Annotated in this window: 53 protein-coding genes and 1 pseudogene (1 of these 54 only partly in view); 22 read left to right on the plus strand and 32 right to left on the minus strand. The window is 71.4% G+C overall.

Annotated elements, in window-relative coordinates; all coding sequences use genetic code 11:
• The first annotated feature begins 219 nt into the window (after positions 1-219).
• Positions 220-792, plus strand: a complete 573-nt coding sequence (locus tag ACWCRJ_RS10640; RefSeq protein WP_450938925.1) for a hypothetical protein — start codon at positions 220-222, stop codon at positions 790-792.
• A gap of 19 nt (positions 793-811) precedes the next feature.
• Here the strand turns inward: ACWCRJ_RS10640 and ACWCRJ_RS10645 are convergent, their stop codons facing one another.
• The 5 genes from ACWCRJ_RS10645 to ACWCRJ_RS10665 all read right to left on the minus strand — a co-directional run bounded on the left by ACWCRJ_RS10645 (position 812) and on the right by ACWCRJ_RS10665 (position 6,994).
• Positions 812-1,627, minus strand: coding sequence for a tetratricopeptide repeat protein (locus ACWCRJ_RS10645; RefSeq protein WP_450938926.1), 816 nt, complete (start codon positions 1,625-1,627; stop codon positions 812-814).
• 40 nt (positions 1,628-1,667) lie between these two features.
• Positions 1,668-3,146, minus strand: coding sequence for an aldehyde dehydrogenase family protein (locus ACWCRJ_RS10650; RefSeq protein ID WP_450938927.1), 1,479 nt, complete (start codon positions 3,144-3,146; stop codon positions 1,668-1,670).
• Entirely contained in the window at positions 3,143-4,873 is a 1,731-nt protein-coding gene (locus ACWCRJ_RS10655) for an N-acyl-D-amino-acid deacylase family protein (protein WP_450938928.1), read from the minus strand. The genes ACWCRJ_RS10650 and ACWCRJ_RS10655 overlap by 4 nt, the downstream gene beginning before the upstream one ends.
• A 97-nt stretch (positions 4,874-4,970) precedes the next feature.
• The gene (locus tag ACWCRJ_RS10660) at positions 4,971-6,098 is read right to left on the minus strand and encodes an LLM class flavin-dependent oxidoreductase (protein ID WP_450938929.1); all 1,128 of its coding nucleotides are present in this window, start codon (positions 6,096-6,098) and stop codon (positions 4,971-4,973) included.
• Positions 6,099-6,241: 143 nt separating this feature from the next.
• Positions 6,242-6,994: an SDR family NAD(P)-dependent oxidoreductase gene (locus ACWCRJ_RS10665; protein ID WP_450938930.1), complete on the minus strand. Its 753-nt coding sequence runs from the start codon at positions 6,992-6,994 to the stop codon at positions 6,242-6,244.
• Between the two features lie 195 nt (positions 6,995-7,189).
• Here ACWCRJ_RS10665 and ACWCRJ_RS10670 point away from each other — a divergent pair, with 195 nt between their 5' ends.
• Both ACWCRJ_RS10670 and ACWCRJ_RS10675 read left to right on the plus strand, forming a co-directional pair.
• On the plus strand, positions 7,190-7,930 hold the full coding sequence (locus ACWCRJ_RS10670) for a hypothetical protein (protein WP_450938931.1): 741 nt from the start codon (positions 7,190-7,192) through the stop codon (positions 7,928-7,930).
• Positions 7,931-8,111: 181 nt separating this feature from the next.
• Positions 8,112-8,903, plus strand: a complete 792-nt coding sequence (locus ACWCRJ_RS10675; RefSeq protein WP_450938932.1) for a hypothetical protein — start codon at positions 8,112-8,114, stop codon at positions 8,901-8,903.
• Positions 8,904-9,019: 116 nt separating this feature from the next.
• Here ACWCRJ_RS10675 and ACWCRJ_RS10680 read toward each other — a convergent pair whose 3' ends face one another.
• Positions 9,020-9,676 (minus strand): helix-turn-helix domain-containing protein, encoded by a 657-nt coding sequence (locus ACWCRJ_RS10680; protein WP_450939176.1) that lies wholly within the window; start codon positions 9,674-9,676, stop codon positions 9,020-9,022.
• Between the two features lie 483 nt (positions 9,677-10,159).
• Between ACWCRJ_RS10680 and ACWCRJ_RS10685 the strand changes: the two genes are divergently transcribed.
• Positions 10,160-10,900 carry a hypothetical protein gene (locus ACWCRJ_RS10685; RefSeq protein WP_450938933.1) on the plus strand — a complete coding sequence of 247 codons (741 nt, stop codon included), beginning with the start codon at positions 10,160-10,162 and terminating at the stop codon, positions 10,898-10,900.
• Between the two features lie 50 nt (positions 10,901-10,950).
• Here ACWCRJ_RS10685 and ACWCRJ_RS10690 read toward each other — a convergent pair whose 3' ends face one another.
• The gene (locus tag ACWCRJ_RS10690) at positions 10,951-11,208 is read right to left on the minus strand and encodes a GntR family transcriptional regulator (protein ID WP_450938934.1); all 258 of its coding nucleotides are present in this window, start codon (positions 11,206-11,208) and stop codon (positions 10,951-10,953) included.
• Between the two features lie 151 nt (positions 11,209-11,359).
• Between ACWCRJ_RS10690 and ACWCRJ_RS10695 the strand changes: the two genes are divergently transcribed.
• Both ACWCRJ_RS10695 and ACWCRJ_RS10700 read left to right on the plus strand, forming a co-directional pair.
• Positions 11,360-11,710: a hypothetical protein gene (locus ACWCRJ_RS10695; protein ID WP_450938935.1), complete on the plus strand. Its 351-nt coding sequence runs from the start codon at positions 11,360-11,362 to the stop codon at positions 11,708-11,710.
• Between the two features lie 5 nt (positions 11,711-11,715).
• Positions 11,716-11,895 (plus strand): hypothetical protein, encoded by a 180-nt coding sequence (locus ACWCRJ_RS10700; protein WP_450939177.1) that lies wholly within the window; start codon positions 11,716-11,718, stop codon positions 11,893-11,895.
• A 279-nt stretch (positions 11,896-12,174) separates the two neighbouring features.
• Here ACWCRJ_RS10700 and ACWCRJ_RS10705 read toward each other — a convergent pair whose 3' ends face one another.
• The 8 genes from ACWCRJ_RS10705 to ACWCRJ_RS10740 form a co-directional block, all read right to left on the minus strand.
• A complete protein-coding gene (locus ACWCRJ_RS10705) occupies positions 12,175-12,567 on the minus strand; it encodes a DNA-binding protein (RefSeq protein WP_450938936.1) in 393 nt (130 codons plus the stop codon).
• Positions 12,567-12,818, minus strand: coding sequence for a hypothetical protein (locus tag ACWCRJ_RS10710; RefSeq protein WP_450938937.1), 252 nt, complete (start codon positions 12,816-12,818; stop codon positions 12,567-12,569). The genes ACWCRJ_RS10705 and ACWCRJ_RS10710 overlap by 1 nt, the downstream gene beginning before the upstream one ends.
• 113 nt (positions 12,819-12,931) lie before the next feature.
• Positions 12,932-13,681, minus strand: coding sequence for an ATP-binding cassette domain-containing protein (locus tag ACWCRJ_RS10715; RefSeq protein WP_450938938.1), 750 nt, complete (start codon positions 13,679-13,681; stop codon positions 12,932-12,934).
• A complete protein-coding gene (locus tag ACWCRJ_RS10720) occupies positions 13,678-14,265 on the minus strand; it encodes a hypothetical protein (protein ID WP_450938939.1) in 588 nt (195 codons plus the stop codon). Before ACWCRJ_RS10720 ends, ACWCRJ_RS10715 begins: the two co-directional genes overlap by 4 nt.
• 2 nt (positions 14,266-14,267) lie before the next feature.
• A complete protein-coding gene (locus tag ACWCRJ_RS10725) occupies positions 14,268-15,551 on the minus strand; it encodes a DUF7224 domain-containing protein (protein WP_450938940.1) in 1,284 nt (427 codons plus the stop codon).
• Positions 15,552-15,610: 59 nt separating this feature from the next.
• Positions 15,611-16,024, minus strand: coding sequence for a hypothetical protein (locus tag ACWCRJ_RS10730; protein ID WP_450938941.1), 414 nt, complete (start codon positions 16,022-16,024; stop codon positions 15,611-15,613).
• Positions 16,025-16,524: 500 nt separating this feature from the next.
• Positions 16,525-17,427, minus strand: coding sequence for an LLM class F420-dependent oxidoreductase (locus ACWCRJ_RS10735; protein ID WP_450938942.1), 903 nt, complete (start codon positions 17,425-17,427; stop codon positions 16,525-16,527).
• 125 nt (positions 17,428-17,552) lie between these two features.
• Positions 17,553-18,827: an amidohydrolase family protein gene (locus ACWCRJ_RS10740; protein WP_450938943.1), complete on the minus strand. Its 1,275-nt coding sequence runs from the start codon at positions 18,825-18,827 to the stop codon at positions 17,553-17,555.
• A 287-nt stretch (positions 18,828-19,114) separates the two neighbouring features.
• Between ACWCRJ_RS10740 and ACWCRJ_RS10745 the strand changes: the two genes are divergently transcribed.
• The 3 genes from ACWCRJ_RS10745 (at position 19,115) to ACWCRJ_RS10755 (ending at position 23,044) form a co-directional block, all read left to right on the plus strand.
• Positions 19,115-22,054: a BTAD domain-containing putative transcriptional regulator gene (locus ACWCRJ_RS10745; protein ID WP_450938944.1), complete on the plus strand. Its 2,940-nt coding sequence runs from the start codon at positions 19,115-19,117 to the stop codon at positions 22,052-22,054.
• A gap of 206 nt (positions 22,055-22,260) precedes the next feature.
• Positions 22,261-22,452, plus strand: coding sequence for a sigma-like protein (locus ACWCRJ_RS10750; protein WP_450938945.1), 192 nt, complete (start codon positions 22,261-22,263; stop codon positions 22,450-22,452).
• Positions 22,453-22,582: 130 nt separating this feature from the next.
• Positions 22,583-23,044, plus strand: a complete 462-nt coding sequence (locus tag ACWCRJ_RS10755; RefSeq protein WP_450938946.1) for a DUF6247 family protein — start codon at positions 22,583-22,585, stop codon at positions 23,042-23,044.
• A gap of 77 nt (positions 23,045-23,121) precedes the next feature.
• Here ACWCRJ_RS10755 and ACWCRJ_RS10760 read toward each other — a convergent pair whose 3' ends face one another.
• Positions 23,122-24,786, minus strand: a complete 1,665-nt coding sequence (locus tag ACWCRJ_RS10760; protein WP_450938947.1) for a fatty acid--CoA ligase family protein — start codon at positions 24,784-24,786, stop codon at positions 23,122-23,124.
• Positions 24,787-24,936: 150 nt separating this feature from the next.
• Between ACWCRJ_RS10760 and ACWCRJ_RS10765 the strand changes: the two genes are divergently transcribed.
• From ACWCRJ_RS10765 to ACWCRJ_RS10775, 3 genes are all read left to right on the plus strand, one after another.
• On the plus strand, positions 24,937-26,085 hold the full coding sequence (locus tag ACWCRJ_RS10765) for a lipid-transfer protein (RefSeq protein ID WP_450938948.1): 1,149 nt from the start codon (positions 24,937-24,939) through the stop codon (positions 26,083-26,085).
• A 67-nt stretch (positions 26,086-26,152) separates the two neighbouring features.
• On the plus strand, positions 26,153-26,569 hold the full coding sequence (locus ACWCRJ_RS10770) for a Zn-ribbon domain-containing OB-fold protein (RefSeq protein WP_450938949.1): 417 nt from the start codon (positions 26,153-26,155) through the stop codon (positions 26,567-26,569).
• Positions 26,566-27,345, plus strand: coding sequence for an enoyl-CoA hydratase/isomerase family protein (locus tag ACWCRJ_RS10775; protein ID WP_450938950.1), 780 nt, complete (start codon positions 26,566-26,568; stop codon positions 27,343-27,345). Before ACWCRJ_RS10770 ends, ACWCRJ_RS10775 begins: the two co-directional genes overlap by 4 nt.
• 27 nt (positions 27,346-27,372) lie before the next feature.
• On the opposite strand, the gene ACWCRJ_RS10780 is transcribed toward ACWCRJ_RS10775, so the two are convergent.
• The 5 genes from ACWCRJ_RS10780 to ACWCRJ_RS10800 form a co-directional block, all read right to left on the minus strand.
• Positions 27,373-27,882: a hypothetical protein gene (locus ACWCRJ_RS10780; protein ID WP_450938951.1), complete on the minus strand. Its 510-nt coding sequence runs from the start codon at positions 27,880-27,882 to the stop codon at positions 27,373-27,375.
• A gap of 44 nt (positions 27,883-27,926) precedes the next feature.
• Positions 27,927-29,159, minus strand: coding sequence for a CU044_5270 family protein (locus tag ACWCRJ_RS10785; protein WP_450938952.1), 1,233 nt, complete (start codon positions 29,157-29,159; stop codon positions 27,927-27,929).
• A complete protein-coding gene (locus tag ACWCRJ_RS10790) occupies positions 29,156-29,812 on the minus strand; it encodes an RNA polymerase sigma factor (protein WP_450938953.1) in 657 nt (218 codons plus the stop codon). Before ACWCRJ_RS10790 ends, ACWCRJ_RS10785 begins: the two co-directional genes overlap by 4 nt.
• 170 nt (positions 29,813-29,982) lie before the next feature.
• A complete protein-coding gene (locus ACWCRJ_RS10795; protein WP_450938954.1) occupies positions 29,983-32,328 on the minus strand; it encodes a serine/threonine-protein kinase in 2,346 nt (781 codons plus the stop codon).
• A 316-nt stretch (positions 32,329-32,644) separates the two neighbouring features.
• Entirely contained in the window at positions 32,645-33,577 is a 933-nt protein-coding gene (locus tag ACWCRJ_RS10800) for a VOC family protein (protein WP_450938955.1), read from the minus strand.
• 502 nt (positions 33,578-34,079) lie between these two features.
• Between ACWCRJ_RS10800 and ACWCRJ_RS10805 the strand changes: the two genes are divergently transcribed.
• The gene (locus ACWCRJ_RS10805; RefSeq protein WP_450938956.1) at positions 34,080-34,727 is read left to right on the plus strand and encodes a TetR family transcriptional regulator; all 648 of its coding nucleotides are present in this window, start codon (positions 34,080-34,082) and stop codon (positions 34,725-34,727) included.
• Positions 34,728-34,895: 168 nt separating this feature from the next.
• On the opposite strand, the gene ACWCRJ_RS10810 is transcribed toward ACWCRJ_RS10805, so the two are convergent.
• Both ACWCRJ_RS10810 and ACWCRJ_RS10815 read right to left on the minus strand, forming a co-directional pair.
• Complete coding sequence (locus ACWCRJ_RS10810) at positions 34,896-35,384, minus strand: nitroreductase/quinone reductase family protein (RefSeq protein ID WP_450939178.1); 489 nt, start codon at positions 35,382-35,384, stop codon at positions 34,896-34,898.
• A gap of 35 nt (positions 35,385-35,419) precedes the next feature.
• Positions 35,420-36,661, minus strand: coding sequence for an acyl-CoA dehydrogenase family protein (locus ACWCRJ_RS10815; RefSeq protein WP_450938957.1), 1,242 nt, complete (start codon positions 36,659-36,661; stop codon positions 35,420-35,422).
• A gap of 370 nt (positions 36,662-37,031) precedes the next feature.
• Between ACWCRJ_RS10815 and ACWCRJ_RS10820 the strand changes: the two genes are divergently transcribed.
• The 3 genes from ACWCRJ_RS10820 to ACWCRJ_RS10830 all read left to right on the plus strand — a co-directional run bounded on the left by ACWCRJ_RS10820 (position 37,032) and on the right by ACWCRJ_RS10830 (position 39,445).
• The gene (locus tag ACWCRJ_RS10820; RefSeq protein ID WP_450938958.1) at positions 37,032-38,144 is read left to right on the plus strand and encodes a thiolase C-terminal domain-containing protein; all 1,113 of its coding nucleotides are present in this window, start codon (positions 37,032-37,034) and stop codon (positions 38,142-38,144) included.
• A gap of 124 nt (positions 38,145-38,268) precedes the next feature.
• A complete protein-coding gene (locus ACWCRJ_RS10825; protein ID WP_450938959.1) occupies positions 38,269-38,694 on the plus strand; it encodes a pyridoxamine 5'-phosphate oxidase family protein in 426 nt (141 codons plus the stop codon).
• Positions 38,695-38,707: 13 nt separating this feature from the next.
• Complete coding sequence (locus ACWCRJ_RS10830; RefSeq protein ID WP_450938960.1) at positions 38,708-39,445, plus strand: pyridoxine/pyridoxamine 5'-phosphate oxidase; 738 nt, start codon at positions 38,708-38,710, stop codon at positions 39,443-39,445.
• Between the two features lie 92 nt (positions 39,446-39,537).
• On the opposite strand, the gene ACWCRJ_RS10835 is transcribed toward ACWCRJ_RS10830, so the two are convergent.
• From ACWCRJ_RS10835 to ACWCRJ_RS10860, 6 genes are all read right to left on the minus strand, one after another.
• On the minus strand, positions 39,538-40,320 hold the full coding sequence (locus ACWCRJ_RS10835) for a class I SAM-dependent DNA methyltransferase (RefSeq protein WP_450938961.1): 783 nt from the start codon (positions 40,318-40,320) through the stop codon (positions 39,538-39,540).
• Positions 40,320-40,946 (minus strand): GNAT family N-acetyltransferase, encoded by a 627-nt coding sequence (locus tag ACWCRJ_RS10840; protein ID WP_450938962.1) that lies wholly within the window; start codon positions 40,944-40,946, stop codon positions 40,320-40,322. The genes ACWCRJ_RS10835 and ACWCRJ_RS10840 overlap by 1 nt, the downstream gene beginning before the upstream one ends.
• Before the next feature lie 24 nt (positions 40,947-40,970).
• Positions 40,971-41,375 carry a Zn-ribbon domain-containing OB-fold protein gene (locus ACWCRJ_RS10845; RefSeq protein ID WP_450938963.1) on the minus strand — a complete coding sequence of 135 codons (405 nt, stop codon included), beginning with the start codon at positions 41,373-41,375 and terminating at the stop codon, positions 40,971-40,973.
• A 33-nt stretch (positions 41,376-41,408) separates the two neighbouring features.
• Positions 41,409-41,855, minus strand: a complete 447-nt coding sequence (locus ACWCRJ_RS10850; RefSeq protein WP_028797060.1) for a DoxX family membrane protein — start codon at positions 41,853-41,855, stop codon at positions 41,409-41,411.
• Between the two features lie 101 nt (positions 41,856-41,956).
• The gene (locus tag ACWCRJ_RS10855) at positions 41,957-43,444 is read right to left on the minus strand and encodes an AAA family ATPase (protein WP_450938964.1); all 1,488 of its coding nucleotides are present in this window, start codon (positions 43,442-43,444) and stop codon (positions 41,957-41,959) included.
• A gap of 75 nt (positions 43,445-43,519) precedes the next feature.
• On the minus strand, positions 43,520-43,726 hold the full coding sequence (locus tag ACWCRJ_RS10860) for a hypothetical protein (protein WP_450938965.1): 207 nt from the start codon (positions 43,724-43,726) through the stop codon (positions 43,520-43,522).
• A 197-nt stretch (positions 43,727-43,923) separates the two neighbouring features.
• Between ACWCRJ_RS10860 and pglX the strand changes: the two genes are divergently transcribed.
• The 6 genes and pseudogenes from pglX to ACWCRJ_RS10890 form a co-directional block, all read left to right on the plus strand.
• The gene (gene pglX / locus ACWCRJ_RS10865) at positions 43,924-47,520 is read left to right on the plus strand and encodes a BREX-2 system adenine-specific DNA-methyltransferase PglX (protein ID WP_450938966.1); all 3,597 of its coding nucleotides are present in this window, start codon (positions 43,924-43,926) and stop codon (positions 47,518-47,520) included.
• Positions 47,521-47,692: 172 nt separating this feature from the next.
• Positions 47,693-48,907, plus strand: coding sequence for a flavin-containing monooxygenase (locus ACWCRJ_RS10870; RefSeq protein ID WP_450938967.1), 1,215 nt, complete (start codon positions 47,693-47,695; stop codon positions 48,905-48,907).
• A 313-nt stretch (positions 48,908-49,220) separates the two neighbouring features.
• Positions 49,221-51,473 (plus strand): acetate--CoA ligase family protein, encoded by a 2,253-nt coding sequence (locus ACWCRJ_RS10875; RefSeq protein ID WP_450938968.1) that lies wholly within the window; start codon positions 49,221-49,223, stop codon positions 51,471-51,473.
• Positions 51,474-51,528: 55 nt separating this feature from the next.
• Complete coding sequence (locus ACWCRJ_RS10880) at positions 51,529-52,374, plus strand: enoyl-CoA hydratase/isomerase family protein (protein ID WP_450938969.1); 846 nt, start codon at positions 51,529-51,531, stop codon at positions 52,372-52,374.
• 111 nt (positions 52,375-52,485) lie between these two features.
• The gene (locus ACWCRJ_RS10885) at positions 52,486-53,145 is read left to right on the plus strand and encodes a flavin reductase family protein (RefSeq protein ID WP_450938970.1); all 660 of its coding nucleotides are present in this window, start codon (positions 52,486-52,488) and stop codon (positions 53,143-53,145) included.
• Between the two features lie 24 nt (positions 53,146-53,169).
• Positions 53,170-53,536: pseudogene (locus tag ACWCRJ_RS10890) on the plus strand (helix-turn-helix domain-containing protein); the annotation flags it as partial.
• Here the strand turns inward: ACWCRJ_RS10890 and ACWCRJ_RS10895 are convergent.
• From ACWCRJ_RS10895 to ACWCRJ_RS10905, 3 genes are all read right to left on the minus strand, one after another.
• The gene (locus tag ACWCRJ_RS10895) at positions 53,533-54,582 is read right to left on the minus strand and encodes a Zn-dependent alcohol dehydrogenase (protein WP_450938971.1); all 1,050 of its coding nucleotides are present in this window, start codon (positions 54,580-54,582) and stop codon (positions 53,533-53,535) included. The pseudogene ACWCRJ_RS10890 and the gene ACWCRJ_RS10895 sit on opposite strands and share 4 nt — an antisense overlap.
• A 17-nt stretch (positions 54,583-54,599) precedes the next feature.
• Positions 54,600-55,754, minus strand: coding sequence for an acyl-CoA dehydrogenase family protein (locus ACWCRJ_RS10900; protein WP_450938972.1), 1,155 nt, complete (start codon positions 55,752-55,754; stop codon positions 54,600-54,602).
• A gap of 190 nt (positions 55,755-55,944) precedes the next feature.
• Positions 55,945-56,313, minus strand: partial view of an SDR family NAD(P)-dependent oxidoreductase gene (locus tag ACWCRJ_RS10905; protein WP_450938973.1) — the 3' portion only. The gene runs 543 nt beyond the window's last position; the window shows 369 of its 912 coding nt (coding positions 544-912); the start codon falls outside the window, past its right edge; the stop codon is at positions 55,945-55,947.

A 56,313-nucleotide genomic window follows, 5' to 3' on the forward strand; every position in this document is an offset into this window, starting at 1 on the left:
GCTTCGCCAGACAGCCCTACGGGCGCTCCGCGCCCGAACTCCCGGACACTGCGACGCTCCGCGTCGCTACCACACGATGCGATTCCTCCCAGGCGTAAACGCCTGGGGTTCCTCGCAAGAATCTCGCTGAACTCGTCCCTTCGCCTTGTTGCCGTTCTCGGCCCGGTGCCACGATCACGGCCTCGCCCGCCACCAGCGGGCCGACGACGGGGGTCGTTCATGTCACGCCGCACACTCACCACCCTGACGCTGATGTCGGCCGCCGCACTCCTCTCCACCACCGGCTGCTCGTCGAACGGTGACACGGAGACGCAGAAGCAGCGGTCCGTACGGACGGCCGGGCCGACCCCGGCGAAGGCGACACCGGCCAAGGGCACTTCGGCGGCGGACGCGAACGAGAACGAGAACGAGAACGACGCGAACGCCGGACACGGCGGGGAGTCCGTGGCCCACGCCCCGGACCTGGACATGGCCGACAGAGTCGTCCTGCGTCAGAACGGCACCCGGGGCAACGCGGCGCTGGAGTTCGGCAAGGCGGAGAAGGGCGACGGAGAGGCCGTGACCATCGGGGTGCGGTGCGAGGGGAAGGGCGGGATGAACGTCGTCATCCGTTCCCTGGCCACCTCCTTCCCGCTGACCTGCGTCGACGGCGAAGTGAGCGAGATCTACAACCAGTTCGCCCTCGACGGAGCGAACCGCGCGGGCGTCGTCTCCGTCACCGCCGATCCGGGGGTGCGCTGGTCCCTGTCGATCGGTCGCGGGGAGCCGACGGAACAGGACCTCAGCGACTAGGACCGCCACCGGCGGACCATCACTCCGCCTTTCGGTGCCGCGCGTTCTGCCACTGGGTGAGGAGGCGGCGGGTGGAGCCTGTGGTCGGATCGTCGGCTCCGAGGGCGTGTTCCATCGAGTCGACGACGGCGGCCATGTCTTCGACAGCGGCGGCGGCCGCGGTCCCGTCGCCGGTCCGGCCGGCCCGGTCGTGGCGCAGGATCGTCAGCGAACTGCGGGCGATCAAGGTCATGTTGTGGTCGGCCCCGAGATGTTCCGTGCCCGCTGCGACGACACCGGTGTAGGCCGCCTCCGCCTCGTCGGTGCGGCCGTCCTGGCCGAGCCACTCGGCCCGGCAGTAGAGGGCGGCGAGCGTGTCGGGGTGGCCGGGGCCGAGGACGGGGGTGATGTCGGCGATCAGGTCGTCGATCGCGGCGAGACGGTCGGGCAAGTCCCCGGTCTCGCCCCGTATCTGGGTGCTCAGGACCCGGGCGGACAGCGTGTCGGGGTGGCTCGCGCCCAGTACGCGGGTCAGGTCAGGCAGTACCGACTTCAGCCGGTACACCGCGAGACCGGGCTGCCCCTGCGGCAGGCACGCCGCCGCCGAGAGGACACGGGCGCGCAGTACGCCGGGGTCGTCGCCCCCGAGCCGCCACTGCGCCACGGCCACCGGGAACGGGATCTCCCGGTTCGCCATGCGTACGAGTGTGACGACCGCGCCGAGCGTCACCGCCAGATGCACCCAGAGCGGTGCGCCGATCGGCACGAACAGGGCGCCCACCACGGCGACCACCGCACCCCACAGGGGCCAACGCCACGCCTTCGCCACTCGCCCGCCACGCCGCACATCCCGCATTCGAGCATCATTGCGTCACCGGCGGTCACATGGGAAGGGATCACCCGGGCCAGACGATCGCCTGCGTCTCGCTGTACGCGTGCAGCGCGTACGAGCCCACGTCGCGTCCCACCCCGCTCTTCTTGAACCCGCCGAACGGGGCCTCCATGTTGCGGCCCACGGTGTTCACCCCCACGCCTCCCGCCCGGAGACGGCGGGCGACACGGAAGGCGCGGGCCACATCACCGGACCAGACGTAGTCGATGAGGCCGTAGTCGCTGTCGTTGGCGAGGGTGACGGCCTCGTCCTCGTCGTCGAAGGGGAGGACGACGACGACCGGGCCGAAGATCTCCTCGCGGACGACGCGCATGTCCGGGGTGCAGTCCGCGAGGACCGTGGGCGCGACGTAGAAACCCCGCTCGTACGGCGGCCGTTCACCGCCCGCCACCACCCGCGCGCCCTCCTTGCGGCCCAGTTCGACGTACGACTCGACGCGGTCGCGGTGCGCCGCCGAGATGACCGGGCCGACCACCGTGCCCTTCTCGCGCGGGTCGCCGACCGGCAACCCGCCCGCGTACGCCGCCAGTTGGGCGACCAGCCGGTCATAGACGCCGCGTTGCGCGATCACCCGTGTCGGTGCCGTGCAGATCTGACCGCTGTAGAAGGTGAAGGTGGTCGCGATGCCCGCCACCGCCGACTTCAGGTCCGCGTCGTCGAAGACGATCGCCGCGCCCTTGCCGCCCAGTTCCATCAGCTGGCGCTTCATCCCGCGCCCGCACACCTCCGCGATCCGCTGTCCGACCGCCGTCGAGCCGGTGAAGCTCACCATGTCGACGTCCGGGGAGTCCACGGCGGCCTCACCCACCTCCGCCCCCGACCCGCTCACCACGTTCACCACACCCGGCGGAACACCGGCGGCCTCCAGGGCCTCCGCCATGCGGTAGACGGAGAGCGGGTCCTGCGGGGCCGGTTTCACGACCACCGTGTTGCCCATGGCGAGGGCGGGGGCGATCTTGCCGGCCGGGTTGGCCCAGGGGTTGTTGTACGAGGTGACGCAGGTGACCACACCCACGGGGTGCCGTACGGCGAGGGCGCCCATCACGGCCGCCGCTCCGAAGGGCCCCGCCTCGTTGATCTGGGGGGCGATCGGCTCCTCCACCGGCTCCACGCGGGAGTACCGCTGGAAACGGGCGGCGCCCACCCCCACCTGCATCCCCCGCGCCGTACCGGTCGTGGCACCGCTCTCGGCCTGCGCGAGTTCGGCGTACGGCACGAGGTTGCGCCGTATGTGGTCCGCCGTCCGGGCGAGGATCGCGGCCCGCTCGGCGGCGGGCGTCCGTGACCACGGGCCGAAGGCCTCGCGGGCTGCGGCGGCGGCCGCGTGCACCTGTTCCCGCGAGGCCTCCGGCGCCCACCCGACGGCGCTCTCCGTCGCCGGGTCGACCACCTCGTAGTGCCCGCCGTCGGGCTCCACCCAGGAGCCCCCGACGAACAACCGCTGCCGTTCCGAGGACCGTTCCGAAGACTCCGCGGGACTCACTTCGTACTCACCGTCCGCGTGTCCCGGCCGCTGCGCAGCACCTTCCCGGGCACGGCCCCGGTCACCACGTCGTCGCGGATCGCCTCGACGCCGTTGACCCAGACCGCCCGTACGCCGATCGCCCGGGAGTCGAGGCGCGGACTGTCGCCCGGCAGGTCGTGCACCAGGGTGGCCTTGCCGGCGTCGACGCGCTCCGGGTCGAAGAGGACCAGGTCCGCATGCCAGCCCTCCCGGACCTGCCCCCGTTCCCGCAGGCCGAAGAGGCGCGCCGGGTCGTCGGTCAGCATCTTCACCGCCTGTTCGAGCCCGACCAGCTTCCGGCCGCGCAGACAGTCCCCGATGAACCGGGTGGTGTACGGAGCGCCGCACATGCGGTCCAGATGGGCGCCCGCGTCCGAGCCGCCGAGCAGGACGTCCTCGTGCCGCCAGGTCTCGGCGCGCAGGGCCCAGGAGTCGGGGTCGTTGTCGGTGGGCATGGGCCACAGGACCGTACGGAGGCCGTCGGCGGCGCAGATCTCCACCAGGCACTCGAACGGTTCCTGCCCCCGCTCCGCCGCGATGTCCTTCACGACCCGCCCGGTGAGGCCCTCGTTCGCCTCGCTGTACGTGTCGCCGATGACGTACCGCCCGAAGTTGGCGAGTCGCCGGAAGACGCCCGCTTCCTTGGAGTCCGCGCGCCGCAGCATCTCGGCGCGGACGTCGGGATCACGCAGGCGCTCGATCCGCTCGGGCACCGGCAGGCCCAGGATCGGGCCCCACCCCGGGATCAGGTTCAGCGCGCAGAACGTGCCCAGCGACATGTTCATCGGCGTGAGGATCGGCATCGTCAGGGCGACCACCCGGCCGCCGGCCTTCCGGGCCCGCTCGCTCGCCTCCAGCTGCCTCGGCACCCGCTCGGGGACGGAGGCGTCGATGGTGAGGACGTTCCAGTTGAGCGGCCGCCCGGCCACCGCGCTCATCTCCACGAAGAGATCGATCTCGTCGTCGCTGAACTGGTCCAGGCATCCCGCCACGATCGCCTCGATCTGCGTGCCCTCGTGATCGCCGACCGCCCGTGACAGCGCGATCAGTTCGGCGGGCTTCGCGTGCCGTGACGCGACGGGCTGCCCGTCCCCGTCACTGTGCGTCGAGGACTGCGTGGTCGACAGGCCCCAGGCCCCCGCCTCCATCGCCTCGTGGAACAGCCGCAGCATCGCGTCCAGTTGCTCGTCGGTCGGCTGTCCGCCGACCGCGTCCGGCCCCATCACGTACCGCCGCAGCGCGCAGTGCCCGACCATGAAGCCCGCGTTGACGGCGATCCGCCCTTCGAGGGCGTCCAGGTACTCCCCGAACCCGTTCCAGTTCCAGGGCGCGCCCTCCTCCAGCGCGACCAGCGACATTCCCTCGACCTTGGACATCATCCGGCGCGTGTAGTCCGCGTCCTCGGGGCGCTCGGGGTTCAGGGGCGCCAGCGTGAACCCGCAGTTGCCGCCGGCCACCGTCGTCACGCCGTGGTTGAGGGACGGCGTCGCGTACGGGTCCCAGAACAGCTGGGCGTCGTAGTGGGTGTGGGGATCGACGAACCCGGGCGCGAGCACGAGGCCGCGCGCGTCCTCCGTGGTGCGCGCCTCCTCCGTCACCTCCCCGACGACGGCGACCCGGCCGTCCCGTATCCCGACGTCGGCGGTGTACGCGGGGGCACCGGTCCCGTCGACGACGGTCACACCTTTGATGACATGGTCGAGCATGTCTCTCCCCTCCGGGTGCCTGGTAAGAATGTCGGTGCCGCCCATGCCGGTCAGGGGCGCGGGGAACTGCGCGACCAGCCCCCACGGACCCGCGGACTCAGACCGTGCCCGCCGCGGAGCGGAACCGCGACGTCCGATGAACCGGATCCGTGTCGATCTTCGGGATCACGTGCTCCCCGACCAGCCGGATCGTCTGCAGGGTCGCCTCCTTCGGCACCCCCACCGGCAGCCCGAAGCTGAGCTGGTCCGCCCCGGCCTGCTCCCACCGCTTGCACTGACGGAACACCTCGTCCGGGTCCCCGCAGATCAACAACTCCTCCTCGATGAGCAGTTCGATGAACTCCTCGTTGTACTCGGGCAGCGTCTCCGGCCACACGGGGAAGCCGTCGGGCCGGGGGAAGGTGTCGTGGTACCGGAAGACGAGCGACGGCAGGTAATGCAGCCCGCCGTTCACCGCGATACGGACCGCCTCGTCGTGGGTGGGCGCGCAGATGGCGGTCGTCGTCACCATGACGTTGTCGTTGACGAAGTCACCGATGGGCTCGGCGTCGACGATGGCCGTCTTGTACTTCTCCAGCACCCACTCCATGTCGGAGACCTTCTGCACACTGAAGCCGAGCACGCCGAGCCCCTTGCGCGCGGCCATGGAGTACGAGGGCGGCGACCCGGCGGCGTACCACATCGCGGGGTGCGACTTCCCGTACGGCTTGGGCAGGATCTTGCGCGGCGGCAGGGACCAGTGCTTGCCCTGGAAGCCGACGTACTCGTCCTGGAGCCACATCTTGGGGAACTCGGCGATGGTCTCTTCCCAGATCTCCTTGGTGTAGTTCATGTCGGTCACCCCGGGGATGAACCCGAGGATCTCGTGCGATCCGGCCCCGCGGCCGCTGCCGAACTCGAAGCGGCCCTCGGTGAGATGGTCGAGCATGGTGACCTTCTCGGCGACCTTCACGGGGTGGTTGACCTGGGCGAGCGGGTTGAAGATGCCGGAGCCGAGGTGGATCCGGTCGGTGGCGTGCGCGAGGTAGCCGAGGAAGACGTCGTTGGCGGAGAGGTGCGAGTACTCCTCCAGGAAGTGGTGCTCGGACGCCCACGCGTACTTGAAGCCGGACCTGTCCGCCTGGATGACGTACTCGGTCTCCTCCATCAGCGCCTTGTGCTCGGCGAGCGGGTCCGTCTCGGCCCGCTTGCCCACGTATCCCTGTACAAAGAGCCCGAATTCCAAGGAGGTTCACCGTCCTCAGCGATACCCGGCGACAGTATCTGACTGAACGTCAGATCTCGGTACGGCCGACTGTTCCACCGGCCCCGTGGAGCGTCAATAGCTGACGTGCCGTCAGATACGGGACCCGTGCCCGCGCCGCCCGGTCACAGGCTCACCCCTGCCAGCCAGCCCCCGTCGATGACGAACGGCTGCCCGGTGATGTAGGAGGAGTCCTCGCAGGAGAGGAAGAGGGCGAGGCGGGCGACCTCGTCGGGGCGGCCGATCCGGCCGAGCGGGATGCGCTTGCGGTAGAGCCTGTCGACGGCCTCGGCGGTCACCTCGTCGCCCGGGTCGGTCATCGCGGTGTCGATGGAGCCGGGGCAGACCGCGTTGACCCGGACGCCCTTGCGGGCCAGCTCCAGCGCGGCGACCCGGGTGAGGCCGACGATCGCGTGCTTGGTCGCGGCGTACGCGCCGACGTACGCCATCCCCGTCAGCCCCGTGTACGAGGCGGTGTTGACGATCGTGCCGCCGCCGGCCGCCTCGATCTCGGGGGCCAGGGCCTTGATGCCGAGGAAGACACCGACCTGGTTGACCTGGACGACCTGCATGAACTCGTCGAGGGGGGTGTCGACGAGGGAGTTGAAGCGCAGGACACCGGCGTTGTTGACGAGTCCGTCGACGCGGCCGTACGCGCCCTTGGCGGCGGCGACCGCCGTGGACCAGTCGGTCTCGCTGGACACGTCCAGGTGGACGTAGAGCGCGCCGATCTCCTTGGCGAGGGCCTCCCCCTGGTCGTCGAGCACGTCGGCGACGACCACCCGCGCGCCCTCGGCCCGGAACAGCCGGGCCTCCTGCTCCCCCTGGCCGCGCGCGGCGCCTGTGACGAGGACGACACGTCCGTCGAGCTTGCCCATGTGGACTCCCTTCGCGGTGCGTTGGCCGAGGTCAGGGTACCGCCAAAGCTGACGATGCGTCAGTTGTGCGACCAGGGCTTGCATATGCGATCGCAAGTGACCGGCGAGTAGGGACATTTGACTCTGTCCTCTGTCTGTACGCGACCCCAATAATCCTCCATCGGAAGGTAAAGCAACCCCCAAGGAGAGACAGTCATGGCAGCCAAGAGGCGCTTCAAGAACAAGAAGGTCCGATACTTGGCGATCGGCGCGTCACTCGTGACCGGAGCGGCCACCGTCACCGTACTGCTGCCGTCGGCCAACGCCGCCGACGAGCCGACCGTCGACCGCATCATGAGGATGTGCGAAAGGACCGCCAAGCTCGACGGAAAGCAGCAGTCGACGCGCGATTTCGGGGGCGGTCTCGGTGACGGATTCGAATCCGACACCTGTGATTTCGTCGAGACGAATTTCGAGACCTTCGACGGCCCCACGGAGAAGGTCACCGTCGACTTCCCGAACTGCGAGCCGAACGCCACCGAACCGTCGAAGGTGACCACCGAGTTCTCGAAGGCGGTGGCCCAGGGCCAGGGCAAGTACACCGCGACTCAGCAGGGCGCCCTCGGCGGTCTCTTCGGAGCCCTGAGCGGCGGCTGGGTGAAGCACAAGGGCACGCTGGACATGACCGTCAAGACGGCCACCGCCAGCGAGTCGGAAGAGCGGGAGGTCCCCGTCGGCAAGGTGATGCACGTGACCTTCACGCCCAAGATGCAGCGCATGACCGGCGAATGGCGCGTCCACCTCGACGCCGATCCCGGCAGCTTCGCCGTGAACCCCTCCCCCGAGAAGAACTTCGTGGCGCCGGAGGTCGTCGAGGGCCCGGTCATCCTGGAGAGCGCCGCGGGCACGCCCGGGCTCGCGGACGGCACCACCAAGGTCGTCCTGGAGGACTGCTGACCCGGGGCCGGCCCCCGACGCCCCTGGTCGACCCGCCCCGCCACACAGGCCGCTCCCCGCGCCGCACCCTCCCCACCCCTCCCGGAGCACCCCTCCCTTCCCGGGACCCCCCTTCTCGGAACAGCCCCTCTGCGGCCCCCCCACCAGCACTCATCCCCCTTCACCCTCCCAGGAGACCCACATGACACGCACCGGGCGCAGCGGCAACCACCGCAGCAAGAAGAAGCGCATCACCCTGGCGCTGGCGCCGGTCGTCGCCCTCGGACTGGCCGTCCCGCTGATGTACAGCGCGGGAGCCGCCACCCCCGACGAGGTGGCCACCGACTGCCGTACGAACTCGGACAAGCTGGAGAACTGCGAGTTCGTCGACGTCCAGGTCAAGCGCAACAGCCTCGGCCCCAACGAACGCGTCACCTCGGTGACCGACAACTGCGGAGTCGGCACCGCGGCGACGAAGACCTTCAGCGGCACGGCGTCCGTGACACGAACCATTCAGCTGGAGGACGGCTTCAACACGGACGGCAGCACGAAGCTGGCCAGTTCCGTCTTCGAGATCGGCGTCAAGTTCGCCACCCAGGAGTTCAACATCAAGCGCGACGACACCACGTCGTCGTTCTCCTTCTCCCGGTCCGACACGGTCAAGGCGGACCACATCGCCTTCTTCATGTGGTCCCACAAGCGCACCGACGTGAGCGGATTCCTCAAGGCCACCTACAAGGAGGCCCAGGACGGCCAGACGGTGTTCTTCTCGCCCAGCGAGAACTCCACCGCCGTCCATGTCTTCTACCCGCAACTCCTGCCCAGCGGAACGCCGGACGGACGTCTCTGGCTGCGCAATGTGGAGTGCGGCACGCCTCAGGCCAACGGAATCATCAACAGTGAGGGAAGCGTTCGCGCCGAACCCGGATTCGAGCAGGGCGGCGAGAACGTGACCGACATCGAGATCCCGCTCTCCGACGTAACCATTCAATAGCGTCCGGAGAAACACGAGCAATCCCCCGTGCCCTGCGCGGGGGATTTTGCGTGCGGGCTACGATAAAAGCGTCTGTGCTTATCGGAGTCGTCTCGAAGACTCCTGGCCGAGTGTTCTCATACGCGAACCTCGGGGGTCGCTCCCAGCCATCTCAGCACCGCCTCCGTACTCCCCCGGACATCGAGCTTGGCGTAGATGTTGCTGAGGTTGTTGCGGACGGTCTTCTCGCTCAGCGTCAGGCGCAGCCCGATCTCCTGGGCCCCGAGGCCGGTGGAGAGCAGCTCCATGATCTGGCGCTCGCGGGGTGAGAGCAGCGCCCGCAGCCGCTCCTTCGCCTCCCCGCGGCCGGGCAGACGCTGGGCCGCGTCCCGGATGGCGGCGCAGGCGACGGGCGAGAAATAGGTGTGGCCGACGGTGGCGGCCACGACGGCGGAGGAGAGCATGCAGGTGCAGTAGTCGCCCTCGACCAGATAGCCGGCCCCGCCCCGGAACACCTCCACGACCCCGTCGGCGTCCTGGCGGGGGCTGACGACGATCACGGGGGCGCTCATGGAACCCATGGCCTTCAGCAGCCCCGCGAAGGACACCGACGGGTCCTCGCAGTGCAGGACCACGACGTCCGCCTCGGTCTCGCGGAGTTCGCGGTAGGGCGGCGGGACGAGCAGGGCGCTGCTCACGTACCGGTCGTCGGGTGCCGGCCAGTCGTCGTGCGGCCACCGGCCCGGGTCGCAGGCCAGGGCGACCGAGAGGCCCTGGGACGAGGGTGCCGGCAGACGGGGTGGGCGCGCCGGGACACGGGAGGGTTGTGCGGGAACAGCCGAGACGGGGGTGCCTGCGTGCTGGGACGTTCTGACGTGCCGGGGGGATCGCACTTCGCGTGTCCTTCCGCCGAAGCCATGACTCCCCTACATACGTGACTCCGGCGTCAGTTGTTCGAAGTTTCAAGAACGAAAAGCGAAGCTGTCTGACAGGTTCGCCGCGCCACCCACGGCGACGGCCGAAACCCGCCTGTCCTGAACTCCCTTGCGGAGCAACGGAGTTCAGGGCCGGAAGAACGCGGGAGTGCGCGGAGGGGACGAGCGCGGGGCTCATGCGACGCCCGCGCGGGACGCCTGCGGCGGGCGGTAGGGTCCCAACGTGCGTTGATCTGCCGGGCGGTGGCCGAGTGCCGCCGCAGAGGGTGCGGGCGACCCTGGCGAGTCCCGGGGGCCGCCCGGTTCGGCCTACCCGTCGTCCGCCACACCGGAGATCACGCCATGACCGCTCAGCGACCCCTCATCTCCTACGACGTGTTCGTGGAGACCGCCACCGACGATCCCGCCGTCGTCGGCCTCGTCCTCAAGGGCTCCCGGGCCCACGAGGGCATGACGACCGCGCACTCCGACCACGACCTGTACGTGGTCCTCACCAACGGCGCGAGCACGGCCCTCACCCGCTTCGCGGGACACCGCACCCCACATCTCGACCTCGTCGTCCTGTCCCTCGACGAGTTCCGCGCCGCCGGCATGCCCGGCTTCGAGCGGTACGCCCTGGCCCGTGCCCGGGTCGTGCTGGACCGCCTCGACGGAGGCATCGCCCGCATCCTGGCGGACAAGGCACGGCTCGGCGCGGAGGAAGCCTTCCGGGAAGCGGCGGCCTCGCTCGACGCCTACGCCAACTCCCTGTACCGCTCGGTCAAGAACGACCGCGACGGCCAGGCGCTGGCGGCCCGCCTCGACGCCGCCGACAGTGTCCGCTACCTGCTGGAGACGCTGTTCGCCCTGGACCGGCGCCCCCGCCCGTACAACAAGTACCTGGTCTGGGAGCTGACTCGCTTCCCGCTCCCCGGCTGGGACACCGGCGCGCTCCTGGACGCCCTGCACCACATCACGACCACGGGCGACGTGTCCGCCCAACGCCGCCTCTTCGCCCGGGTCGAGCCGGTGGCCCGCCGGGCCGGACATGGCGCGGTGCTGGACGCGTGGGGGGAGGACCTGCGGCTGATGCGGCCGCGGTAGGGGCGGCCGGCCTATTGCTGCCCGTGGAGCGCGAGCAGAGGCGCCGCGCGTCAGCCGCCGACCGAGCCCGCGGGTCGCCCGTCCACCACGTACACCCCCATGCCGGTGACCGTCTCGACGAGGCCCTCGTCCTTCAGCACCTTCACAGCTTTGCGCAAGGTGTCGCGGGCCACACCGAACTCGGCTTCCAGCTCGACGAGGCTCGGGATGCGGCGGCCGGCCGGGATGGTGCCGTCGGCGATGCGGGCGCGCAGGCTGTCGGCGATCTGGCGGTACGGCGGGACTGGCCCTTCCCGGTCAATGGTCATGCTCCAGGACAGTAGGCGGGGGCTGTATACCTGCCATAGCCACCCCAGAGGGTAGACGGGGGTAGTACAGTCCATCTACGCTGCGGAGACGCAGGACCCCGGCGAGGTTGTGGGACCTCCCGGGGCATGGCCACCAGCTGACAAGGAGCTGATGACAGTGAGCATTATCCACGCGCTCTCGCGATGGACGCTGGACTTGTTCGCCCCCGGCACCGGCCGAAGGCGAGCCGGTACTCGCCCGTGCCGGCCCGACATCCACTACAAGCCCGCACCCCCGACGGCAGCCGCCATTCGCCCCTCGGCCCCCCGTTCCCCCTACAACCTGGACCCCGACACCCCCCTCGACGGCTCCGCCTCCCCCCTCGTCCGCCCCTACCTCGTCGCCGCCGAGCACGAGCAGGCACGGCAGTCCCGGCGGCGGCTCGCCCTCGTCCTCGCCGCCGACTTCGGCATCGACCTCGACCGGCACGTCGTCGGCACCGAACGGGCGGTGGCGTGTTGAGCCCGGTGGAGGCGGACGCCGCGCTGTCCGCCGAGTGCGCGCTCGCCGGGCGGCCCGGCTACGCGGATCTGCACCGGAGTTGCCGTCAGACCGCCGACGTACCGCTGCCGGGAGCCACGGGCCTGCTGCTGATGCCCGCGTGCCCGTGCTCGTGCCACGCACCCGGCACGGACGGGTGCCGGTGAAGGCTGGGCGGCACCCGGAGAGCGGGGCCTCCCGACTGATCATCCAGGTCTACCGCGTCGACTCCGCCAGTGAGCGCGTCGACTCGGTACGGCAGCTCACGGTCATCAAAGTCCACGACCCCGAGCGTGTTCGGGAACCGCTCGACTGGCCACCTTGCACGTGCCCCGGTTGCCGAACCGGGCAACAACCGGAACTCCCGTGAGCACACCCCTGCACGGTCAGCCGCCCGCCCTCCGCCGCGTCGGCGGCGTGGGGCGGGCGGCGCCCGGAACGCGGGGTCAGACCTTCACGACCTCGATGACCGGCCCGCAGAGCAGGCCGATGTCCTCGGTGTCGGAGGTGAGGACGGTGACCGGTCCCGGCACGGAGCGCGCGACAGCGGAGAGGACGGCGTCGATGGCGTACTTGTGGCCGCCGAGACGGTGGTCGCGCAACAGTGCCGCGGCACGGTCGGTGACGTCCTTGGTGACGTCATGGACGTCGATCCCGGAGAGCACCCAGCGGATGCGGGCAGGATGGATGCGTTCGTAGTCCGCCTCAAGCGTTGTCATGGCGGTCGTGGCGACCCGGATGCCCTCCTCCAAGGCCGCCTGCACAAGAGCCATGACCGTGCGGTCCTTGAGGTAGAGCTTGGACAGGCCCTCACTGTCCAGGAGGAGTGTGCCGGGCATCAGGCGGCGGCACCGCCCGCGTCACGCCGATCGTGGCGCAGCACGGCCCGAGCCGCTTCCACTTCTTCCCGAGACAGCGGGTCGTTGTCGGTCTCGAAGTCGGTGACGATGTCCTGAAGCTTGTCCATGGCCACCCGCTGTTCCAGCGCTTCGGCCACATAGGCGGAGAAGCCCCCGGGACCCACCTGCGCGCGTACGGCTTCGGCGAGGCCCTCGGGAAGACTGACAGAGTATTTCTTGCTACCACCCATGCATCGCATGCTACCACCGGTAGCAGCGATGGTGGGCGCGGACGCCCGTGGGCGCGGACGCCCGTGGGCGCGGCGGCGGGGTCGGACGGAGAGCCCGACACCAGGCGCCCATGTCATTGCGAACTCTCGAGCCGCATGAGGACGGAATACGCCGACTCGGCCCGGCGCGCAGGTACGGCGTCGGCGTGCGCGTGGTCCAGGAAACTCTGGGTTGCTCCGTGGTGGCGGATCCGGCCGCCGTCCATGAGGGTGACGGTGTCGGCTTCGTCGGCCAGATCGGCGACGTCATGCGTGGACATGAGTACCGGAGTCTTCGCAGCGACCTCACGCAGCACGTCACGGAAGACAGTGCGCTGGTGAGGATCGAGCCCGGCCGTCGGCTCGTCCAACAGGATGACGCGCGCGTCATGAGCCAGGGCACAGGCGATACCCACACGGCGGAGTTGGCCACCGGAGAGCTTGGCGGTCTTCTGGTCGGCCTGCTCGGCCAGGCCGACCTGGCCGAGGGTGACAGCAGCGCGCTCCCAGGCACCGGAGCGGCTCTCCCCCTTCAGCCAGGCGATGTAGGCCACATACTCACGGGCCGTCAACTGCCGTGAGCTGGGCACCCGCTGAGGAAGCCACGCCACGTGCCGCCGGAATTCACGGCTGGCGGAGGTCAGGTCCGTGCCGCTGAACAGGACCCTGCCCGCCTTCGGCTGGACCGTGCCGGCGAGAAGAGCCATCGTGGTGGACTTTCCCGCCCCGTTGGGCCCGAGCAGAATCGTCAGCCCCTCCCCGGGAACCTCATAGGTGAACCGGGAGAGCACAGGACGAAGCCAGCGGTTGTAGCTGAAGGTCACACGGTCGAGCAGCAATGTCATCGATCGGTCCTCGGTGCGAAACAGGTGAGGGAGAGAACGCCAACCAGAAAGACCGCGGCGGCACCGGCGGCGGCATGCGTGACATTCGCTTCTTCTGTCACGATCACCCACGGGTAGGGGTCGTTGCGGTTCCGGCCTCCCAGGAACATGGACTGGATCATCCAGAAGACCGGAAGCAGGGTCGCCCGGTGCCCGAGCAATGGCCAGGAACCCACGGCGAGTCCACAGAAGAGCAGGTTGTTGCGCGCTGCCGTCTCCATCGTCTCCGGGCCGAGCGGGGACAACGCCATGGCCACCGTGCTGACGATCACGGCGAAGCCGGAGACCAGCGCGACGTCCCTCGCGTCAAGTCTCCGGACGGCCGACCTTTCCATGGAGGGCAAACGACGTTCGAGGCAGACGATCAGAGCTACCGCGGGAATGAGGCAGAAGAAGTTGCTCAGCTCTGTCGGTATCGCATAGGTCCCCAAGAACGCGGGAAAGACGAGCACCACGTCCAGGGTGAGGCCGACGCTCAGGACAAAGGCCACCAGGGCGCCGGGGAGCAAACCCAGGGCTCCACGCTGGCGCAGCCACCAGATCATGCTCAGCGACCTGCCCTGCAGGCATACCGAAGCCGCTCGGCGTACCAGGTCTTCTGCTCCCGTGAAGGAAGCTTCTCCACTCTGGTCATCTCGGCGAGAAGCTCTTCTCGGCTCTGCCCCTGGGTGAACCGTCCGGTCTCATGGGACAGCCAGGCCACATAGTGCCTCTCCACGCCTATGGCGCGGGCGGCCCAGAGCGTGTTGTAGTGCAGAGTGTCCCAGTCCGGATTCACGCAAGGCATCCCGACCACGGAGATGGCGATGTTCTCCCGCAGAGCCTGATCCGCATCGCCGGGCACGAGGTCGAGGACCCAGTGCCCTCCCTTGGTGTCGACGCGCCGGACATCGGCCACAGTGAGGTCGGTGATGCGGGTCGGCTTCTGCGCGATAATTCCCTTGTCCTGCAACCGGTCTGTCATCCTGGCGAGTTCGCCCTGGATTTCCACGATGTGTCGGGATCCTGCCGACGGCAGGCAGACCTCGGGCAGACTTCCCTGACAGGTGAGGGGCGCCAAGCCTTTGGTGGCAGGAGCGATCGAACTCCAGTCCTTGGTGATGCCATATGCGCCGAGCAAGCCCCCGGCCGCGATCGCAAGGGACACGACGACGGTGGTGACGCGGATACGGCGTGGCCCTGCCAGTACCACGCAGGCAACGGCCAGGCAGACCGTCGGCAGAACCACGGCTGCCGTCATACCTGGTGAATACGTCTCGCCGAACTGCACCCAGGCGATGGACCCGGTGACATGGTGCGCCCAGTAACTGTCCGTCCCCAGGGGGAATCCGATCCCGACGAAGACCATCACAGCTACGAGCGGCGCGGCGTACAGTGCATGAAATCGGAGTCCTATGACGAACCCGATGACAGCGTGCGCGGTGAGCAGGACGACGACGATTCCCACCAGTTGGCCCACATACAGATCGGGCAGGACTCCGACCACCCACAGCCCACCGGCCGTGACGCCGACAGTGAGGACCGACAGGGAGAGCACGGAGATGAGGACGGGCCGCACCGCGATGCGCCATGTGGAGCGGGCGGCCCCCACGTCCCAGGTGCCGAGGGCCCGCAGCCGTGTCGCCTCTACCGCGGACAGGGCTGCCACGGCTGCGGCCGCCATAGGGACGGGGGCATGCACGGCGTACGACGCGGCCTGTGCGGGCCACGGCACGGCGATGAGGTGCTCGATGTTCCTCGTGGTCGTGAGGAACACATAGGTGAAGAACAGGCCGATCACAGGGAAGGCCAGCACGGCTGGATGCGTACGGAGAGCGGTGGAGAAGCGCATGAACCCTCGTATGGAGAACAAACCCGGGCCGCCGCGTGCGGTGCGACGGCCCGGCGGGATCAGTCAGCCAGGGTCGTATCTACGCTGACCTTGTCAGCGGCCCCCGTGCAAGCTCCGCACCCGGTACCGAGCTTGTCGATTTCGAGGTAGTAGCTGTCGTAAGGCAGATTGGACTCGGTGGCTGTGCTCGTGTACCCGGAACCATTGAAGCAGTTGGTGAGCGTCGACACGTCATGCTTCGTGTCCTCGCCGAAATCGATCTGCTGCCACAGAGCCACATCAACCCTGTTCGTGGTTCCGGCCTGGTCACAGCCAGTGAAATGGAACTCGTTGTAGTCCTGGTCGACCCACTGCTGGGAGTTGGTCCCCTGAACCAGGCTGAAAGGAGACGCACTCCAGTTGGCCGAAGCTCCCGTAATAGTGGCGATCGTGACCGTGGCGACCGTCCCCACCACGAGACCGAAGTTGCGCAAACGTCTTCCCTGCAAGGAAAGCCCCCTCCTTAGCACTTCCAGCCGCCGAGACCCCTCTCGAACATAAGGCCGAAAGTTCGGGTGACTGTAACACCCCGTGCGGCAGGCCAGCCACGCTTGGACAAGGCGTCTCACCTGCCGCGATCAGGATCCACGTCGAGACGCGTCTACGTGGGCCACCCCTCCGGCTCGGACCCGTCAGCGGGCTTCCGTTCGATCACGAAAGACCCCTTGCCGCGCGGGTGGGCCGTGCCCCGAGAACGCGACGTACCGGCTGACCATCCGCACCTACCGGATCCGCCCCGACGGCGAGACCGTCGGCCATCCGCAGCAGCGCACGGTCATCAGCGGGCACGACCCCGAGCGCCTGCCGACGTCGCAGGACTGGCCGCCGTGCGGATGTCCCCGCTGCCGGGCCGGGCGGGAGACGGAACCCCGGTAGCCGGCAGTCTCACCACCGGCCGCCTGCCTCGCCATGGTCTCCGTGACGGGGCAGGCGTCTACAGCAAGGGCCCCACCTCGGCCCCGAACACCCCTATCTGGTCCACGAGTTCACTCCGTTCCCGGCTCCGGAACCGCACCTGGATCTGGTCCACCCCCATCGCCCCGTACTCCCGCAAGGACTCCGCCAGCGCCTCCGGGCTGCCGGTGAGGGTGCGGCGGCCCACGTTCCAGCCCGGCTCGCCCACGTACAGCGGTTCGGTGATCGCGCCGATGGTGAGCGGGGCGGTGACACCGGCCTCCTCCCGCAGGCGCCGCAGGCGGGTGATCTGGGCCGGGAGCCGGTCGCGCGGGTCTCCCTGCGGGAGCCAGCCGTCGCCGCGTACGGCGGCCCGGCGGACGGCGGCGGGGGACGAGCCGCCGACCCACACCGGGATGCGGGCCTGGGCGGGGCGGGGGCGCTGGCCGAGGTCCTCGAAGTCGTACAGCTTGCCGTGGTGGGAGGGGAACTCGTCGGGGCCCAGGGCCGCACGCAGGGCGTCCACGCACTCGTCCAGGACGGCGCCCCGGCGCTCGAAGTCGACGCCGAGCGCCTCGAACTCCTCCCGTACGTGCCCGGCGCCCACGCCGAGGATCAGCCGGCCGCCGGAGAGGTGGTCGAGGGTGGCGTACTGCTTGGCCGTCAGGAGCGGGTGGCGCAGGCCGACGACCGCGACGTGGCTGAGCAGCCGGACCCGTTCGGTGACGGCGGCCAGGTAGGCGAGCGTGGCGACCGGGTCGTACCAGACCGTGCTCATCGCGGGAGCGAGACGGCGCGGGATGGCCACGTGGTCGCAGACCGCGACGTACGCGAACCCCGCCCGGTCGGCGGCCCGCGCGATGTCGGCCAGGTCCTCCGGTCCGGCGTCCGCCTCCCAGGGCTCGGCGTAGAGGGTGCTCTGGGACTGGACCGGCAGCTGCATCCCGTAACCGAGCGCCACACCGGTCCCGTTCGACGGACACTCGCCGAACCCGGCCGGCCGGCGCGCTCCGGCCCCACCCGACTCGCGCTCCCCGGACCCACCCGACGGACGCTCCCCGGACCCGCTCAACTCGCGCTCCCCGGCCCCGCCCACAGCCCCTCCTTCGTCAGCCCCAGCAACTCGATCGCGTTCCGCCGCACGATCCGGTCCACGACGTCCGGGTCCAGGTGCCCCATCTGCGCCTCGCCGACCTGCCGCGACTCGGGCCAGGTGGAGTCGGAGTGGGGGTAGTCGGTCTCGTACAGCACGTTGCCCACGCCGATCGCGTCGATGTTCCTCAGCCCGAACGCGTCGTCGAAGAAGCAGCCGTAGACGTGGTCCGCGAACAGCTCCGACGGCGGGCGGTGGACCTTGTCCGCCACCCCGCCCCAGCCCCGGTTCTCCTCCCACACCACGTCCGCGCGCTCCAGGATGTACGGGATCCAGCCGATCTGGCCCTCGGCGTACATGACCTTGAGGTTCGGGAAACGTTCGAACTTGCCGCTCATCAGCCAGTCGACCATCGAGAAGCAGCAGTTGGCGAAGGTGATCGTGGAGCCGACGGCGGGCGGCGCGTCGGCGGAGGTCGACGGCATTCGGCTCGACGAGCCGATGTGCATGGCCACGACCGTGCCGGTCTCGTCGCAGGCGGCGAGGAAGGGGTCCCAGTCGTCGGTGTGGACGGAGGGCAGACCGAGATGCGGGGGTATCTCGGAGAAGGCCACGGCACGCACCCCGCGCGCCGCGTTCCTGCGCACCTCCGCCGCCGCCAGCTCCGCGTCCCAGAGCGGGATGAGGGTGAGCGGGATCAGCCGGCCCCGGGCGTCGGGGCCGCACCACTCCTCCACCATCCAGTCGTTGTACGCCCGCACACCGAGCAGCCCCAGCTCGCGGTCGGCCGCCTCGGTGAAGGTCTGGCCGCAGAAGCGCGGGAAGGTCGGGAAGCAGAGGGCCGACTGGACGTGGTTGACGTCCATGTCCGCGAGGCGCTGCGGGACGTCGTACGAGCCGGGGCGCATCTGCTCGTACGTGATGATCTCCAGTTTGATCTCGTCCCTGGAGTAGCCGACGGCGGTGTCGAGGCGGGTCAGCGGGCGGTGCAGATCCTCGTAGACCCACCAGTCGCCGATCGGGCCGTCGTCGCCGGGGGCGCCCATCACCGGCTTGAAACGGCCGCCGAGGAACGTCATCTCCTTCAGCGGCGCGCGGACGATCCGGGGGGCCGTGTCCAGGTACTTCTTCGGGAGCCTGTCCTGCCAGACGTTCGGGGGCTCCACCGTGTGGTCGTCGACGGAGATGATCTTCGGGAAGGGGGTGGTGGCGGTGGCGGGATCCGTGGCGCTCGTCTCCAAGGTGTCCATGTCCGTCACGGTAGCGCTGATCTGACGACCCGTCAGCAATGTGGTCCCCGGCCGTCCCGCCCTCCGTCCCGCGCCCACCGCCGGACGAGCGCGTGGGCGAGGAGAGCCCGGGTGGGCCTGGTGACATCCCCCGTGGCTCCCTGTGATCGAGCTCTCCCACGGCTGACGGATCCGCCATGGACAAGGCAAACTGGCACGGGTACGGGGAGGCTTGGGGGACGTCGATGGGTGGTGAACCGGGAGTGCCGGAGAGCGGTGTGCCGCGCGTGCCGGAGCAGAGAGTTGCCATGGACGCCTCGGTTCCGGAACCGGTCCCCCAGCCGTCGGACGAGCTGCGCTTCGCCGTGCTCGGACCCGTGCGCGCCTGGCGCGGTGCCGAACCCCTCGCCACCGGTTCGCCCATGCAACGCGCTCTGCTGGCCGCCCTGTTGCTGCGCGAGGGCCGCACGGCCACCGCGCACGAGCTGATCGACGCACTGTGGGGCGACGACCCGCCCTCGCAGGCGCTGGCCGCGGTGCGGACGTACGCCTCGCGACTGCGCAAGGTCCTGCCGGGTGTGCTGGTCAGCGAGTCCGGCGGTTACGCGGTCCGCGCGCTGTCCGGCGGCGCTCTGGACCTGGCCGTGGCCCAGGATCTGGCCGCCGACGCCGACAAGGCCAGATCCTCCGGGGACCTGTACCAGGCCCGCGGGCTGCTGAACGAGGCGCTGGGACTGTGGGACGGGGAGGTCCTGGCGAGCGTGCCGGGTCCGTACGCGGAGACGCAGCGGGCGCGCCTGGAGGAGTGGCGCCTCCAACTTGTCGAGAGCCGCCTCGACATGGACCTGGAGCAGGGCTGCCACGCGGAGGCGATCTCCGAGCTGACCGCCCTCACCGCCGCGCACCCTTTGCGGGAGCGACTGCGTGAACTGCTGATGCTGGCGCTGTACCGCAGCGGCCGGCAGGCGGAGGCCCTCGCGGTGTACGCCGACACCCGCCGCCTCCTCGCCGACGAACTGGGTGTGGACCCGCGTCCGGGTCTGCGGGAGCTGCAGCAGCGCATCCTCCAGGCGGACCCGGGCCTCGCGGAGCCCTCCGCCCCCCTCGCGCCGGAGACCACCGCGACCCCGGTCCGGCCCGCCCAACTGCCGGCGACCGTCCCGGACTTCACCGGACGCGCCGCCTTCGTGAACGACCTGAGCGAGGTACTGGCCGAGGCGTCCGGCGCCGAGGGCCAGGTGATGTCGGTGTCCGCGCTGGCGGGTATCGGCGGCGTCGGCAAGACCACTCTCGCGGTGCATGTGGCCCACCGGGCCCGGCCCGCCTTCCCCGACGGCCAGCTGTACGTCGACCTCCAGGGCGCCGGCGCCCGTCCCGCCGAGCCGGAGGCGGTCCTCGGTTCGTTCCTGCGGGCGCTCGGCACGGCCGAGTCCGCGATCCCGGACTCCCTGGAGGAGCGGGCCGCGCTGTACCGGTCGGTGCTGGACGGCCGCCGGGTCCTGGTCCTGCTCGACAACGCGCGGGACGCCGCCCAGGTACGGCCGCTGCTGCCCGGCACGGCGGGCTGCGCGGCCCTGGTCACCGCCCGGGTGCGGATGGTGGACCTGGCCGGCGCCCACCTCGTCGACCTCGACGTGATGTCGCCCGACGAGGCTCTGCAGCTCTTCACGAAGATCGTCGGCGAGGAGCGCGTCGCGGCGGAGCGCGAGGCCGCGCTCGACGTCGTCGCCGCCTGCGGGTTCCTGCCGCTCGCCATCCGCATCGCCGCGTCCCGCCTGGCGGCGCGCAGAACGTGGACGGTGTCCGTCCTCGCCGCGAAACTCGCCGACGAGCGGCGCCGGCTGGACGAGCTGCAGGCCGGGGACCTGGCCGTGAAGGCCACCTTCGAGCTGGGCTACGGCCAGCTGGAGCCCGCCCAGGCCCGCGCCTTCCGCCTCCTCGGCCTCGCCGACGGCCCGGACATCTCCCTGGCCGCCGCGGCCGCCGTACTGGACCTGCCGCCGGAGGACACCGAGGACCTCCTGGAGAACCTCGTCGACACCTCCCTGCTGGAGTCCGCGGCGCCGGGACGCTACCGCTTCCACGATCTCGTCCGGCTCTACGCGCGTGCATGCGCCGAACGCGACGAACAGCCGCCGAGCGAGCGGAGCGCGGCGATGTCACGGCTGCTGGACTTCTATCTGGCGACGGCGACGCGGGTGTACGCGATCGAGCGGCCGGGGGACCGGACGGTCGCGCATCTGGAGCGGAGCCGGTACGACGGCCGGGAGTTCGCCTCCGCGTCGGACGCGTTGGACTGGCTGCACGCGGAGGCGGAGCCACTGCTCGCCTGCGTTCAGCAGTCGCTCGGGGCGTCCACCGTGCGACGGGCCGTCGACCTGCTGCTGGCCACCATCGATCTGGCGGAGTCCGGGGCCGGTTCCCGCCGCTACGAGACGACCGCGCTCGCCGCACGTGACGCGGCCGCGGCCCTCGGGGACGCGCACGCCGAGACCCGGGCACGCATCACGCTGGCCCAGGTCCTCAGCCAGGCGGGGCGTTTCGAGGAGGCGGAGCAGGAGGCGCGGCGCGCCGATCTCGTGAACGGAGCGGCCGGCGACCCCTGGACCAGCGGCACCGCCCCCAACCAGCTGGGGATCATCGCCAACTGCACCGCTCGCTTCCCGGACGCCGAGGTCTTCCTGCTCAGGGCCATCGAGGCGTTCCAGGCGGACGGCAACAAGCCCGGCGAGGCCAGCGCGGTGTGCAACCTGTCCCGCTCGCTCGCCTCGATGGGCCGTACCGCCAGAGCGGTCGAGCTCGCGCAACGAGGCGTGGAGATCTACGACGAGCTGGGACTGTCCGTACGCCTCGCCAACGCCCGCTATGCCTCGGGGACCGTGCTCACCCAGGCGGGCCGGCTCCCGGAGGCTCTGGAGCAGCTCGACGCGGCACTGCGGATCTTCGCCGAGAACCGTCAGCGGCTCTGGGAGGGAACGACCCATTTCCGGGTGGCTCAGGTCCACCTCGCTGCCCGTCGTCCCGCCCAGGCCGCCCGGCACGCCGAACAGGCGCTGGCGATCGGCTGCATCGGCGGCGACTGGATGAGGGCCAACGCCCTGACCCTGCTGGGCAGGGCGTTGCTGGCCCTCGGCCAGTCGGACCGGGCCCGCGTGTGCTGGCGTGAGGCGCTCTCGATGTACGAGCAGTCCGGCTCGGCCGAGGCGGCGGAGGTACGCGGCCTGCTCCATCCGCTGGCGGCGGCGTGACAGCTCCGGGGCAGGACGTTCATCGAACGTTTATGAGTGGCTGACAGTCTCAGTGCATCGATCCGTCGCGTCGGGGGGCAGGCGGATCCGCGGGGCCTCATGGCTGACCTGAGGCCGCTCGAAACGCCCGTTCGGCGACCTCCGGGGGAGTTGCCGAACGGGCGCTTCCGCCCAGAAACACCGTTCACTCACGGGGAGTTCCAGCTATGAGCGAGAAGAAGAAGCAGGACCCGAAGTTCACCACGATGGACCAGCACACGCCCGCCCCGCCCAGCAAGGACGGGGCGATCACGACGATGGACCAGCACACCCCGGCCCCGCCGAGCGAGGACCCGGAGATCACCACCATGGACCAGCACACACCCGCCCCGCCGGCTCTGGACCTGGGCGGCAAGTAGACCTACTCCTGACGGGGATCGGCCGCGGTGGCGCGGAGGGGGAGCCACCGCGGCCGAGGTGTGTCCGGGCGCGGTCCGGCCCGGCCGGGGTGTGCCGGGCCGGACCGGACCGATCGAGGAAGGGACCAGGATGATCGCAGCGCGTGCCGGATCCGGTGCCCGCGTCGCCGCGCGGCCGGAGAGGACGCCGGGGGCACTGCGTGCGGCCCTGGAGCGGGTGGCCCCGCACCGCCTCGGCGAGATGGAACGGCAGAAGGACGAGGCCATCACCCTGGCGGCCCGCTCGGGCAGCCTCGGCCCGATCACCCGGTTCCTCGAAACCTGGGCCGTGACCGTCGAGATCGCCAGGATCCCCGCCACCGCGGCCCGCCTGCGCACCGCCGAACACACCGCCCGCACGGTCGACCACGACGACCCGGCCTGGCGCGAGGCGATGGACGAGATCCGCGACCTCCACGCGGAGGCCCTGCGGTCACTCGACCGAATTCCGCTCGACCGAATTCCGCTCGACCGGAGTCCGCTCGACCGGGGTCCGCTCTCCCGGGACGCACTTGCCCGGGATTCGTTCCATCGGGTGGCGGCCGAGCGGTAGCAGGCTGGGCAGGTGGCGGCCGAGCGGTAGCAGGCTGGGCGGTAGCAGGCCGAGCGGGTGGCACTCCCCGCCCACCCTCACCGCCCCCGCAACTCCCCCTTCACCACCTTCCCGCTCGCGTTCCGCGGCAGCTCCCCCACGAACTCCACACTCCTCGGCACCTTGTAGTTGGCCATCTCGCGACGGGACCAGGCGATGAGGTCGTCGGCGGTGACGTGGGAGCCGGGGCGGCGTACGACGTAGGCCCTGCCGACCTCGCCCAGGCGGGTGTCCGGGACGCCGATGACCGCCACGTCGGCCACGTCCGGGTGGAGGCCGAGAAGTTGCTCGATCTCCGCCGGGTACGCGTTGAAGCCGCCGACGATGAACATGTCCTTGATGCGGTCGGTGATCCGCAGATTGCCGGCGTCGTCGAGGACGCCGACGTCACCGGTGCGGAGCCAGCCGTCGGCCGTGACCGCGCGGGCGGTCTCGGCGGGGTCCTCGAAGTAGCCCCGCATGACGTTGAAGCCGCGGACGAGGACCTCTCCGGGGGAGCCGGGCGGCAGGGGGGACCCCAGCGGGTCGACGACCCGCACCTCCGTCCCCGGTATGGCCCGCCCGGACGTCGACGCGATCACCGACGGCTCGTCGCCGCGCCGGCACATCGTGACGATGCCGGAGGCCTCGGACAGGCCGTACGCCGTCAGGACGGTCTCCACCCGCAGCTCCGCCCGCAGCCGTTCCACCAGGCGCAGCGGCACCACCGCCGCGCCCGTCACCACCAGGCGCAGGGCGCTGAGGTCGTAGTCGTCGCGGGCGGGGTGGTCCAGGAGGGACTGGTGGAGGGTGGGCGGGCCGGGGAGGACGGAGACCCGCTCCGCCGCCACGTTGGCCATCGCCGTCTCCACGTTGAACACCGGCTGCGGGATCATCGTCGCGCCCCGCATCAGGCAGGCGATCACACCGGCCTTGTAGCCGAAGGTGTGGAAGAACGGGTTCACGATGAGGTAGCGGTCGCTCCGCCGGAGCCCGGCCAGGTCGCTCCACACCTCGTACCCCCGCAGGGTCTGCGCGTGCGTGATCACCGCGCCCTTCGGACGGCCGGTCGTACCCGAGGTGAAGACGATGTCCGAGGGCGAGTCCCCGCTCAGTCCGGCCGACCTCGCCCGCACCACCCCCTCCCCCACTGCGTCGCCGCTCGCGAGGAAGTCCTTCCAGGTACGGAAGTCGGCGGGCGCGTCGTCCGACAGCACCACCACCTGTTCCAGGTGCGGCAGTCCGGGCAGCGGTCCCGGCCGCTCGCACACGCTCCCGGCGCCCCGCGCCCGCAGCCGCCCGCCGTCCGCGCCCGCGGCCCGCCGCAGCGAGGCCACGTACGACGTCCCGAGGAACGTCCCGGTGATGAACAGCAGCTTCGCCCGGCTGCGCGCCAGCACGTCCGCCGCCTCGCCGCCCTTGAAGCGGGTGTTCAGCGGGACCAGCACCGCGCCCGCCGAGACCGCGCCGAGCGCGGAGACGATCCAGTCCAGGGAGTTGGGCGCCCAGAGGGCGACCCGGTCACCGGCCCGGACCCCGTTCGCGACGCACGCGGCCGCCGCGCGCTCCACCCGCGCGCCCAGCTCCGCGTACGACACCCGCGTACGCCCGTCGACGACGGCCTCTACCCCGCCGAACCGCCGGGCCGCCGAGCGGACCAGCTCCGGGACGGTCTCCCACGCCCCCCGTTCCGAGCCTCCGTGCCCCTCCACGTCACCGATCACCGCAGGCCTCCGTACCGAGAACCAGTGTCCAAGTGCTGCCCGAGCATGAGCTGACTACCCGTCAGATTAGCTGTACCCTGACGGCCTGTCAGCAGCCGGTCAGGGCTGGACCACCCCCCTGGCCATGCCCCTGTGCGGAGGTGTGCGCCCATGGCCGTGCTCAAGGACGCGACAGCGATCGTCGGCATCGGCCAGACCCCCTTCGCCAAACAACTGCCCCAGACAGAACGGACGTTGGCGTGCCGGGCGATCCTCGCCGCCCTCGACGACGCGGGGATCGCCCCGGACGAGGTCGACGCGCTGGCCTCGTACACCATGGAGGAGACGGACGAGGTCGAGGTCGCCAAGGCTCTCGGCCTCGGCGACCTCACCTTCTTCAGCAAGGTCGGCTACGGCGGCGGCGGTTCGTGCGCCACGGTCGCGCATCTGGCCGCCGCGATCGCGACCGGGCAGGCCACGGTCGGCGTCGCCTGGCGGTCCCGCAAGCGCGGCTCGGGCCCCCGCCCGTGGAAGAACACCACGGTCCAACTCCCCACCCCGGCCCAGTGGACGCGCCCCTACGGCCTGCTCCGCCCCGCCGACGAGATAGCCATGCTCGCCCGCCGCCACATGCACGAGTACGGCACGACCCGCGACCACCTCTTCAACGTGGCCCTGGCCTGCCGCAACCGGGCGAACCAGAACCCGGCCGCGATCATGTACGAGCGCCCCCTGACCCGCGAGATGTACATGAACTCCCGCTGGATCAGCGAGCCGCTGTGCCTCTTCGACAACTGCCTGGAGACCGACGGGGCGCTGGCCTGCGTCGTGGTCTCCGCCGAGCGCGCCCGCGACTGCCGCCGGACCCCCGTCTACGTCCACTCCGCCGCGCAGGGCCTGCCCGCCCAGCACCACGGCATGGTCAACTACTGGAACGACGACCCCCTGACCGGCCCCGCCTGGACCGCCGCCCGGCACCTGTGGAAGCACGCGGACATCACCCCGGACGACATCGACGTGGCCCAGATCTACGACGCGTTCACCGCGCTGATCCCCCTCTCCCTGGAGGGCTACGGGTTCTGCGGCCGGGGCGAGGGCGGCGCGTTCACCGAGGGCGGCGCCCTGGAGAGCGGCGGCCGGCTGCCCCTCAACACCTCCGGGGGCGGCCTCAGCGAGGCGTACGTCCACGGGTTCAACCTGATCACCGAGGGCGTGCGGCAACTGCGCGGCACGAGCACCGCCCAGGTGCCGGGGGCGGCCACCTGCCTGGTCACGGCGGGCGAGGGCGTCCCGACATCGGCCCTGCTACTGAGGAGTTGAGGGAGTTGCGCGAGTCGAAGGAGCTGAGGGAGTTGCGCGAGTCGAAGGAGCTGAGGGAGTTGCGGACATGCTGACCCCCGCCGTGGACGACGACGGCGCCCCCTTCTGGGAGTACGCCGCCCAGGGCGAACTGCGCATCCAGGCCTGCGCCGACTGCGGCGAACTCCGCTTCCCGCCCCGCCCCTGCTGCCCGCACTGCCGCTCCTTCGCGACCGAGTGGCGCCGGGTCGGTGGCCGGGGCCGGATCTGGTCGTACGTCCTCCCCCACCCGCCCCTCCTGCCCGACTACGCCGAGCAGGCCCCGTACAACGTCGTCCTCGTCGAACTCACCGACGCCCCCCGCATCCGCCTCGTCGGCAACCTGGTGACCGCGCCCGGCGCCCGCCTCGACTCCGTCCCCGTCGACCGCCTGCGGATCGGCGCCCGGGTCCAGGTGGTCTTCACCGCCACCGGCCTGCCCCAGTGGGTACTGGAGCGGCCGTGACCCTGCGCACGACGACGGACAAGGACACGGGCGTGATGCTCGCGACCCTGGACCGCCCGGAGAGACTGAACGCGATCGACATCCCGACGGCCGAGCAACTGACCTCCCTGTGGCGGGAGTTGCGCTACGACGACACCGTACGGGCCGTCGTCCTGACCGGCGCCGGCGACCGCGCCTTCTGCACGGGCCTCGACCGGGACGCGGCGAAGGCCGTCCCGCAGCCGAACTCCCCCTACACGATCGAGGACCCCCTCCTCAGGATCGGCCCGAAAACCAACGACCTCTGGAAACCTGTGATCGCGGCCGTGAACGGCATGGCCTGCGGCGGCGCCTTCTACCTCCTCGGCGAGGCGGACTTCCTCGTCGCGGACCCCTCGGCCACCTTCTTCGACCCCCACACCACCTACGGCATGGTCAGCGCCTTCGAGTCGATCCTCATGTCCCAGCGCATGCCGTACGGGGAGGCCACCCGCCTGGCCCTGATGGGCACCGCCGAGCGGATGTCGGCGCACCGGGCCTACGAGACGGGGCTCGTGTCGGAGGTGACGGACCCGGGCGCCTGCGTCACCGCGGCTCTGCGCTGCGCCGAGGTGATCGCCGGGTATCCGCCGGAGGCCGTCCAGGGCACGGTGCGCGCCTGCTGGTCGTCCCGGGAGGCGGCAAGGGCGCACGCGCTCGCGTACGCCCCGCACCTGATCTCGCTGGGCAATCAACCGATGGCCCGGCAGGGGGAGTTGTTCGCCGGGCGGCGGCAGGGCGGGTTCCGGACGCGATGACCCCTCGGGGTCAGGACCGGAGGCCGGTCACCCGCTCGCCGCCCTCTCCACTCGCTCCGGCGCCGCCTCGGACGCGGGCCGTTCCCGGACGTTCCGGCGGGTCAACCACCGCCCTCGTCTCTGGGCCGGCGCCTCGACGCAGTAGTACGTCAGCACGCACACCGGCAACAGCACGGCGTGGAAGGCCACTTCGAGGACCGGGTCGTCGTGGCGGCGGCGGCCGATCGTGCCGTCGCTCACCGCCAGCAGCAGCGGGTGCACGAGGTGGACCGAGTAGCTGATCATGCCCAGGAACGTGAGCAGGCGTGGGATCCGCCGGCGGCGCAGCGCCAGTCCGATGCCGAAGGTGACCACCGCCGGCAGGCAGGACGCGATCCAGGCCCGCCGGGTGAAGTGGCCCCCGTCGCCGTCGGCATACGCGCTCCCGACCGCGCAGGCCACCACCAGGGTCGCCGCGCACCCCGCCCACGCCCAGCCGCTCTGGCCGGTGTCGGCCCGGTACACCGCCGTACCGAGGAACATCACGGCGAGGATCACCAGGCCCTCCCACACCGGGACCGTGCCGTTGAAGGCGACCAGGGTCAGCGCGAGCGCCGGGCGTTCGCCGGCACCTTGATCTGGCTCTCGCCCCAGCCCATCCGGGTCGTCGCCGAGTAGTTCACCGTCGTGCCCGCGTCGAGACCCGCCTCGCGGGCCCTGGCCGACGGTTCGACCAGTACGAGCTGCTCGGCGAGCAGTTCGCCGCTGGCCGGGTCCACGACCACCTGCTGCTCCACGCTCCCGAGCGGGGTCGCGTGCGTGCCCGGGAAGGCGATGCCGACGCCCTCGCGCCCCAGCGGATCGGTCACCTGCCCCAGCCCCCGGACGCCGGGCTGCCCCGCCATCACCCGGTACGCAGCGGCCCGGACGGCGGGCTTCACCGGCATCGTGATCAGGTCGGCCGCCTGGCGCAGGACGTAGGCCGTACGGTCGCTGATCTCGGCACCGCTGTCCTGCCCGTGCCGGCGCTCCAGCTCGCGCCTCAACTCGGCGGTGTCGGAGGGGAGTTCGAGCAGATCCCGGTAGGAGGCGTTCCGGGGGCCGAGGGCGTAGATCTTGTCGTCGGCGTCCGTGCGCATGACCGTCGGCGGCCGGGTGCCCATCGTGTACCCGAGCGTGCCGCCCGCCTCGTTGCCCGTGACCTCCGCCTGCATCGTCCCGGGCGAGCCGGCGGCGCGCCAGCGTGCCGCGTCCGCCTTGGTCCGGGGGGCGATCTCGGCGTCCAGACCGGAGACCATCAGACTCCGGGTTCCCGGACGCACGCCGACCGACCACTCGGAGGTCGCCGTGTCGCGCACGGCGAAGAGCGGGCCCTCGCCTCCCGCCGCGCCGACGACGTTCACGTCCTGCGAGCGCGTGGTGGTCTGCCAGTACGTTCCCTCGTCGCCCACCGCCCCGACCTTCTTGGCCGCGCTGAGCAGTTCGAGGCGGCCGTCCGGCGCGGCCGCGTCCGGCCCCGAGGCGGAGGAGGAGTGCGGGGGTGTGCCCGGGCTGACGCCCAGGGGATCCCGGTCCAGGGAACTCACGACCACCGCGGACGCCGCCACGGCCGCGAGGGCGGCCACGGTCCCGAACGGCCGGATGCCGCCCCGCAGTCGCTCCGGGACGCGGAAGCGTGCCGCACGGCCGTCCGTCGACCGGGCGAGGATGCGGACCAGGTCCGCGTGCTGCCGCGGGGAGTCCGCGAGCCTCGCCGGGTCCAGTTCCTCGGGGCGCGCGTCCGCGAGCACCTGCATGACGTCGGTCCGCCCGGACCGTCCGTGGGTGTTCTTCACGTGAGTGCTCCTCTGCGATCGGTGCGGCGCGGGGCCTGGGGTGTGTGGGGTGCCTGGGGCCTGTGGGGCGGCTGGGGTGCCTGGGGTGCGGACGGTGCGGAGTCCGCGTTCCGTGCGGGGGCCGGTGGCGTGTCCCGTACGGATGTCCTGTCCGCGAGGTGCGCCGGCTCCAGGGCCTTCTCCAGGCGGCGGCGGGCCCGGTGCAGCCGGACGGTCAGTGTCGCGGTGGTGCAGCCCAGGACCCGGGCGGCCTGTCTGACGCTCAGCCCGTGCCAGGCGATGAGCGTCAGCAGCTCCCGGTCGGCGTCGGACAGGCTCGCCAGGGCCTGCAGCGCCGCTTCCCGCTCGGTCACGTCCGCCGCGACGTCGCCGACGCCGGGACGCGCGCCGCTGCTGATGTGCTGGGCCTCCGCGGCGGCGAGGGCGTACTGATGGGCGTCCCGGCGGCGCAGTTCGCGCACCAGGTTGCGGGCGACCCCCAGGAGCCAGGGCAGCGCGGGGCGCGGGATGTCCCGCACCCGCCGCCAGGCCACGGTGAAGGTCTCGCTGGTGATGTCCTCCCCCACCTGGCGTCCCACCAGGCTCGTGGCGTAGGCGAGGACGCGCGGATAGCACTCCTCGTAGATGTCTCTGAAGCGTTGCGCATGCGTCACGCGCCGTCCCCTCATATCGGCCGTCTCACCGAGCAATGCGCGTGGCGGCCGACTTCTTACAGGGGGAGCGGAGATTCAAGGACTGTGTCCCGCGTCACGCTCCGGTGCGTGCGCGCGCGGGCGGGAGGAGGGGCGAGGGGGAGGGGCGAGGGGGAGGGGCCGTCGCGGCCCTACGACGTCCGGGCCGTCCCCGTCCCCTTCTCCGCGTCCAGCGCGTACACGCACCGGTCCTTGCTGCACGCGTACACGACGCCGTCCTTGACGACGGGCGACCCGGTGATCTCCCCGCCCGTGGCGAGCTTCCACCGCAGTCGGCCGTCGTCGGCCTTCAGCGTGTACAGCAGGTGATCCGTCGAGCCGAAGTGGATCCGTCCCTCCGCCACCGACGGCGCGCCGACGATCTCGCCGCCCGCCTGGAAACGCCACTTCGGCGTGCCCGTGACCGCGTCGAGGGTGTAGAGCCCCTTGCCGCTGCCGACATGGACGTGTCCGGCGGCGACCAGGACCGGCTCCAGCGAGGAGCGCGACTCCGTCGCGATCCGCCAGCGGTCGCGGCCGTCGGTCGCGTCCAGGGCGTAGACCGTGCCGAGGTAGTCGGCGAGGTACACGCCGCCGCCCGTGACGGCCGGGCCCGGCGCGAACGTGGGCGCGGAGAGGAAGACGGCCGGTGCCTCGAAGTGCCAGCGGACGTGGCCGCTCGCGATGTCGACGGCGAGGACGCGGCTGCCGGCGGAGACGTACACATAGCCGTCGGCGGCCGGTGCCAGCCGTACCGGGACGCCGCCGCAGGAGGCCGCGTCCCCGATGGGGTACGACCAGCGCTCCTCGCCCGTACGGGCCTCCAGCGCCCGCAGCCGGGCGTCCTTCCAGATGTAGACCGTGCCGTCCTGGACGACCGGTCCGGCCTCGGGGGACTCGAAGTCGGTCTGGGCGCCGGTCAGCTCCCAGAGCTTCTGCCCGTTGGACGCCTCCCAGCCCTGTACGCCGCCGCCGCGGGTGGCGGTGACCACGGTGCCCCGGTCGGCCTTCAGGGAGTACACCCAGGCGTCCGTCGACAGCCGCCACAGGTCCCCGCCCTCGCGGGCGTCGAGCGCGAAGAGGGTCGGTCCGTCGGAGGCGTGGATACGGCCGTCCGCGACCGCCATCGACCAGGCGACGTCACGGGTCTTGAAGCGGCGCCGGCCGGTGGCCACGTCCAGGGCGTGCACCTCGAAGGAGGTGACGTAGACGAGGTCGTCGGCGACGGACGGGGTGCCCCACACGTCGTTCGACATGCGGAAACGCCAGGGGCGCCAGCCGGAGGGCGCCGCCTCGGGGGTGGCGGGCGGGGCCACGGCGGGCGCGGGGTCGGCGCCGTTCACGCCGGCGCGCGGGCGGGACCAGGACGCGGCGAGGCCCGCCTCGGGCGGGGGCGCCTTCACGGCGGCCGCGCGGGCGTCGGCGACGCGTGGTCCGGGACCGATGGGCACCTGGCCGCCGGCGAGCCGTACGGGTCCGGTGTCGGGGGCGCCGACCGGGGCGGGCGCGGGGTCGTACGGCGGCGGAGGCGGGGGGACGGGGGCGTTGGGGCGGCCCCCGCCTCCGCTGCGGCCGGAGGAAGGCTGCTGCTTGGGCGCGGGGCGCCCGCCGCGGCGGGTCTCGATCATGGTGACCGCCTTCTCGGGCAGCCACGCCGACGCCGTACCGCTGTCGTCCGAGCCGGAACCGAAGAGGTGCGGGGCGAGCTGGGCCTGGAGGTCGGCCGGGCCCGGGCGCGCGGTCGGGTCCATCTGCATACAGGACTCGATCAGCGGGCGCAGGTCGTCCGGGAGGCCGGAGAGGTCGGGACCCTCGCGCAGCAGCATGAAGACGGTCTCGACGGGGTTGGCGCCGTGGAACGGGGCGTGTCCGGTGGCGGCGAACACGAGCATCGAGCCGAGCGAGAAGACGTCGCTCGCGCCGGTCACGCTGCGCGAGTCCTTCGCCTGCTCGGGCGACATGTACGCGGGCGTCCCGACGGCGACGTTGGTCATCGTCAAACGCGTGTTCGATACGCCGGACGCGATGCCGAAGTCGATCACGCGCGGCCCGTCCTCGACGACGAGCACGTTGGAGGGCTTCAGGTCACGGTGGACGAGCCCGGCGCCGTGGATGGACTGCAGGGCCTCGGCCACGCCCGCGGCGAACCAGCGGACGGCCTGGACCGGCATCGGACCGCAGTCGTTCACTATTTCCTCGAGCGAGGGCGCGGGGACGTACGCGGTCGCCAGCCACGGCACGGCGGCCCGGGGGTCGGCGTCGACCACCGCCGCCGTGTAGAAGCCGGACACCGCGCGGGCGGCCTCGACCTCGCGCGTGAAACGGACCCGGAAGAGCTGGTCCTCGGCCAGTTCCGTCCGCACCGTCTTGATCGCCACACGCCGGCCCGACGCCGAGCGCGCCAGATAGACCAGCCCCATGCCGCCGGCACCCAGCCGTCCCAGCACCTCGAACGGCCCGATCCGCCGCGGATCGTGCTGCGTCAGCTGATCCACCACTTGCCCTGCCACCTCCCCGTACGGACCGCGACACCCGTGTTGTGCGCGCGACCCCGTGCAGCGTCTCACCACCGCACCGCCCTGGCGGCACGCACCCCGATTCTTCCTGTACCGGGGGCAGGTTGCGAACCCGGGGGCGAGTCGGGGTGTCTCAGGACAAAAGCACGTTGTCCGCCTCTCGGGAAGCGGGAGCCCGGATGGTGGGACACCGTGGCGAGCCGCGTACCACCGGCGCACAACCCCGTACGTCAGCCCGCGCGGCGGCCTCGTCACGCCCCCGGAGCGCCCGCGCGAGCCGCGAGCCGGGCGCTCGACCTCAGCCCTTCCGGCCGCGGCCTTCTCGCTGGTCAGCGTCGCCCTCCGGGGCGTCCGTGCGGCGTGCGCCCTCCGGTGGGGTGTCGTCCTCCCGCCGGTCGTCCCCCTCCTGCAACAGTTCGTCCGGACGCTGTTCGACCTGGTCCGTTCCCTGCGGCGCTTCCCGCCAGCCGTTTCCGTTCCCCCGTTGCAGCAGCGCGAAGGACGCCCCCTGATTGTCCGTGACGACCGCCACATTTCCGTACGAGGTGTCGAACGGCGGCACCTGGACGCGCCCCCCGAGCCGGGTGACGGTCGCGAGCGCCGCCTCGCGGTCGTCCGTCCCGAAGTGGACCAGGAAGTGCGGCGGCATCTCCGCCGGGAAGACGTCCGTGAGCGTGGCCCGGCCGAAGTCCGGGACCGCGTCCGGGCCGAAGAGGGCGTCGTGGAAGAGGTGCGCGTAGAAGGAGTTGGCCGCCTTGGTGTCCCTCGTGTACAGCTCGGCCCACGCGAACGTGCCGGGCGCGTGGCGCCGCCCGAAGCCGGTGTGCGCGCCGGCCTGCCAGAGGCCGAAGACGGCGCTCTCGGGGTCGGTGGCCAGCACGGCCGTGCCGAGCGTGCCGACCGGGGTCGGCGGGGTGATCACCTGACCGCCGGCCGCGGTGATCCGGGCGGTGAGGGCGTACGCGTCCGGGGTGGCGAAGTGCACGGTCCACACCGTGGGGAGGCGGCCGTCGGGCTTGGGGGCGAGGGCGGCGACGGGGGCGCCCTCGACATGCCCCCACACCTCGTGCGCGCCGTCTCCGGGGGCCACCTTGAAGGTCCACCCGAAGAGTTCGCCGTAGAACCGCTTCCCCGCCTCCACGTCGGGCAGCTGGGCGTCCACCCAGCAGGGGACGCCCTCGGGGTACGGGACGCTGCCCGCCCCGGTGACGGCACCCGTCTCATCGGCCATAGCCCCAAGCTAAGGGCGGCGCACGCGGGGCGCGCGTCGGGCGCGTCCGTATTGGGGGACTGTGCGGTGGGCTCGGGCGGTCGGGGTGCGTGGGCGGTGCGTCGGCGGGTGCGTCGGCGGGTGCGGGTGAGTGGGGGTCGCTCGCGCGGTTCCCCGCGCCCCTGAAAAGCAGGGGCTGCGCCCCGTGCTTTTCAGGCCGAAGGGCTCGGGGCTTTCGGGCGCAGGGCCTGGTCCTTCAGGGGCGCGGGGAACCGCGCGAGCAACCACGGACCACCCGCAGCCGAAGTCACACACACGCACGCTCGAAGGGGCGCGGGGAACCGCGCGAGAACCCCCACCCACCCGCAGCCGAGGACCACCCCCGCCCCAAGAACCCCCACTCACCCGAAAGACACGCGCCAACACACTCCGTGATCACCGCACGAACCCCTAGGTGACGCCCCTGCTCCCCATTTGCAGTCGGCCGAATCGCGCTCCGATCACCCCTCGGTAAGCTGACGGCATGACAGGACAAGTGCGTACCGTCGACGGCCGCGTGGCCGGCCGACGAGGGCAGGCGACCCGGCAGAAGCTGCTCGACTGCCTCAGCGAGATGCTCAGCTCGTCGCCCTACCGGGACGTCAAAGTCATTGATGTCGCCCGGAAGGCGGGGACTTCACCCGCGACCTTCTACCAGTACTTCCCGGACGTCGAGGGCGCCGTCCTGGAGATCGCCGAGCAAATGGCCAGCGAGGGCGCCACGTTGACGCGCCTCCTCGAAGGCCGCTCCTGGGTCGGCAAGGCCGGCTGGCAGACCGCCCAGGAACTCGTCGACGGTTTCCTGGACTTCTGGCGCAGGAACGACGCGATCCTCCGCGTCGTCGACCTGGGCGCCGCCGAGGGCGACAAACGCTTCTACAAGATCCGCATGAAGATCCTGAACTCGGTCACCAACTCCCTGTCGGAGACGGTCTCCGAGCTCCAGGCGAAGGGCCGCGTCGACAAGGACGTGAACCCCGCGGCCCTCGCCGGTTCCCTCGTCGCCATGCTCGCCTCGGTCTCCGGGCACCAGAAGGGCTTCCAGACCTGGGGCGTCAAGCAGGCCGAACTACGGCCCAACCTCGCCCTGTTGGTCCACCTGGGCATCACCGGCAAGAAACCGACGAAGTAACCAGGAGCACCCGGGCAGGCCCCGGATCAGGCCCCGGACGCGATTCCTGTCACGCAGACGGCACCCTCGACCGAGGAGTGCCGCCTGCCGCGTTCAGGGGCACTTGGGGGGCGCCGGAACAGTCAGCCGCACACGAACATGCGAAGACACGACCCCGAGAGCGCGGACTCACCGCCGCACGATCCGGAACACCCGTATCTCCCGGTCCACTCGCGCCTGATACGTCGAGTACGGCGGCCAGAACCGCAGCAACTCCTTCCACACGGCGGCCCGTTCCTCCCCCGCCAGCAGATGCGCGGTGACGGGGATGTCACGCCCCTTCCAGTTGATCTCGGCGTCGGGATGGGCCAGCAGGTTGGCGCTCCAGGCCGGGTGGCCGGGGCGGCCGAAGTTCGACCCGATGAGCACCCAGCTGTCGCGCCCCTCCTCGGGCATACACGCCAGCGGCGTACGACGCGGCTCCCCGCTCCGCGCCCCGGTCGCCGTCAGCACGACACCGGGCAGCAGCTGCGCGCTGAGCAGCACCCGGCCCCGGGTCGCCCGGTGCACGGCGCGGTCCAGCGCCGGTATGACGTGCGGCGCGACCCGGGCGAACGCCGGAGCCGAGGACACCTTCTGCACCAGCCGCACACCCATGCCCTTCATGCCCTCGGCCATCCCCGCCGCCCTTTCCGCCGCCCTTTTCGAAGCCATCAGCCCCGCACCGCCCTCTGCTCGCCCGGCCCGTCGACCGTGAAGACCCCCGCCATGTCGGCCGCCCGCCCCCGCAGCCGGTGCACCGGCCCGAAGAGCGCCTCGTCCCCCGCCGCCCGCTTGAAGTACAGCTGCGCCTCGTGTTCCCACGTGAACCCGATCCCCCCGTGCAGCTGGATCCCTTCCCCGGCCGCCATCCGCAACGCGTCCAGCGCCTGCGCGAGCGCCAGGCCACCGGCCCGCTCGCCGCCGGGCGGGGCGGCCGCCGCCCAGGCGGCGTAGTACGCCGCCGACCGGGCCGCCCGCACCCGCACGTAGACATCCGCGAGCCGGTGCTTCACCGCCTGGAACGACCCGATCGGCCGTCCGAACTGCTCCCGCTGCCGCGCGTACGCGACCGTCCGCTCCAGCACCCGGTCGGCGGCCCCCACGGCCTCCGCCGCGAGCACCGCGGCGGCCGCGTCCCCGGCCTCGGCCAGTACCGACAGCACACCGACGTCGGCGGAACCGGCCTCCGCTCCCAGCAACTCGGCTTCCACATCCCGGAGTTCGAGCCGGGCCACCGGCCGCGTCTCGTCGATCGAGGTCTGCCGCACCCGCACGAGGCCCCCACCGGCCCCCGCTTCCCCGTGCGGCGCCCGCACCAGGAACAGCAGGGTCCGCGACCGGGCGTACCCCCCGGCATGCGCGGCCACGAGCAGCAGGCCCGCGCTGTGCCCGTCGAGGACCTGCCCGGCCTCCCCGTAGAGCCGCCACCCGTCCCCGACGCGCCGTGCCTGGACGCCGCCGGCCCGGCCACCGCCGACCCATGCACCACCGTTGTCGCAGGTCAGCGCCAGTGCGGTGGTGAGGGCGGTGCCCGGTACGGCGAGGGCCGCGGTGAGCCGGCCGGAGGTGAGGCGGGGCAGCAGTGCGGCGCGCTGCCGCTCGGTGCCGAGAGCGAGGATCAAGGGCGCGACGAGCACCGATGTGGACAGCAGCGGCGACGGGGCCAGGGCGCGCCCCAGCTCCTCCGCGGCCAGGGCGAGTTCGGTCGCCGAGCAGCCGACACCGCCGTACCTCTCGGGGAGCGCGAGCCCCGGCAGCCCGAGCTGTTCGGAGAGGGCGGACCAGAGCCCGGCGTCGTACCCCTGCCCGGTCCGCACGGCGGCGCGGACCTCCTCCGGACCACAGCGCTTGAGCAGCAACTCCCTTACTGTGCGCCGGATTTCCTCTTGCTCGGCGGTGAGGCGGGCGTCCATGGGCGGTCCCCCTTCCACTCCCCCAACGTCATCTGAACTCTCGATCTGACGGTCCGTCATATTAGGCCGGAAGGCAACCGAAGCACAGGGTTGCCACCCGCTCATCTGATGTACCGTCAGATTCATGACCGCTGCGCCCCCCACACCCGGACCCACCGGCCCTCGTGACGCGGCCCGCCGTGACGCGGCACGAGCCGATACGGAACGAGCCGATACGGCACCGCCTGACGCGACACGTCCTGACGCGACACGTCCTGGCCCGGCACCTGCGGAGGCGACGCATGCGGAGGCGACGCGTCGAGCCCCCGCACGTCGAGGCGGCGGCCGGAAGGTCGCGATCGTCGGGGTCGCGCTGTCCGACTGCGGCCGGGTGGACGACGCGACCCCGTACGCACTCCACGCGCAGGCCGCCCGCCGGGCCCTCGCCGACGCGGGGCTGGAGCACACGGCCATCGACGGCCTCGCCTCGGCGGGCCTCGGCACACTGGCGCCGGTGGAGGTGGCCGAGTATCTGGGACTGCGGCCCACCTGGGTGGATTCCACCTCGGTCGGCGGCTCGACCTGGGAGGTCATGGCGGCCCACGCGGCGGACGCGATCGCCGCCGGGCACGCGAACGTCGTCCTCCTCGTCTACGGCTCCACCGCCCGCGCGGACATCAAGGCGGGCCGCCGCACCGGCAACCTCTCGTTCGGGGCGCGCGGCCCCCTCCAGTTCGAGGTCCCGTACGGGCACACCCTGATCTCCAAGTACGCCATGGCCGCGCGCCGCCACATGCACGAGTACGGGACGACCCTGGAACAGCTGGCCTCCGTCGCCGTACAGGCCCGGACGAACGCCGCGGCCAACCCCGAGGCGATGTTCCGCACGCCGATCACCGTCGACGACGTCCTCTCCTCCGCGCCGATCGCCGACCCGTTCACCAAGCTCCACTGCTGCATACGTTCCGACGGCGGCGCGGCGGTCCTGCTGGCGGCGGAGGAGTACGTACCCGACTGCCGGCCGACGACGCCCGTCTGGGTCCTCGGCACCGGCGAGTACGCCTCCCACACGACCATGTCCGAGTGGCCCGACTTCACGGTCTCCCCGGCGGCGGTCAGTGGCCGCCTCGCCTTCGAACGAGCCGGCGTACGCCCCGCCGAGATCGACTTCGCCGAGATCTACGACGCCTTCACCTACATGACCCTCGTGACGCTGGAGGACCTCGGCTTCTGCGCGAAGGGCGAGGGCGGCGCCTTCGTGGAGAAGGGCCGCCTGACCCTGACCGGTGACCTCCCGGTCAACACCGACGGCGGCGGCCTCTCCGCCCAGCACCCGGGCATGCGCGGCCTCTTCCTCCTCGTGGAGGCCGTACGCCAGCTGCGGGGCGAGGCGGGCCCCCACCAGATCCCCACCCGCGACGGCACCCCGCCCCGCCTGGCCGTCGCGTCGGGCACGGGCGGCTGGTTCTGCTCCTCGGGAACGGTGGTGCTGGGTCGGGGATGAGCCGCCCTCCTCGTCCGGCAGCGGAACATGCGGCGGAACAGGCGGCGGAATAGGCGGCGGGGCAAGGGCGCTGAACCGACTCGGCAGACGAAGACGTCCCCGTTTCGGTCCCGGAGGAAGTGACATGGCACTGTCCCGCAAGGAGCGCGAGGAGTTTCTGGCCGAGGCTCAGGTGGCCGCGTTGGCGGTGGACGCCGGGGAGGGGAGGGCGCCGCTGACGGTGCCGATCTGGTACCAGTACGCGCCCGGCGGCGACATCTGGATCATGACCGGGTCGGACACCCGCAAGAACCGGCTGATCCAGGCGGCCGGCCGCTTCTCCCTGATGATCGACCGGCTCGAACCCACGATCCGCTACGTCTCCGTCGAGGGCCCCGTCACCGACACGTCCCCCGCCACCCTCGACGACCTCCGCGAGATCTCGGCCCGCTACCTCCCGGCCGAAAAGGTCGACGGCTACGTCGACTTCGCCTCCCGCAACCACGGCGACCAGGTCATCATCCACATGCGCCCCGAGAGGTGGGTCTCGTCCGATCTGGGCACGGTGTGAGACCGTCCCACCCGTGATCGAACCCCCTGACCGGCCGCAGTCCCCCTCCCCGGACCCCGCACAGGCCCCCGCCCCGCCGTCCACCCCGTCGTCCGATGTCGTCCGGATCCTGCGAGGGCTGCGGGTCTGGGATCCGAAGGTCAGCGCACTGCCGTTGTTCGACCCGGCGGCGGCACCCGCCGAGCCGCTGCCGCTGTTCGCCACCTGGTTCGGGGAGGTCGTGGCGGCCGGGGAGGTGGAGCCGCACACGATGTCGCTGGCCACGGCGGACGCGGAGGGCCGGCCGGACGTCCGTACGGTGATGCTGCACGACGTGGACGCGCGGGGCTGGCACTTCGCCACCCATGCCGGAAGCCGCAAGGGCCGCCACCTCGCGGCCCGCCCGTACGCGTCCCTCGGCTTCTACTGGCCCCTCCTCGGCCGCCAGGTCCGGGTGCGGGGCCGTGTCACCGTCGAGCCCGTCGAGGTCGCCCACGCCGATCTGCACGCCCGCTCGACGGGTGCGCTGGCCGCCGCCCTCGTGGGCCACCAGAGCGAAGTCCTGCCCTCGTACCAGGAGTTGGAACGCGCCTCGGAGGCCGCCTGGGAACGCGCCCGGCGCGAGCCGGAGGTGGCCGTGCCCTCCTGGACCGCGTACGTCGTGGAACCGGACGAGGTGGAGTTCTTCCAGGGGGACGCGCGGCGACGGCACGTACGGCTGGACTACCGGCGGGAGGACGGCGGTTGGGTCAGGGAGCTGCTCTGGCCGTGACGGACGGGGGCGGACGGGGGCGGACGGCCCCCTCGGAACAAGCCCGGAACAGGCCCGAACCAGGCCCGAACCAGGCCCCCATCAAGCTCGGATCAGGCCTTCTCCCACACCGACACATGCCCGGTGCTGTCGTTCGTGAACGGCTCCCCGTTCCACCCCGCCCAGCGGTCGCGCAGCCGCATCCCGGCCAGCCGGGCCATCAGATCCAGCTCGGCCGGCCAGACGTACCGGAACGGGATCGACCGGTACACCGGCCGCCCCTCGACGACCGTCAGGTGGTGCGACCGCATCCCCTGCGTCGCCACGTCGTACGTGTCGAACCCCAGCCGCGTCGGCCCGACATGGAACGGCACCGCGTCCTGCCCCGGCGGCAGCCGCCGTAGATCCGGCACCCCGACCTCGATCACGAAACAGCCGCCGGGCAGGAGATGCGCGGCGGCGTTGCGGAAGCAGTCCACCTGGGCGTCCTGCGTGGTGAGGTTGTTGATCGTGTTGAAGACGAGGTAGGCGACGGTGAAGCCGGGACCGTCCACCCGCGTCGTGGCGAAGTCCCCGACGGTGACGCCGATGTCCGCGCCGCCCGGCTTGGCCCGCAGCCGCTCTACCATGGCCCGGGACAGGTCGATGCCGTGCACCGGCACGCCCCGCCGGGCGAGCGGCAGGGCGATGCGCCCGGTGCCGACCCCGAACTCCAGCGCCCGCGCGTCCCCTCCGGGCCCGTCCGCGAGAGCGGCGAGCAGGTCCACCGCCGGGTCGACGGCCTCCGCGGCGAACATGGGGGAGGCGGGATCGTCGTAGTGCGCGGCGACGGCTTCGCCGAAGTAGCCGTCGGGGTCGTCGACGGTCTCGTACGCGAGTCGGTCGTCCGCGCTCATCAGATCCCTTCCGGGGTCGGGTCGGTGGCCAGCCGCGCGTGCAGGTGCGCGTCCCGGAAGGCGTCGTGGCGCCCCTCGTCGAACGCCGCCCCGCGCATGGTCCCCTCGTACCGGAACCCGCACAGCTCCGCGACGCGGCAGGACGCGGCATGGCCGACGACATGGTCGAGTTCGAGCCGGTGGATGCCGAAGTCGGTGAGGGTCCAGCGGGCGGCGAGGTCGAGGGCGCGGGTGGCGACCCGGCGGCCCCGGGCCTCGGGGAGCACCCAGTAACCGACGACGGCCCGGCGCATGGACACGTCGATCCCGCTCAGCCCGACCAGCCCGAGCGTCACACCGGTCTCCGCGTCCGCGACCCGGAAGGAGACGGTCTTGCCCTCCTCGTCGGACTCGGCCCGCAACCGGAGCGACTCCCGGGCGCCCGCGAGACTCCCGTCCAGCGTCATGGGCGTGTTCCACCGCCGGAAGTCCGGATCGGCACGCCCCCGGAACCACGCCTCCACATGGGCGTCGGACGCCACGTCCCACGCGCCCAGCCGCAGCCCGTACCCGTGCGGCTCGGTGGAGGACCCACCTGGAGAAGGATCGGGGAACGGACCGGCGGATCGCTCATCAGTACGGCTCACGCCCCCATTGAAACGCGCGCCCCGTCACGAGCGCGCGCGAAATACGGGCACCACCACGCCCCCGCCCTCCCGGAAGACGACTTCCAGCCCCATCCCCACCCGCAGGTCCCCCTCCGCGCACTCCACCACCTCGGTCATCATCCGCGGCCCCTCGACGAGATCGACGACCGCGGGGACGTACGGCGTTCGTTCCCCGAAGGGCGGCAGGTCGTTGCGGTGGACGACGGACCAGGTGTAGAGGGTGGCGCGCCCGGAGGCCTCCTCCCACCGCACGTCCTCGCTCCAGCAGTACGGGCAGAACTCGCGCGGATAGTGATGAGCGCGCCCGCAGCCGGCCGCAGCGCAGCGCCGCAGGAGCAGCCGCCCGTCGGCGGCGGCGTCCCAGTACGTACGGGTGAACTCATCGGCCTCGGGCAGATCGAACCGCATGCCGCTCCTCCCACCGCTCCTCACGCGCCCCCGTCAGAACAAGCCCAACGCGCTGTCGACGGACCAGGTCTGCCAGGACATCCCGAAGAGCCCCACCACCGAGATGAGCGCCATCATCGAGTTCTGCCCCTGCTCGGCCCAGTCGTGGATCATCAGCACGAGATAGAGGAGGTTGAGCAGCAGCCCGCCCACGAGCGCGACCGGGGTGAGCACCCCGAGGATCAGCCCGAGCCCGAGGGCGAGTTCGGCGTAGACGACGACGTACGCCATCGCCTTGGGCCGAGGCTTGACGACCACGTCGAACCCGCTGCGCACCGCCCCCCACCGATGCTTCTCCGCCACCCCCGCGGCCCACTCGATCCCGGCCCCCTCGAACCACGCCCCCTTGTCCTTGTGCCGCCAGCTCTCCAGCCACCACAGCCCGAGCCCGATACGAAGAACAGCCAGCCATTCGGCACCGCCGAGCCAGATCGACTCCACGCACATCGCCACCCTTCCGCGCCGCAGCGGGATTTCTGACGGTACGTCAGTTCAGCGGAGCGGGAGTGAATGCGCAAGAGACTCGTACGGGCCTACGGAACCTAGGGCACGAACCCGACCGGCATGGACCGCCCGTAGAGTTCGTCGAGACCGACCAGCAGCACACCCCCTCGTTCGGCCGCGGTGCGCAGCGCGTCGCTGAATCCCGCGGCACTGAAGAAGGCCAGCCCGCAGTGGTCGGTATCGAAGCCCCGCCCGGCGAGCAACTCGCGAGCCCGGTCCAGCCGCTCCAGATGGCCGACTCCCAGCACGGTGCCCCATTTCGCTTCTCCCAGGAGGCCGACAGAGGGCCGTCGTCCTCCGGAACCCGGCTCGACGACAGCCACATCGACCTGCAGCTGCCGACGCTCCGCAGAGTCGGTCACGACGCCGCTGCCGACCTCTCCCAGCGAACCACTGAGCAACGACCGCCCCGGCCCGATCACATACTCACGGCAGACCGCCTCGAAGTGCGGTCCGGCCACCTGTGCCGCGAACCGCTCGGCCGCCTGCCCCCACACCTCCACCGCCTGGCCGCTCTCCAGCCGGGCCCAGGCGGGACGCATGACGGCCTCGTAGAAGTTGATCAGCGGTTCGGTGATGCGGTACTGCGACTTGCCCGCCCGGAAGACGTCGGACTCCCGCACCAGGAGATGGCTGTCCTCCAGGACATTGAGCGGGTGCGAGATGTCCACGGACTTGCGGCCGATGTATCCGGCGATGCCACCGCGCGTCGAATGGCCCTGCGCCACGGCGGCCAGGACCGAGTGGTACAGGGCCGTGTCCCGGATGTCGGCCTCCTCGGCCAGCAGGTAGCGCGCCTCACGGAAGAGCGGGCTGAACGGGGAGAGGACCGTGCGGCAGATCCAGTCATCGAATGCTCGCAGGCTCTCGGGCACGTCGTCTGCCAGGAACTGTCGGCGGTACGCGGGCGTACCGCCGACGACGGCGTGCAGTCGGGCCGCGAGGGCGGGGTCCCCGGCCACACCCCAGAACTCCGCGGCGGCCCGGTAGCCGAAGGGCCTTACGACGAGTTCGAGCTGAGCTCGGCCCCGGAGGGGCGCCGTGCTTGCCAGCAGCCCGCCCATGACCGACATCGCCGAACCGCAGAGGAGCAGACGCATACGGCTCGCCCGCGTCTGATGTCGATCGATCTCGCGCTGGATGAGGGAGGGGAGTTCGGGAGCGACCTTCACCAGATAGGGGAACTCGTCGATGACGACGAGACGCGAAGACGCCTCGCCCGTTGCCTCCTCGGTCGCAGACGCGAGGCCGAAGAGATAGGAGATGGCATCGTCCCACGTCGCGAAGGAGAAGGACGCGGCGGAACCCACGTGCTCGGCCAGGGCGGCGCTGAACTGGCGAAGCGACTCCGTGGCGGTGCCCGCCGTGGCCCCGAAGTAGAAGCCCCCGTGCTGTTCGACGAGGGCCCTCAGCAGATACGTCTTGCCCATCCGGCGCCGACCGCTGACGACCCCGAGCATGGCCTGCGGCAGGGGCCGGTTCACGAAGGCGACGAGAGCCTCCCACTCGGGCCCACGGTCGAACACATGGGGAGGTTTGACCGACCCCGCCTGACGCCTCACGACTCCCCCTTAGGAATGCACTCCTAAGGAGTGTACTCCTTAGCTATGGGAGCCCGCGAGGAATCCCCTGGCCGCGAGCCCCAAGGTCGCCAACCCCAGGAACGCACCCCCTCCCGTCGCCAGAACCACGACCATCTCCCCGCCGACCGCCCGGACGGCACCCGCCGCGAGGACGGCGCCCACCAGGGCTCCCAGCAGGATGAGCGCCAGCCAGATCCCTCTGAACGCCCTGTCATTCCCCTCCATGGGGCACACCTCTTCCGCAGCACCGGCTCTCACGAGGCGGCCGCCGGTTGACGGCCGTTCGAGTGACCAGCGTAGAGGGGTCCGCCAACACTCTCCACTATTTACGACACTCTCGCGGTGATAATCTCGCCGCAAGGATGCAATGACTGGACCGACCGGCAAGAAAAGCTGTCGTCGACCGTGGAAGAAGAGGGGCAATGCCGTCTCGCGCCGACCTGCTCGGGGACCTGCGGCGGATCAGGTCGGAGATCGAGCACGATCTGACCACGCGCGCTCCCTCCGATCCCGCCGCCGACGGGATGCGAGACGAGTACGAGGCCGCTCGGAAGCAGTTGCTGACGGCGTCGACGTGGCAGGTCTGGCTGCAGGAGCAGCTCTCGCAGATCGCGACCGGTTGGGTCCTGGCCACCGTGATGATCCGGTTCTGCGAGGACAACGAACTGCTCGACATCTCCTTCGCCGCACGGCAGGCCGGCGAAGGAGATGTCGACGAGCCCGGTGCCGAGTCCGGTGCGGACAGTCCGGCCGGCGATCCGATCGTCTCCGCCGTGGACCGACTCTCTTCCCATCCCGCCATGGCGTCCGTCTTCAGCAGAAGCAGCCACCCCATGTGGCGGATGCGGCCGAGCCGCGAAGCGGGCCAGTCGCTCGTCGACTTCTGGCGGCGTCGGACCCCGGACGGGTTCCTCGTCCACGACTTCCAGGACTCATCACGCGACACGCGATTCCTCGCCGACCTCTACACGGGCCTGAGCGACCAGGGCCGGAAGTCCCATGGCCTGGTCGTCACGCCGGACTTCGTGGTCGAACTGATCCATGACCTGACCCTGGACCCGGCACTGGAGGCCCTCGGATCGACAGCCGGGCCGGCCGGATTCCGGATGATCGACCCCGCCTGTGGATCGGGTGGGTTCCTGCTGGACGCGTACGCCCGTCTGTGCCGTCGCTGGTCCGACGCCCGCCCCGAGATGAGCGCATGGCAGCGCGCCGCCCGGGCGCTCGCCTCGGTCCACGGATGCGACGTCGATCCCTGCGCTGTCAGCATCACGCGTTTCCGGTTGCTGGTGGCCGCCATGGACATGGCCCGGGCACAGAGCCTGGTCGACGTACCTGATCTCCCACTGGTGATCGCGACAGGGGATGCGCTGCTGCACGGGCGGGTCGGTGACCCTCTCGGCCCGGGATCCACCGGTTTCGGATCTCCGACCGACATCGACGAGTACGCGGAGCGCCACGGCCTGTTGCGCCTGTCCTCCTATCATGCGGTGACGAGCAATCCCCCGTACGTCACCGTCAAGGACAAGGCTCTCTTCGCGGCCTACCGCGACGCGTACGAGAGCTGCGAAGGGCTCTACGCCCTGTCGGTGCCCTTCACCGAACTTGCTGTACGTCTGGCACTGCCGGGCGCCTCCGCGGGGCGGATCGGCCTCTTGGTGGCCAACTCGTTCATGAAGCGCGAGTTCGGCCGCAAGCTCATCGAACACGTCCTGCCACGGGTGGTGCTCTCCCACGTCATCGACACCTCCGGGGCCTATATCCCCGGTCACGGCTCGCCGACCGTCATCCTCATCGGGCAGAACCGCGTGCCGACACCGGAGGTTCCCGTTCACTTCGTCGTGAGCCTCCGTGGCGAGACCCGCGGTGGCGACCTTCTTCCGGCGGTACCCGGCGAAGCGCCGGTCTGGCAGTCGCTGCGCCGAGCGGCGTTCACTCCCGGTGCGATGGACCACTGGACCGAGTCCTACCTCCAGGAACGCGGAGAGCTGAACGTGTTCCCCTGGAGCCTCACACCCTCGGCGGCTCGGGACGTGCTGCGTCTCATGGAGAACGGGGAGCGGCTTCGCGAACACGTCGCCCGCATCGGGTACGCGGCCAACACGGGTTCCGACGACCTGTTCTGTTCCACCCCCGCCTCCTTCCGGCGCTACGGCGTCGAGGAAGCCGCCACGGTCCCGGTACTGACCGGGTCCGAGGTCCGCGACTGGTCCTCGCGCGCGCCCATGCGGGCGTTCTTCCCTCGCACCGGGAACGGCAGGGAACTCATCGACCTGGACCGCTTCCCACGCCATCGGCGACGTCTGTGGCCCTACCGCACCGTGCTGCGACAACGCCGCGGAACCAACAAGTCGTCCCCGTGGTACGACTGGCATCAGTTCGCGCTGGACTGGGACGCCCACCCGTGGTCGATCGTCTTCCCCTGGGTGGCCACCCACCCTCACTTCACGGTTCTCCGCGGCGGTGCCGTACCCCTGAACTCCGCGCCGGTGATCAAACTTCCGCCCAGCGCGACGGAGTCGTCCCATCTCGGACTCCTCGGAGTGCTCAACAGTTCGGCCGTGTGCTTCTGGCTGAAGCAGGTGAGCCAGAGCAAGGGCCAGGCGCACATCGGCACGCTCCGAGGTGGTGAGGCCTGGGAGAAGATCTACGAGTTCACGGCCGGCCGTCTGCTCGACCTCCCGCTCCCTGACGCCCTCCCCCTGGCACTGGCGGAGGAACTCGACGGGCTGGCCACCGAGTCGGCGGCCTGCCTGTCCGACATCTCCGCACCGGACGCGGACCTCACCGCCCAGACACTCGACTCGGCCAGGGAGCGCTGGTTCTCGATCCGGGCGCGGATGATCGCGCTCCAGGAGGAGCTGGACTGGCAGGTGTACGCGTCGTACGGGATCGTCGACGACACCGCGGGGCTGACTGGCACGGTCGAACCCCCTCCCCAGAAAGTCGGTGAACGGGCGTTCGAGATCGCGCTCGCCAGAAGGATCGTGAGCGGCGAGAACGGAGCGTCGTGGTTCGCCGACGATCCGGAGGGGAAGTGGTTCACGCGCCATGGGGCCACCCCCATGACCGAGATGCCCGAGCAGTGGCCTGCCGAGTACCGGGACCTCGTACGGCGCCGTGTGGAGGCCATCTCCCAGAACGCGTTCCTGGCTCTGTTGGAGCAGCCCGAGTACAAGCACCGCTGGGTCGCTCCGGACTGGGACGACACCGTCCAGAACATCCTCCGTGAGCGCCTGCTCGACCACTGTGAAGCGGATCGGCTGTGGTTCGAGGCCACGCCGACCGGTCGGCGTCCGGTCACACGGACGGTGCGGGAGCTGGGCGAACTGCTCGCCGAGGACGATGAGTGCCTGTCTCTGCTCTCGGTCTACTCGGACCGGAAGCACACGTCCGAATCAGGCATCCCACGCGTGTTGCTGGACCTGCTCGCCACCGAACACGTGCCCCAGGCGGCGCCGCTCCGGTACCGGCCGTCGGGCCTCGCCAAGCGACGTGCCTGGGAGGAGCTGTGGGAGTCCCAGTCGCGGGACGACAAGCGGGGTCACGCCGACACGACGGATGTGCCGGAGCCGCCCCGATTCACCACCGCGGACTATCTCAAGCCCTCCTACTGGAAACAACGCGGCAAGTTCGATCTGCCGAACGAGCGCCTCATCTCTTTCGGTTCGTCCATCACCCCCCTGTCTCCGATGACCTTGCTCGGCTGGGCGGGCTGGGACGCCCGCGAGCGGGCACAGGTGCTGCTCGACATTCTGCAGACGGAATCCCACGCCCACGCGCACCGGCCCGAATCCGCGCTGGCGCTGCTCTCGGCGCTCGCGGAGGTGCTGCCCTGGATCACCGCCGTCGACCGCGGCCTCGGTCCGGTCATGGCGTCCGACGATGACGAGCGGTTCCGGGAAGGCTACGCACGCCATCTCACCCGCCTGGGCCTGTCCGCCGCGGACGTGACTTCATGGCGCCCCGCCGCGCCCCGGCGGGGACGGCCGCGCAAAGGGGTGCAGGCGCAGCGGTAGTTCCCACGGCCGAACCTCGCACGGTCACCGCACGCCCCACCACCCCACCCCCACATTCCAAGAGACCTACGCCACGGACCCCACCCACACCTCCCACACCCGTGATCAATCCGCAACCAATTCCGGGCTTGACCGAGACCCAACAAATGAGGGCGTGAATACGCTCAGGCGCATGGCCGACCTCAGAGCTTCCGTCACTCCCGCCTCTCCCGACCGCCCCGTCTATGTGATCGGCGGCGGCCCCGGCGGGCTGGCCGTCGCGTACGCCTTGCGGGCTCAGGGGGTGCGGGCCGTGGTGCTGGAGAAGTCGGACGGGGTCGGGGCGTCCTGGCGGCGGCACTACGACCGGCTGCATCTGCACACCACCCGGCGCCTGTCGGCACTTCCCGGCCTGCCCATGCCACGCCGGTTCGGCCGGTGGGTGTCGCGGGACAACGTGGTCCGCTACCTGGAGAAGTACGCCGAGGTGCACCAGCTGGAGATCGTGACCGGCGTCGAGGTCTCCCGCGTGGAGCGGACCGCCGACGGCACCGGCTGGCTGTTGCACGCCACCGGCGGCCGTGAGCTGACCGGCGGCGCGGTCGTCGTCGCCACCGGCTACAACCACACCCCCCACATCCCCGACTGGCCCGGCCGCGACTCGTACACCGGCGACCTCGTGCACGCCCGTGAGTACCGCAACCCCGAGTCCTACGCCGGCCGGGACGTCCTCGTCGTCGGCATCGGCAACACCGGCGCCGAGATCGCCGTCGACCTCGTCGAGGGCGGGGCGCGGCGGGTGCGGCTCGCGGTGCGGACGGCCCCGCACATCGTGCGCCGCTCGACCGCCGGGTGGGCGGCCCAGTACACGGGCGTCCTCGTACGGCGGCTGCCGGTCGCCCTCGTGGACCGGCTCGCCAGGCCGATGGCGAAGCTCAGCGTGCCGGACCTGTCCGCGCACGGCCTGGCCCGGCCCGACACCGGCCTCTACTCCCGCGTGCACGAGGGGGCCGTTCCCGTGCAGGACGTCGGACTCATCGACGCCGTGCGGAAGGGCAAGGTCGAGATCGTCGCCTCGGTCGAGGGGTTCGAGGACGGCAAGGTCGTCCTCGGCGACGGCACCCGGATCGAGACCGACGCCGTGATCGCCGCCACCGGCTACCGCCGCGCCCTGGAAGGGCTCGTCGGACACCTCGACGTCCTCGACGGACGCGGGAAGCCGGTCGTGCACGGCGCCCGCTTCCCCACGAACGCCCCCGGCCTGTACTTCACCGGCTTCACCAACCCCATCAGCGGCATGTTCCGTGAACTCGCCCTCGACGCGGAGAAGATCGCCAAGGCGATCGTGAAGACGGGCGGCGTCACCACGCGCGACGCGGTCACCGTACAGATCCGCACCACCCGCTGAGCGAACGGGCGGGAGGGCAGGCGGCCGTCGGGCGGGAGGGCAGGCGGCCGACAGCTGGGAGGGCAGGCGGCCGACCGGCCGGCGCACGATCGGGAGCGGGGGCCCCGCCAAGCCACCCCCGCCCCAGACCCATCCCCTCCCACACGTCTGACCGTCCCCCGACACGGGTACAACCTCCTTACTGCCGCGTAGCTTTGCCCGCACACCCATTCCTGACACAGCGTCAGTTCAGTAGTCTGAAATCTGACGTGTCGTCAGAAACGTGAATGCGTCACGTCACTGAATTGGCTGTCACACAGGAGCGGGCGGACCGATGCTTGGATCAACCCACGGCACCCTCACCACCGACTCCCGCCGGGCCCGGGCCATCGCGTGCGGAGAGCACCCCGCGCAGGTCGTGCACGGCAGGCCCGCCGAGGCAGGCGACCTGGACGTCAGCGGGCGTCCGCTGTACGCCGACGTCCCCGATCTGGACCGGCTCTTCCGCCCGGAGTCCCTGGCCGTCGTCGGCGCCTCGGACACCGAGGGGCGACCGAACACCGGGATCACCCGGCAGTTGCTCGCCTGGTCCGAACGCGTCGGCGCCCGGCTGCACCCCGTGCACCCCACGCGGGAGTCGGTGTTCGGCATCCCGTGCGTCCCTTCCGTCGCCGACCTGCCCGAACAGGTCGACCTCGCCGTCCTGCTCCTGTCCGACCCCCTCCCCGTGATCGGCGAACTGGCCGAGGCCAAGGTGAAGTTCGCCGTCGCCTTCGCCTCCGGATTCGCCGAGACCGGCGCGGAGGGCGCCGCCGCGCAGGAGCGGCTGGCCGCCGCCGTGGCCCGCGCAGACGGTCTGCGGCTGCTCGGCCCCAACACCAACCTCAACGCCTTCGAGCGCTTCCGAGACGACCTCGACGGCCCGGCGATCGCGCTGATCACCCAGTCCGGCCACCAGGGCCGCCCCGTCTTCTCCCTCCAGGAGATCGGCATCCGCCTCTCCCACTGGGCCCCCACCGGCAACGAGGCCGACCTGGAGACCGCCGACTTCATCTCCTACTTCGCCGAACGCCCCGAGGTCGGTGCCATCGCCGCCTACGTCGAAGGCCTCAAGGACGGCCGCGCCTTCCTCCTCGCCGCCGACCGGGCCGCCCGGCGCGGTGTGCCCGTCGTCGCCGTCAAGGTCGGCCGCACCGAGACCGGCGCCCGCACCGCCGCCTCCCACACCGGCAAACTGACCGGCGCGGACGCGGTGGTGGACGCGGCGATGCGGCAGTACGGCGTGATCCGCGTCGACGGTCTCGACGAACTCCAGGACACCGCCACGCTCCTGGCACGGGCCCGGCGCCCGCGCACCGCCGGGGCGGCCGACCCGAGGCCCGAGGGCGTCGTCGTCTATTCGATCTCGGGCGGCACGGGCGCGCACTTCGCCGACCTGGCCACCGAGGCCGGCCTCCCCCTCCCCACCCTCTCCGAGGCCAAGCAGGCGGAGCTGCACCAGTGGATCCCGGACTATCTGAGCGTGTCCAACCCCGTCGACAACGGCGGCCACCCCGTGGGCGACTGGCGCGGCCCCCGCATCCTCGACGCGATCCTCGACGACCCCTCGGTGGGCGTGCTGATCTGTCCCATCACGGGCCCCTTCCCGCCGATGAGCGACAAGCTCGCCGAGGACCTGGTGGCCGCCGCGGAGCGGACGGACAAGCTGGTGTGCGTGGTGTGGGGGTCGCCGGTGGGCACCGAGACCGCCTATCGCGAGACGCTGCTCGGGTCGTCCCGGGTGGCGACCTTCCGCACCTTCGCCAACTGCATCACGGCCGTCCGCGCCCACCTCGACCACACCCGCTTCACCAGCGCCTACCGCTCCCCCTTCGACGAGGCACCGCGCTCTCCCTCCCCCTCCTTCCGCAAGGCGAAGGCGCTGATGCGGCCGGGGCAGCAGCTGAGCGAGCACGCGGCGAAGCAGCTGCTGCGCGCGTACGGCATACGCGTGCCGCGCGAGCAGTTGGTGACCAGCGCGGCGGCGGCCGTACGCGCGGCGAGCCTCGTCGGCTACCCGGTGGTGATGAAGGCGTCCGGTGCCCGCATCGCCCACAAGACCGAACTCGGCCTGGTGAAGGTCGGGCTGACCTCCGCCAGCCAGATCCGCGACGCCTATCGGGAGCTGACCGACATCGCCCGCTACGAGGACGTCTCCCTCGACGGGGTGCTGGTGTGCCAGATGGTCGAGCGGGGGGTGGAGATGGTCGTGGGCGTCACCCACGACGACCTCTTCGGGCCCACCGTCACGGTCGGTCTCGGCGGGGTCCTCGTGGAGGTCCTGCGCGACTCCGCCGTACGCGTGCCCCCCTTCGCCGAGGACCAGGCGCACGCCATGCTCGCCGAACTGCGCGGGCGGGCCCTGCTGGACGGGGTGCGCGGGGCTCCCCCGGCCGACGTGGACGCCCTCGTGGAGGTCGTGCTCCGCGTGCAGCGCATGGCGCTGGAACTCGGGGACGAGATGGCGGAGCTGGACATCAACCCGCTGATGGTGCTGCCGAGGGGACAGGGGGCCGTGGCCCTGGACGCGCTGGCGGTGTGCCGCTGAGCGCAGCCACCCCCTGAGGACATCAACCACTCTCCGTGACAACTGGAGCATCCACATGTCCGCTTCCCCCCGTGAACATCCCGAAAAATCCCGTGACTCATTGATACTGCACGCCACTGACAACGCCGTCTCGTGGATCACGCTCAACCGCCCCGAGGTGATGAACGCCCTCACCTCCGACCAGCGGGAACACCTCATCCGCCTCCTCTGCGACGCCTCCTGCGACCCCACCGTGCGCGCGGTGGTGATCACGGCCACGGGTCGCGGATTCTGCGCGGGCGCGGACCTGCGGAGCGCCTCGACCGGCGGCGACACGGAGGGCGCCGAAGGGGGGCGCGTGGCCGGTGACGTGGCGCGCCTGATCCGCCTCGGCGCACAGCGGCTCGTCGCGGCCGTCCTCGACTGCGAGAAGCCGGTGATCGCGGCGGTGAACGGCACGGCGGCCGGCCTCGGCGCGCATCTCGCCCTCGCCTGCGATCTCGTACTGGCGGCCGAGGAGGCCCGTTTCATCGAGGTGTTCGTACGGCGCGGCCTCGTCCCCGACGGAGGTGGCGCCTATCTGCTGCCCCGCCTCGTCGGGCCCCGGCGGGCGAAGGAGCTGATGTTCTTCGGGGACGCCCTGTCCGCCGCCGACGCGGAGCGCCTCGGCCTCGTCAACCGGGTCGTCCCCGCCCCGGACCTGCGGAAGACGGCCCGCGAGTGGGCCGAACGCCTCGCCGCCGGGCCGACCCGCGCCCTGGCGTCGACCAAACACCTGGTCAACACCTCCCTCGACACCGACCGCGCCACCGCCTTCGCCGCCGAGGCCGCCGCCCAGGAGATCAACATGACGACGGCGGACGCCCAGGAGGGCGTGGCGAGCTTCGTGGAACGACGGACGCCGCGCTACGAGGGCCGCTGAGGGCTCACCCGAAGCCGGGGGCCACGGGCCACGGGCCACGGAAGAACCGTTACGGGACTTTACGGGACCGCACTTCACTTCTGACGAGCCGTCAGTTTCAATGGTGAGGTGATGGGACATGCGGGAATGGCAGCCGCCGCCGTCCGCTACCTGAGGGCGGACCCGGCGGACGGAAGTGGCAGGACGACGCATCCGGAACCGGTCCTCGAAGCGCTGCCGCGCCCCGAGCTGCGCTGCGTCGGCGAGCACGAGCGCGCGCCGGTCGACCAGGCGGAGTTCCGCCGTGTCCTCGGCGCCTTCGCGACGGGCGTCACGGTGATCACCGCCCCGGCACCGGCACCGCCACCGGGAGCCGACACCCCAGCCCCCACCGAACCCCCCGCCGGCTTCGCCTGCCAGTCGTTCTCGTCCCTCTCGCTCGATCCGCCGCTGGTGGCGTTCATGGTCGGCCGTACGTCGACGACCTGGCCCAGGATCGCCCGCGCGGGCGTCTTCTGCGTGAACGTACTCGGCGCGGACCAGGGCGAGTTGTGCCGGCGCTTCGCGGTGAGCGGGGCGGACAAGTTCGCCGGCGTCACCCACACCCCGGCCCCCGCCACGGGCTCCCCCCGCCTCACCGGCGCCGCCGCCTGGATCGACTGCACGGTCCACGCAGTCCACACCGGCGGCGACCACCTGATCGTGGTGGGCCGGGTGCGGGCACTGGACACGGCCGACGACACGATGCCGCTGCTGTTCCACAGGGGCCGCTTCGGCCTGCTCAAAACCTGACGGCGGCCCCCCCGACTCAGGTGACCGCCGCACCAGGACGGCGGCCAGGCCCAGTACATCCAACGGCCCCTGCCCGAGCCTCGGTCGGCGACGACCACCGCCGCCCGCGCCTGGGCCCTGGGGCGCCTGCACGAACCGATCCAGTGGCTGACCCTGCAACGCGTCGAACGGGCCCGCCATCTTCTGGAGTCCACCGGCCTGTCCCGTCGACCAGGTCGCCCACGACGCGGGCTTCGGCACGGCCCAGTCGATGCGGCAGCATCCGCAGGGCGCGCTGGGGGTGACCCCGACGGCGTACCGGCGGACGTTCAAGGCGGAAGGCGCGGCGACGCGTACGGCGGGGTCCGGCGGCGCGGAGCGGACCGGGCAGGAGCCCGGGCCGGTGGCCTAGAAGGTGAGCACCGCCCTCGCCACCCGCCCCTCCCCCGCGTCCTGCGCCGCCTTCGCGAAGTCCTCCACCGGGTACGTGGCCGTGACCAGCTCGTCCAGGAGCAGGCGGCCCTCCCGGTAGAGGTCGGCGTAGAGCGCGATGTCCCGTTGCGGGCGGGACGAGCCGTACCGGCAGCCCAGGATCGACTTGTCCAGGTAGAGGGAGGAGACGAGGAAGGACGCCTCGGCGGTCGCGGCCGGCACACCGAGCAGGACGGCCTGGCCGTGCCGGTCCAGCAGATCGATCGCCTGGCGGACGAGCTCGACGCGGCCGACGCACTCGAAGGCGTGGTCGGCGCCCGTGGGGAGGATGTCCCGTACATCGGCCACGGACGTCAGGAAGTGTGTGGCCCCGAACAGCCGCGCCACCGCCTCCTTGTCCGGATTGGCGTCCACGGCGACGATCCGCGTCGCCCCCGCGATCCGCGCGCCCTGTACGACATTGAGCCCGATCCCGCCGGCGCCGATCACGACGACGGTGTCCCCGCGGTCGACGCGTGCCCGGTTGAGCACCGCGCCGACACCGGTCAGCACCCCGCACCCGATCAGCGCGGCGGAGGTCAGCGGAATGTCGTCCGGTATCCGTACCGCCTGGACGGCCTTGACCACCGTCCTCTCCGCGAAGGCGGAGTTCGCGGCGAACTGGAACACCTCCCGCCCGCCGCGCGAGAACGGCCGCGTGGGCCGTCCGATCGCCCTGCGGCACATGGTCGGCCGCCCCCGGTCGCAGTCGGCGCAGGCCCCGCAGTTGGCGAGCGTGGACAGGGCCACATGGTCCCCGGGCCGGACGTGCCGGACTCCCGCCCCGACCGCCTCGACGACGCCCGCCCCCTCGTGCCCCAGCACCACCGGCACCGGGAACGGAATCGTCCCGTCCACCACCGACAGGTCGCTGTGGCAGAGCCCGGCGGCCGAGATCGCCACCAGCACCTCACCGGGACCCGGCTCCCGCACGACCAGATCGTCGACGACCTCGGCCCTCTTCCCGTCGAACACCACTCCGCGCATGGCCCTCACCCCTCAGCTCAGCCTCTCGGCTCCCTCGGCAGACCGAGCACCCGCTCGGCGATGATCGTGCGCTGCACCTCGTCCGAACCGCCGTAGACGGTGTCGGCCCGGCTGAACAGGAACAGGTACTGGAAGGGGTCCAGCGCGTACGGCTCCGGCGCCGACCACTCCCGCGGGCCCAGCACCGCCCCCGCGCCCCGCACCTCCATGGCCAGCTCGCCGAGCCGCCGGTGCCACCGCCCCCACAGCAACTTGGCCACGCTCGGCGCACCCGGCTCGGCACCGCCCTCCGCCCCGCCGAGCGTCCGCAGGGCGTTCCACCGCATCGCCTTCAACTCGGCCCACTGCCCCACGAGTCGGTCGCGCACGACGGGATCGTCCGCCGCCCCGCTCGCCACGGCGGCCCGTACGACGTCCCCCAACTCCCGCTCGAAGCCGATCTGCTGGGCGAGGGTCGACACCCCCCGCTCGAAGCCGAGCAGCCCCATGGCCACCCGCCAGCCGTTCCCCTCGCCCCCGACGACGTGCTCCGCGCCGGCGTGCGCCCCGTCGAAGAAGACCTCGTTGAACTCGCTCGTCCCGGTCATCTGCCGGATGGGCCGCACCTCGATCCGGCCCGGCTGGTCCATCGGCACGAGCACCAGCGACAGCCCGTGGTGGCGTTCGGAGCCCGGCTCGGTACGGGCCAGCACGAAGCACCAGTCGGCCTCGTGGGCGAGCGAGGTCCAGATCTTCTGTCCGGTGATCCGGTACGACCCGTCGTCCGCCCGCTCCGCCCTGGTCCGCACCCCTGCGAGGTCGGACCCGGCGCCGGGCTCGCTGTATCCCTGGCACCAGAGTTCGTCGCCGCGCGCGACCGGCGGCAGGAACCGCCGCTTCTGCTCCTCGCTCCCGAACGCGATCAGCGTCGGCGCGAGCAGCTTCTCCCCGATGTGCCCGGAGCGGGCGGGTACGTCGGCCCGCGCGTACTCCTCGGCCCACACCACCTGCTGGACCAGCGTGGCCGTCCGGTTCCCGTACCCGCCCTCGCTCCACCCGAGCCCGATCCATCCGGCGGCCCCGAGCGTCCGCTCCCAGTCCCGCCGGTCCTCGCCCACTCCGGCGTGCGCCCCCAGCCAGTCCCGCACCTCCGCCCGGAACGCCTCGTCCTCGTCACTGAACCCGAAGTCCATGCCACCTCCAAGACGACCGCCGTACCGATGGTGGTGCGTTGTCGGGTGCGGGTGCTCCGACCGCGCTTGAGGGGCTTCGGTGAGTAGCACGGGGCGCGGCCCTGCTTGTCAGGGGCGCGGGGAACTGCGTGACCAGCCCCCACCGGAGCCGCACCCGCCGACGAACCCCCCGCCCCCGCCCCCACCCCCCTCACGCGTTCGGCCGCTCCCCAGCCGCCGCGGCCCGGGCCATCCCCTCCACCCGCTCCAGCATCGGCATCGGATCCACCCCCACCGCCCCCGGCAGAACCTCCGCGATCCTCTCCGGGGTCCAGGCCCCCTCCGCATACGCCGAGCGCAGCTCCCGCGGCTGCGCCCACACCGCGATCTTCGGCCCGGCCACCGTGTACACCTGCCCGGTGATCCGCTCCTCCCGGGCCCGGTCCGACAGCAGGTACACCACGAACGCGGCCACGTCCTCCGGCTCACCGATCTCGGTCAGCTCCATCGGCACCCCCGCGGACATCCGCGTACGCGCCACCGGCGCCACCGCGTTCGCGGTCACCCCGTACCGGTGCAG

It is taken from the genome of Streptomyces sp. NPDC002324 (assembly GCF_053593335.1).

Coding starts and splice junctions, on each gene's coding strand:
- ACWCRJ_RS10640 (WP_450938925.1), top strand. CDS start 220: ATGTCACGCCGCACACTCACCACCCTGACGCTGATGTCGGCCGCCGCA.
- ACWCRJ_RS10645 (WP_450938926.1), bottom strand. CDS start 1,627: ATGCGGGATGTGCGGCGTGGCGGGCGAGTGGCGAAGGCGTGGCGTTGG.
- ACWCRJ_RS10655 (WP_450938928.1), bottom strand. CDS start 4,873: ATGCTCGACCATGTCATCAAAGGTGTGACCGTCGTCGACGGGACCGGT.
- ACWCRJ_RS10665 (WP_450938930.1), bottom strand. CDS start 6,994: ATGGGCAAGCTCGACGGACGTGTCGTCCTCGTCACAGGCGCCGCGCGC.
- ACWCRJ_RS10670 (WP_450938931.1), top strand. CDS start 7,190: ATGGCAGCCAAGAGGCGCTTCAAGAACAAGAAGGTCCGATACTTGGCG.
- ACWCRJ_RS10675 (WP_450938932.1), top strand. CDS start 8,112: ATGACACGCACCGGGCGCAGCGGCAACCACCGCAGCAAGAAGAAGCGC.
- ACWCRJ_RS10685 (WP_450938933.1), top strand. CDS start 10,160: ATGACCGCTCAGCGACCCCTCATCTCCTACGACGTGTTCGTGGAGACC.
- ACWCRJ_RS10690 (WP_450938934.1), bottom strand. CDS start 11,208: ATGACCATTGACCGGGAAGGGCCAGTCCCGCCGTACCGCCAGATCGCC.
- ACWCRJ_RS10695 (WP_450938935.1), top strand. CDS start 11,360: ATGACAGTGAGCATTATCCACGCGCTCTCGCGATGGACGCTGGACTTG.
- ACWCRJ_RS10705 (WP_450938936.1), bottom strand. CDS start 12,567: ATGCCCGGCACACTCCTCCTGGACAGTGAGGGCCTGTCCAAGCTCTAC.
- ACWCRJ_RS10710 (WP_450938937.1), bottom strand. CDS start 12,818: ATGGGTGGTAGCAAGAAATACTCTGTCAGTCTTCCCGAGGGCCTCGCC.
- ACWCRJ_RS10715 (WP_450938938.1), bottom strand. CDS start 13,681: ATGACATTGCTGCTCGACCGTGTGACCTTCAGCTACAACCGCTGGCTT.
- ACWCRJ_RS10720 (WP_450938939.1), bottom strand. CDS start 14,265: ATGATCTGGTGGCTGCGCCAGCGTGGAGCCCTGGGTTTGCTCCCCGGC.
- ACWCRJ_RS10725 (WP_450938940.1), bottom strand. CDS start 15,551: ATGCGCTTCTCCACCGCTCTCCGTACGCATCCAGCCGTGCTGGCCTTC.
- ACWCRJ_RS10735 (WP_450938942.1), bottom strand. CDS start 17,427: ATGCAGCTGCCGGTCCAGTCCCAGAGCACCCTCTACGCCGAGCCCTGG.
- ACWCRJ_RS10740 (WP_450938943.1), bottom strand. CDS start 18,827: ATGGACACCTTGGAGACGAGCGCCACGGATCCCGCCACCGCCACCACC.
- ACWCRJ_RS10745 (WP_450938944.1), top strand. CDS start 19,115: ATGGACGCCTCGGTTCCGGAACCGGTCCCCCAGCCGTCGGACGAGCTG.
- ACWCRJ_RS10750 (WP_450938945.1), top strand. CDS start 22,261: ATGAGCGAGAAGAAGAAGCAGGACCCGAAGTTCACCACGATGGACCAG.
- ACWCRJ_RS10755 (WP_450938946.1), top strand. CDS start 22,583: ATGATCGCAGCGCGTGCCGGATCCGGTGCCCGCGTCGCCGCGCGGCCG.
- ACWCRJ_RS10765 (WP_450938948.1), top strand. CDS start 24,937: ATGGCCGTGCTCAAGGACGCGACAGCGATCGTCGGCATCGGCCAGACC.
- ACWCRJ_RS10770 (WP_450938949.1), top strand. CDS start 26,153: ATGCTGACCCCCGCCGTGGACGACGACGGCGCCCCCTTCTGGGAGTAC.
- ACWCRJ_RS10800 (WP_450938955.1), bottom strand. CDS start 33,577: ATGGCCGATGAGACGGGTGCCGTCACCGGGGCGGGCAGCGTCCCGTAC.
- ACWCRJ_RS10805 (WP_450938956.1), top strand. CDS start 34,080: ATGACAGGACAAGTGCGTACCGTCGACGGCCGCGTGGCCGGCCGACGA.
- ACWCRJ_RS10810 (WP_450939178.1), bottom strand. CDS start 35,384: ATGGCCGAGGGCATGAAGGGCATGGGTGTGCGGCTGGTGCAGAAGGTG.
- ACWCRJ_RS10815 (WP_450938957.1), bottom strand. CDS start 36,661: ATGGACGCCCGCCTCACCGCCGAGCAAGAGGAAATCCGGCGCACAGTA.
- ACWCRJ_RS10825 (WP_450938959.1), top strand. CDS start 38,269: ATGGCACTGTCCCGCAAGGAGCGCGAGGAGTTTCTGGCCGAGGCTCAG.
- ACWCRJ_RS10835 (WP_450938961.1), bottom strand. CDS start 40,320: ATGAGCGCGGACGACCGACTCGCGTACGAGACCGTCGACGACCCCGAC.
- ACWCRJ_RS10845 (WP_450938963.1), bottom strand. CDS start 41,375: ATGCGGTTCGATCTGCCCGAGGCCGATGAGTTCACCCGTACGTACTGG.
- ACWCRJ_RS10860 (WP_450938965.1), bottom strand. CDS start 43,726: ATGGAGGGGAATGACAGGGCGTTCAGAGGGATCTGGCTGGCGCTCATC.
- pglX (WP_450938966.1), top strand. CDS start 43,924: ATGCCGTCTCGCGCCGACCTGCTCGGGGACCTGCGGCGGATCAGGTCG.
- ACWCRJ_RS10870 (WP_450938967.1), top strand. CDS start 47,693: ATGGCCGACCTCAGAGCTTCCGTCACTCCCGCCTCTCCCGACCGCCCC.
- ACWCRJ_RS10875 (WP_450938968.1), top strand. CDS start 49,221: ATGCTTGGATCAACCCACGGCACCCTCACCACCGACTCCCGCCGGGCC.
- ACWCRJ_RS10880 (WP_450938969.1), top strand. CDS start 51,529: ATGTCCGCTTCCCCCCGTGAACATCCCGAAAAATCCCGTGACTCATTG.
- ACWCRJ_RS10885 (WP_450938970.1), top strand. CDS start 52,486: ATGGGACATGCGGGAATGGCAGCCGCCGCCGTCCGCTACCTGAGGGCG.
- ACWCRJ_RS10895 (WP_450938971.1), bottom strand. CDS start 54,582: ATGCGCGGAGTGGTGTTCGACGGGAAGAGGGCCGAGGTCGTCGACGAT.
- ACWCRJ_RS10900 (WP_450938972.1), bottom strand. CDS start 55,754: ATGGACTTCGGGTTCAGTGACGAGGACGAGGCGTTCCGGGCGGAGGTG.